General features: G+C 72.9%; 57 protein-coding genes and 1 pseudogene (1 of these 58 cut by a window edge). 26 read left to right on the top strand and 32 right to left on the bottom strand.

Annotated elements, in window-relative coordinates; all coding sequences use genetic code 11:
* The 3 genes in view from ACFTWP_RS13505 to nirD are tightly spaced (each overlapping or abutting the next) and all read left to right on the top strand, a layout consistent with a single transcriptional unit that may run on beyond the window.
* Positions 1 to 171, top strand: the 3' portion of a protein-coding gene (locus ACFTWP_RS13505; protein WP_380264651.1) for an NAD(P)/FAD-dependent oxidoreductase. 1143 nt of this gene lie to the left of the window's left edge; 171 of the gene's 1314 nt are visible here — the last part of the coding sequence; its start codon lies beyond the left edge, outside the window; it ends in the stop codon at positions 169 to 171.
* Positions 168 to 2777 (top strand): nitrite reductase large subunit NirB, encoded by a 2610-nt coding sequence (nirB, locus tag ACFTWP_RS13500; RefSeq protein WP_380264650.1) that lies wholly within the window; start codon positions 168 to 170, stop codon positions 2775 to 2777. Before ACFTWP_RS13505 ends, nirB begins: the two co-directional genes overlap by 4 nt.
* Positions 2774 to 3169 (top strand): nitrite reductase small subunit NirD, encoded by a 396-nt coding sequence (nirD, locus tag ACFTWP_RS13495; protein ID WP_380264649.1) that lies wholly within the window; start codon positions 2774 to 2776, stop codon positions 3167 to 3169. The genes nirB and nirD overlap by 4 nt, the downstream gene beginning before the upstream one ends.
* Positions 3170 to 3341: 172 nt before the next feature.
* Here the strand turns inward: nirD and ACFTWP_RS13490 are convergent, their stop codons facing one another.
* Together ACFTWP_RS13490 and ACFTWP_RS13485 are read right to left on the bottom strand one after the other, a co-directional pair.
* Positions 3342 to 4418 (bottom strand): SGNH/GDSL hydrolase family protein, encoded by a 1077-nt coding sequence (locus ACFTWP_RS13490; RefSeq protein ID WP_380264648.1) that lies wholly within the window; start codon positions 4416 to 4418, stop codon positions 3342 to 3344.
* A 192-nt stretch (positions 4419 to 4610) separates the two neighbouring features.
* Positions 4611 to 5555, bottom strand: coding sequence for a PAC2 family protein (locus ACFTWP_RS13485; protein WP_380264647.1), 945 nt, complete (start codon positions 5553 to 5555; stop codon positions 4611 to 4613).
* Positions 5556 to 6307: 752 nt separating this feature from the next.
* On the opposite strand from ACFTWP_RS13485, the gene ACFTWP_RS13480 reads away from it, so the two are divergent.
* Positions 6308 to 7033, top strand: coding sequence for a GNAT family N-acetyltransferase (locus ACFTWP_RS13480; protein ID WP_380264646.1), 726 nt, complete (start codon positions 6308 to 6310; stop codon positions 7031 to 7033).
* A gap of 496 nt (positions 7034 to 7529) precedes the next feature.
* Here ACFTWP_RS13480 and ACFTWP_RS13475 read toward each other — a convergent pair.
* The 7 genes and pseudogenes from ACFTWP_RS13475 to ACFTWP_RS13445 all read right to left on the bottom strand — a co-directional run.
* Positions 7530 to 8483: pseudogene (locus tag ACFTWP_RS13475) on the bottom strand (ADP-ribosylglycohydrolase family protein); the annotation flags it as partial.
* A 62-nt stretch (positions 8484 to 8545) separates the two neighbouring features.
* Positions 8546 to 9028, bottom strand: a complete 483-nt coding sequence (locus ACFTWP_RS13470; protein ID WP_380264645.1) for a ribonuclease domain-containing protein — start codon at positions 9026 to 9028, stop codon at positions 8546 to 8548.
* A gap of 267 nt (positions 9029 to 9295) precedes the next feature.
* Positions 9296 to 12004 (bottom strand): pyruvate, phosphate dikinase, encoded by a 2709-nt coding sequence (ppdK, locus tag ACFTWP_RS13465; RefSeq protein WP_380264644.1) that lies wholly within the window; start codon positions 12002 to 12004, stop codon positions 9296 to 9298.
* A gap of 563 nt (positions 12005 to 12567) precedes the next feature.
* Positions 12568 to 13752 carry a tRNA dihydrouridine synthase DusB gene (gene dusB, locus ACFTWP_RS13460; protein WP_380264643.1) on the bottom strand — a complete coding sequence of 395 codons (1185 nt, stop codon included), beginning with the start codon at positions 13750 to 13752 and terminating at the stop codon, positions 12568 to 12570.
* An 84-nt stretch (positions 13753 to 13836) separates the two neighbouring features.
* Entirely contained in the window at positions 13837 to 14715 is an 879-nt protein-coding gene (locus tag ACFTWP_RS13455) for a DUF4097 family beta strand repeat-containing protein (RefSeq protein WP_380264642.1), read from the bottom strand.
* A gap of 2 nt (positions 14716 to 14717) precedes the next feature.
* Positions 14718 to 15362, bottom strand: a complete 645-nt coding sequence (locus ACFTWP_RS13450) for a response regulator (protein WP_380264641.1) — start codon at positions 15360 to 15362, stop codon at positions 14718 to 14720.
* A complete protein-coding gene (locus tag ACFTWP_RS13445; RefSeq protein ID WP_380264640.1) occupies positions 15350 to 16582 on the bottom strand; it encodes a histidine kinase in 1233 nt (410 codons plus the stop codon). The genes ACFTWP_RS13450 and ACFTWP_RS13445 overlap by 13 nt, the downstream gene beginning before the upstream one ends.
* A 271-nt stretch (positions 16583 to 16853) precedes the next feature.
* Between ACFTWP_RS13445 and ACFTWP_RS13440 the strand changes: the two genes are divergently transcribed.
* From ACFTWP_RS13440 to ACFTWP_RS13430, 3 genes are all read left to right on the top strand, one after another.
* Positions 16854 to 17285, top strand: a complete 432-nt coding sequence (locus ACFTWP_RS13440) for a hypothetical protein (protein WP_380264639.1) — start codon at positions 16854 to 16856, stop codon at positions 17283 to 17285.
* On the top strand, positions 17282 to 17815 hold the full coding sequence (locus tag ACFTWP_RS13435; RefSeq protein ID WP_380264638.1) for a hypothetical protein: 534 nt from the start codon (positions 17282 to 17284) through the stop codon (positions 17813 to 17815). The genes ACFTWP_RS13440 and ACFTWP_RS13435 overlap by 4 nt, the downstream gene beginning before the upstream one ends.
* A 317-nt stretch (positions 17816 to 18132) precedes the next feature.
* Positions 18133 to 18864: a DUF1062 domain-containing protein gene (locus tag ACFTWP_RS13430; protein ID WP_380264637.1), complete on the top strand. Its 732-nt coding sequence runs from the start codon at positions 18133 to 18135 to the stop codon at positions 18862 to 18864.
* Between the two features lie 134 nt (positions 18865 to 18998).
* Here ACFTWP_RS13430 and ACFTWP_RS13425 read toward each other — a convergent pair whose 3' ends face one another.
* Genes ACFTWP_RS13425 through ACFTWP_RS13410 form a run of 4 tightly spaced genes read right to left on the bottom strand, consistent with a single transcriptional unit; the run spans position 18999 to position 19835 of the window.
* On the bottom strand, positions 18999 to 19253 hold the full coding sequence (locus tag ACFTWP_RS13425; RefSeq protein WP_380264636.1) for a hypothetical protein: 255 nt from the start codon (positions 19251 to 19253) through the stop codon (positions 18999 to 19001).
* On the bottom strand, positions 19250 to 19510 hold the full coding sequence (locus ACFTWP_RS13420; RefSeq protein WP_380264635.1) for a hypothetical protein: 261 nt from the start codon (positions 19508 to 19510) through the stop codon (positions 19250 to 19252). The genes ACFTWP_RS13425 and ACFTWP_RS13420 overlap by 4 nt, the downstream gene beginning before the upstream one ends.
* A complete protein-coding gene (locus tag ACFTWP_RS13415; RefSeq protein ID WP_380264634.1) occupies positions 19507 to 19713 on the bottom strand; it encodes a hypothetical protein in 207 nt (68 codons plus the stop codon). The genes ACFTWP_RS13420 and ACFTWP_RS13415 overlap by 4 nt, the downstream gene beginning before the upstream one ends.
* Positions 19710 to 19835: a hypothetical protein gene (locus tag ACFTWP_RS13410; protein WP_380264633.1), complete on the bottom strand. Its 126-nt coding sequence runs from the start codon at positions 19833 to 19835 to the stop codon at positions 19710 to 19712. The genes ACFTWP_RS13415 and ACFTWP_RS13410 overlap by 4 nt, the downstream gene beginning before the upstream one ends.
* A gap of 243 nt (positions 19836 to 20078) precedes the next feature.
* On the opposite strand from ACFTWP_RS13410, the gene ACFTWP_RS13405 reads away from it, so the two are divergent.
* Both ACFTWP_RS13405 and ACFTWP_RS13400 read left to right on the top strand, forming a co-directional pair.
* Positions 20079 to 20918 (top strand): Scr1 family TA system antitoxin-like transcriptional regulator, encoded by an 840-nt coding sequence (locus tag ACFTWP_RS13405; protein ID WP_380264632.1) that lies wholly within the window; start codon positions 20079 to 20081, stop codon positions 20916 to 20918.
* Positions 20908 to 21114: a DUF397 domain-containing protein gene (locus tag ACFTWP_RS13400; protein ID WP_380264631.1), complete on the top strand. Its 207-nt coding sequence runs from the start codon at positions 20908 to 20910 to the stop codon at positions 21112 to 21114. Before ACFTWP_RS13405 ends, ACFTWP_RS13400 begins: the two co-directional genes overlap by 11 nt.
* Before the next feature lie 83 nt (positions 21115 to 21197).
* Here ACFTWP_RS13400 and sigJ read toward each other — a convergent pair whose 3' ends face one another.
* Positions 21198 to 22148 carry an RNA polymerase sigma factor SigJ gene (sigJ, locus tag ACFTWP_RS13395; protein ID WP_380264630.1) on the bottom strand — a complete coding sequence of 317 codons (951 nt, stop codon included), beginning with the start codon at positions 22146 to 22148 and terminating at the stop codon, positions 21198 to 21200.
* A 184-nt stretch (positions 22149 to 22332) separates the two neighbouring features.
* On the opposite strand from sigJ, the gene ACFTWP_RS13390 reads away from it, so the two are divergent.
* From ACFTWP_RS13390 to ACFTWP_RS13370, 5 genes are all read left to right on the top strand, one after another.
* On the top strand, positions 22333 to 22743 hold the full coding sequence (locus tag ACFTWP_RS13390; RefSeq protein WP_380264628.1) for a hypothetical protein: 411 nt from the start codon (positions 22333 to 22335) through the stop codon (positions 22741 to 22743).
* A gap of 328 nt (positions 22744 to 23071) precedes the next feature.
* Positions 23072 to 24235 (top strand): glycosyltransferase, encoded by a 1164-nt coding sequence (locus ACFTWP_RS13385; protein WP_380264627.1) that lies wholly within the window; start codon positions 23072 to 23074, stop codon positions 24233 to 24235.
* Between the two features lie 61 nt (positions 24236 to 24296).
* The gene (locus tag ACFTWP_RS13380; RefSeq protein WP_380264626.1) at positions 24297 to 24455 is read left to right on the top strand and encodes a hypothetical protein; all 159 of its coding nucleotides are present in this window, start codon (positions 24297 to 24299) and stop codon (positions 24453 to 24455) included.
* Positions 24456 to 25050: 595 nt separating this feature from the next.
* Positions 25051 to 25647 carry a hypothetical protein gene (locus ACFTWP_RS13375; RefSeq protein WP_380264625.1) on the top strand — a complete coding sequence of 199 codons (597 nt, stop codon included), beginning with the start codon at positions 25051 to 25053 and terminating at the stop codon, positions 25645 to 25647.
* A 29-nt stretch (positions 25648 to 25676) separates the two neighbouring features.
* Positions 25677 to 26267, top strand: coding sequence for a hypothetical protein (locus tag ACFTWP_RS13370; RefSeq protein WP_380264624.1), 591 nt, complete (start codon positions 25677 to 25679; stop codon positions 26265 to 26267).
* Positions 26268 to 26293: 26 nt separating this feature from the next.
* On the opposite strand, the gene ACFTWP_RS13365 is transcribed toward ACFTWP_RS13370, so the two are convergent.
* Positions 26294 to 26827: a DUF2000 family protein gene (locus ACFTWP_RS13365; protein WP_380264623.1), complete on the bottom strand. Its 534-nt coding sequence runs from the start codon at positions 26825 to 26827 to the stop codon at positions 26294 to 26296.
* 49 nt (positions 26828 to 26876) lie between these two features.
* Between ACFTWP_RS13365 and ACFTWP_RS13360 the strand changes: the two genes are divergently transcribed.
* Positions 26877 to 27761 (top strand): AraC family transcriptional regulator, encoded by an 885-nt coding sequence (locus tag ACFTWP_RS13360; RefSeq protein ID WP_380264622.1) that lies wholly within the window; start codon positions 26877 to 26879, stop codon positions 27759 to 27761.
* A gap of 207 nt (positions 27762 to 27968) precedes the next feature.
* Entirely contained in the window at positions 27969 to 28760 is a 792-nt protein-coding gene (locus ACFTWP_RS13355) for an alpha/beta fold hydrolase (RefSeq protein WP_380264621.1), read from the top strand.
* Between the two features lie 28 nt (positions 28761 to 28788).
* Here ACFTWP_RS13355 and ACFTWP_RS13350 read toward each other — a convergent pair whose 3' ends face one another.
* Complete coding sequence (locus ACFTWP_RS13350; RefSeq protein ID WP_380264620.1) at positions 28789 to 29685, bottom strand: helix-turn-helix transcriptional regulator; 897 nt, start codon at positions 29683 to 29685, stop codon at positions 28789 to 28791.
* A 276-nt stretch (positions 29686 to 29961) separates the two neighbouring features.
* On the opposite strand from ACFTWP_RS13350, the gene ACFTWP_RS13345 reads away from it, so the two are divergent.
* From ACFTWP_RS13345 to ACFTWP_RS13330, 4 genes are all read left to right on the top strand, one after another.
* On the top strand, positions 29962 to 31287 hold the full coding sequence (locus tag ACFTWP_RS13345) for an MFS transporter (RefSeq protein ID WP_380264790.1): 1326 nt from the start codon (positions 29962 to 29964) through the stop codon (positions 31285 to 31287).
* 108 nt (positions 31288 to 31395) lie between these two features.
* Positions 31396 to 31989, top strand: coding sequence for an NADAR family protein (locus ACFTWP_RS13340; protein ID WP_380264619.1), 594 nt, complete (start codon positions 31396 to 31398; stop codon positions 31987 to 31989).
* Positions 31990 to 31999: 10 nt separating this feature from the next.
* Entirely contained in the window at positions 32000 to 33361 is a 1362-nt protein-coding gene (locus ACFTWP_RS13335; RefSeq protein ID WP_380264618.1) for a hypothetical protein, read from the top strand.
* 75 nt (positions 33362 to 33436) lie between these two features.
* Entirely contained in the window at positions 33437 to 34807 is a 1371-nt protein-coding gene (locus ACFTWP_RS13330) for a hypothetical protein (RefSeq protein WP_380264617.1), read from the top strand.
* Positions 34808 to 34905: 98 nt separating this feature from the next.
* Here ACFTWP_RS13330 and ACFTWP_RS13325 read toward each other — a convergent pair whose 3' ends face one another.
* Entirely contained in the window at positions 34906 to 36288 is a 1383-nt protein-coding gene (locus tag ACFTWP_RS13325) for a glycine--tRNA ligase (protein ID WP_380264616.1), read from the bottom strand.
* Positions 36289 to 36522: 234 nt separating this feature from the next.
* Here ACFTWP_RS13325 and ACFTWP_RS13320 point away from each other — a divergent pair, with 234 nt between their 5' ends.
* Genes ACFTWP_RS13320 through ACFTWP_RS13305 form a run of 4 tightly spaced genes read left to right on the top strand, consistent with a single transcriptional unit; the run spans position 36523 to position 39740 of the window.
* A complete protein-coding gene (locus tag ACFTWP_RS13320; protein ID WP_380264615.1) occupies positions 36523 to 37485 on the top strand; it encodes a metal ABC transporter substrate-binding protein in 963 nt (320 codons plus the stop codon).
* A gap of 16 nt (positions 37486 to 37501) precedes the next feature.
* Entirely contained in the window at positions 37502 to 38362 is an 861-nt protein-coding gene (locus ACFTWP_RS13315) for a metal ABC transporter ATP-binding protein (protein WP_380264614.1), read from the top strand.
* The gene (locus ACFTWP_RS13310) at positions 38359 to 39294 is read left to right on the top strand and encodes a metal ABC transporter permease (protein ID WP_380264613.1); all 936 of its coding nucleotides are present in this window, start codon (positions 38359 to 38361) and stop codon (positions 39292 to 39294) included. Before ACFTWP_RS13315 ends, ACFTWP_RS13310 begins: the two co-directional genes overlap by 4 nt.
* Positions 39295 to 39329: 35 nt before the next feature.
* A complete protein-coding gene (locus ACFTWP_RS13305) occupies positions 39330 to 39740 on the top strand; it encodes a Fur family transcriptional regulator (protein ID WP_380264612.1) in 411 nt (136 codons plus the stop codon).
* A 59-nt stretch (positions 39741 to 39799) separates the two neighbouring features.
* On the opposite strand, the gene ACFTWP_RS13300 is transcribed toward ACFTWP_RS13305, so the two are convergent.
* The 4 genes from ACFTWP_RS13300 to leuA all read right to left on the bottom strand — a co-directional run bounded on the left by ACFTWP_RS13300 (position 39800) and on the right by leuA (position 44621).
* Complete coding sequence (locus tag ACFTWP_RS13300; RefSeq protein ID WP_380264611.1) at positions 39800 to 40645, bottom strand: isoprenyl transferase; 846 nt, start codon at positions 40643 to 40645, stop codon at positions 39800 to 39802.
* Positions 40646 to 40647: 2 nt separating this feature from the next.
* Positions 40648 to 41394, bottom strand: a complete 747-nt coding sequence (recO, locus tag ACFTWP_RS13295; RefSeq protein ID WP_380264610.1) for a DNA repair protein RecO — start codon at positions 41392 to 41394, stop codon at positions 40648 to 40650.
* Positions 41395 to 41707: 313 nt separating this feature from the next.
* A complete protein-coding gene (locus ACFTWP_RS13290) occupies positions 41708 to 42235 on the bottom strand; it encodes a TerB family tellurite resistance protein (protein WP_380264609.1) in 528 nt (175 codons plus the stop codon).
* 589 nt (positions 42236 to 42824) lie between these two features.
* On the bottom strand, positions 42825 to 44621 hold the full coding sequence (gene leuA, locus ACFTWP_RS13285; protein ID WP_380264608.1) for a 2-isopropylmalate synthase: 1797 nt from the start codon (positions 44619 to 44621) through the stop codon (positions 42825 to 42827).
* A gap of 311 nt (positions 44622 to 44932) precedes the next feature.
* Here leuA and ACFTWP_RS13280 point away from each other — a divergent pair, with 311 nt between their 5' ends.
* Both ACFTWP_RS13280 and ACFTWP_RS13275 read left to right on the top strand, forming a co-directional pair.
* Positions 44933 to 45952: a M4 family metallopeptidase gene (locus ACFTWP_RS13280; protein WP_380264607.1), complete on the top strand. Its 1020-nt coding sequence runs from the start codon at positions 44933 to 44935 to the stop codon at positions 45950 to 45952.
* A 68-nt stretch (positions 45953 to 46020) separates the two neighbouring features.
* On the top strand, positions 46021 to 46287 hold the full coding sequence (locus ACFTWP_RS13275; RefSeq protein WP_073927915.1) for a protealysin inhibitor emfourin: 267 nt from the start codon (positions 46021 to 46023) through the stop codon (positions 46285 to 46287).
* Between the two features lie 97 nt (positions 46288 to 46384).
* Here ACFTWP_RS13275 and era read toward each other — a convergent pair whose 3' ends face one another.
* From era to ACFTWP_RS13220, 11 genes are all read right to left on the bottom strand, one after another.
* Positions 46385 to 47335, bottom strand: coding sequence for a GTPase Era (era, locus tag ACFTWP_RS13270; protein ID WP_380264606.1), 951 nt, complete (start codon positions 47333 to 47335; stop codon positions 46385 to 46387).
* A gap of 65 nt (positions 47336 to 47400) precedes the next feature.
* The gene (locus ACFTWP_RS13265; protein ID WP_380264605.1) at positions 47401 to 47562 is read right to left on the bottom strand and encodes a hypothetical protein; all 162 of its coding nucleotides are present in this window, start codon (positions 47560 to 47562) and stop codon (positions 47401 to 47403) included.
* 107 nt (positions 47563 to 47669) lie between these two features.
* The gene (locus ACFTWP_RS13260) at positions 47670 to 48023 is read right to left on the bottom strand and encodes a cytidine deaminase (RefSeq protein WP_380264604.1); all 354 of its coding nucleotides are present in this window, start codon (positions 48021 to 48023) and stop codon (positions 47670 to 47672) included.
* Positions 48024 to 48151: 128 nt separating this feature from the next.
* Positions 48152 to 48691 (bottom strand): DUF4383 domain-containing protein, encoded by a 540-nt coding sequence (locus tag ACFTWP_RS13255; protein ID WP_380264603.1) that lies wholly within the window; start codon positions 48689 to 48691, stop codon positions 48152 to 48154.
* A gap of 125 nt (positions 48692 to 48816) precedes the next feature.
* Positions 48817 to 49050 carry a hypothetical protein gene (locus ACFTWP_RS13250; protein WP_380264602.1) on the bottom strand — a complete coding sequence of 78 codons (234 nt, stop codon included), beginning with the start codon at positions 49048 to 49050 and terminating at the stop codon, positions 48817 to 48819.
* A gap of 60 nt (positions 49051 to 49110) precedes the next feature.
* The gene (locus ACFTWP_RS13245) at positions 49111 to 50451 is read right to left on the bottom strand and encodes a hemolysin family protein (protein WP_380264601.1); all 1341 of its coding nucleotides are present in this window, start codon (positions 50449 to 50451) and stop codon (positions 49111 to 49113) included.
* 19 nt (positions 50452 to 50470) lie between these two features.
* Positions 50471 to 50965 (bottom strand): rRNA maturation RNase YbeY, encoded by a 495-nt coding sequence (ybeY, locus tag ACFTWP_RS13240; protein WP_380264600.1) that lies wholly within the window; start codon positions 50963 to 50965, stop codon positions 50471 to 50473.
* 14 nt (positions 50966 to 50979) lie between these two features.
* Positions 50980 to 52119, bottom strand: coding sequence for a PhoH family protein (locus ACFTWP_RS13235; protein WP_380264599.1), 1140 nt, complete (start codon positions 52117 to 52119; stop codon positions 50980 to 50982).
* Between the two features lie 229 nt (positions 52120 to 52348).
* Positions 52349 to 53266 carry a ribonuclease Z gene (locus ACFTWP_RS13230; protein ID WP_380264598.1) on the bottom strand — a complete coding sequence of 306 codons (918 nt, stop codon included), beginning with the start codon at positions 53264 to 53266 and terminating at the stop codon, positions 52349 to 52351.
* Positions 53267 to 53270: 4 nt separating this feature from the next.
* Positions 53271 to 53630 carry a histidine triad nucleotide-binding protein gene (locus ACFTWP_RS13225; protein ID WP_380264597.1) on the bottom strand — a complete coding sequence of 120 codons (360 nt, stop codon included), beginning with the start codon at positions 53628 to 53630 and terminating at the stop codon, positions 53271 to 53273.
* 77 nt (positions 53631 to 53707) lie between these two features.
* Positions 53708 to 54415 (bottom strand): RDD family protein, encoded by a 708-nt coding sequence (locus tag ACFTWP_RS13220; RefSeq protein ID WP_380264596.1) that lies wholly within the window; start codon positions 54413 to 54415, stop codon positions 53708 to 53710.
* Between the last annotated feature and the right edge of the window lie 162 nt (positions 54416 to 54577).

The raw sequence follows: 54577 nt of genomic DNA, 5'->3' as shown, positions 1-54577 counted from the left end.
CGCGACGAACACGGCGGCGACCGCCTGGTCGGCGGCGTCCTGCTCGGCGACCTCGGCACCGTCGGCACCCTGGCCCACACCTGGGAGGGCGACGAGGCCCTGTCAGCCCACCCGCTCCACCTGCTCACCGCCACCACGCAGAGCAGCACGACCCCCGGAGGGACCCGATGACCACCACCACCAGGCCGACCGTACTGCTGGTCGGATACGGCATGGTCGGCCACCGCTTCCTGGAAGCCCTGGCCGACGCCGGAGCCGCCGACCGCTACCGGGTCGTCGTCCTCGCCGAGGAGCCCCGGCACGCCTACGACCGGGTCGCGCTGACCTCGTACTTCTCCGGCAAGACCCCCGAGGACCTGCTGCTCGCCGAGGACGGCTTCGCCGACCGGCACGGCTACGAGATCCACCTCTCCGACCCGGCGACCGCGATCGACCGCGACGCCCGGACGGTCACCACCGCGAGCGGCCGCAGCATCACCTACGACACCCTGGTGCTGGCCACCGGCTCGTACCCGTTCGTCCCGCCGGTGGACGGCAAGGACGCCGAGGGCTGCTTCGTCTACCGGACCATCGAGGACCTGCACGCCATCGAGGCGTACGCGGCCGGCTCCCGGGTCGGCGCCGTCGTCGGCGGCGGCCTGCTCGGCCTGGAGGCGGCGGGCGCGCTCAAGGGTCTCGGCCTGCAGACCCACGTGGTCGAGTTCGCCCCCCGGCTGATGCCCGTCCAGGTGGACGAGGGCGGCGGTGACGCACTGCGCCGCACCATCGAGGAGATGGGCGTCGTCGTCCACACCGGCATCGGCACCACCGCGGTCACGGTCTCCGCCGAGGGCGCCGCGAACGGCATGACCTTCACCGACGGCAGCAGCCTCGACACCGACCTGGTGGTGTTCTCCGCCGGTGTCCGCCCGCGCGACCAGCTGGCCCGGGACTGCGGCCTGACGGTCGGCGAGCGCGGCGGCATCGCCGTCGACGAGCACTGCCGCACCTCCGACGAGCACGTCTTCGCCATCGGCGAGTGCGCGCTCGCCGTGGACGGCCGGGTGTACGGGCTGGTCGCCCCCGGCTACGAGATGGCCACCTCGGTCGCCCAGCAGCTCGCCGGCGAGGTCAACAAGCCGTTCACCGGCGCCGACCTCTCCACCAAGCTCAAGCTGCTCGGCGTCGACGTGGCCAGCTTCGGCGACGCCTTCGCCACCACGCCCGGCGCGCTGGACGTCGTCTACTCCGACTCCCGCTCCGGCATCTACAAGAAGCTCGTGGTCACGCCCGAGGGCGCGCTGCTCGGCGGCATCCTGGTCGGCGACGCCGAGGCCTACTCCTCGCTGCGCCCGCTGACCGGCACCGGCGTCCCGCTGCCCGTCCCCGCCGAGTCGCTGGTGCTGCCCGCCGGCCTGGGCGCCCCGGTCTCGCTGGGCAGCTCCGCCCTGCCGGACGACGCCGTGGTCTGCAACTGCCACAACGTCACCAAGGGCCAGATCCGCTCCGCGGTCACCGAGCACAGCTGCACCACGGTGCCCGAGGTCAAGACCTGCACCAAGGCCGGCACGGGCTGCGGCTCCTGCATCAAGCTGCTCTCCACCATCGTCACCGACGAGCTGGAGGCCTCCGGCGTCGAGGTCGACCGGGGCCTGTGCCCCTGCTTCGGGCAGACCCGCGCGGAGCTGTACGAGATCGTCCGGGTGAAGCGGATCGCGACCCACCGGCAGCTGCTGGCCGAGCACGGCCGCCTGGGCGGCGAGGGCTGCGAGGTCTGCAAGCCGACCGTCGGCTCGATCATCGCCTCGCTGGCGCCCGAGCTGGAGGCCTCCGGGCACGTGCTGGACGGCGAGCAGGCGGCGCTGCAGGACACCAACGACCACTTCCTGGCGAACCTCCAGAAGAACGGCTCGTACTCGGTCGTGCCGCGGATCCCCGGCGGCGAGATCACCCCGGAGGGACTGATCGTGATCGGTGAGGTGGCCCGCGACTTCGGCCTCTACACCAAGATCACCGGTGGCCAGCGGATCGACCTCTTCGGCGCCACGGTGGACCAGCTGCCGCTGATCTGGACCAGGCTGGTGGAGGCCGGCTTCGAGTCCGGCCACGCGTACGGGAAGTCCCTGCGGACGGTGAAGTCCTGCGTCGGCTCCACCTGGTGCCGCTACGGCGTGCAGGACTCGGTGGCCATGGCGATCCACCTGGAGCTGCGCTACCGCGGTCTGCGCAGCCCGCACAAGCTGAAGTCGGCGGTCTCCGGCTGCGCCCGCGAGTGCGCGGAGGCCCGGGGCAAGGACTTCGGCGTCATCGCCACCTCGAACGGCTGGAACCTCTACGTCGGCGGCAACGGCGGCGCCACCCCCCGGCACGCCGACCTGCTCGCCCAGGACCTCGACGACGAGCAGCTGATCAAGCTGATCGACCGGTTCCTGATGTTCTACATCCGCACCGCCGACCGGCTGGAGCGCACCTCCGCCTGGCTGGAGCGGATCGAGGGCGGCCTCGACCACGTCCGCGACGTGGTCGTCCACGACAGCCTCGGGATCGCCGACGAACTGGAGGCCCTGATGGCCCACCACGTCTGCGACTACCAGGACGAGTGGGCCGCCACGCTGGCCGACCCGGACCGGATGCGCCGCTTCGTCTCCTTCGTGAACGCCCCCGGCGTCGAGGACCCGAGCATCCGCTTCACCCCCGAGCGCGGCCAGGTCAAGCCCGACCTCACCCTGCTCGCCACCGAGGCCGATCTGCTGGCCGCCCTCGACCCCGACAACTCGCTCCTGCTGGAGGCCCGATGACCACCGTCGCCGCTGAGACCGCCACCACCGTCGCCGCCGACACCGCGACCGGCGGCACCGTCCGGGTCGAGGTGCTCGCCGATCGGGCCTGGGCCCCGGTCTGCGACCTGGAGCAGCTGGTCCCGGGGCGCGGCGTGGCCGCCCTGCTCCCGGACGGCCGGCAGGCCGCGGTGTTCCGCGACCACCTCGGCCGGATCCACGCGATCGCCAACCGCGACCCGTTCACCGGTGCCTACGTCCTCTCCCGCGGGCTGCTCGGTTCCACCCCGGACGGCCGGGTGTACGTCGCCTCGCCGCTGTTGAAGCAGCGCTTCGACCTGGTGACCGGCGAGTGCCTGGACGACCCCTCCGTGCGGATCGGGGTCCACGGCACCCGGCTCAGCGCGGCCTGATCCCGGGCCTGATCCCCCGGCCCGATCCCCGGGCGGGTGCCCCCGCTGCATCGGCACCCGCCCGGACCCACGGCGGCCGTCCGTGGTCATCGCCCTGACCGCGCGGACGGCCGCCGGCCCGTTCTCCCGACCCGTTCTCCCCGCCGGTACCGGAGCGGTACCGCGGCCGGCACTACCCCCGGACGGCCTTCAGCACCGCGGCCGCCATCCCCTGCTGGCCCCGGGCGTTCGGGTGCACGGGGGCGAGGCCCGGCCCCGGGAAGGGCGGCTCGACCCAGCGGGCCGCGTCGGCGCACAGGTCGTGACCGGCGGACGGCCCGGCGGTGTCCACGAACCGGGCCCCGGCCGCCTCCGCCCGCCGGGCGAGCATGGTGTTGAGCTCCTGCTCCTTCTCGGCCAGGAATCCCAGGTCGGCCGGGGCCACCGACGCCCCCAGCACCGGGGCGCAGGCCGCCGGGTCGGCCGGCAGCAGCGCCGGGTAGCCGACCACGAAGACCCGGGCCTGCGGAGCCCGCCGCCCGATCTCGCGCAGCACCTCGGCGAGCTTCTCCCCCGCCGCGGCCACCCGGCTCCGGACCTGGTCGCCGCCCTGCGCCGAGGCGTAGTGGTCCCGGCAGGGCGCCCGGGAGGCCGCCGTACCGCCCAGGCCCTGGGCCAGCGACTGCGCCAGGCTCTGCCGGGCGCACTCGCCGACCACGTCCATGAATCCGGCGTCGTTGCCGCCGATCCCGACCGTCACCAGCCGGGTGGCCGCCGACAGGGCGTCCAGCTGGGCCGGGTTGGAGCCGTCCGAGGTGTGCTGCGGGCCCGTCAGGTCGGCCGTCCGGGCGCCGCTGCAGCTGACGTCCCGGAAGTCGGCGCCGGTGAGGCCGAGCGTCCGGGCCACCAGTGACGGGTAGTTGACCGCCGACCGGGCGCAGCCGGCCGGCTCGCCCACCTGCGGTTCGATCTTCAGGCCGGAGGTGTAGGAGTCGCCCAGTGCGACGTACGGGCCGGCCGGCGCGGTCGGCGTCGTGGCGGCGCTCGGGGCGGCCGACCCCGCACCGGACGTCGCCGTGCCCGTCCCGGCCGCCGTACCCGTGCCGGCCGTGCCCGTCCCGGCCGTGCAGCCCGTGGCGAGCAGCAGTCCGGCCAGGAGGGCGCCGGTCAGCGGGCGCCGGGTCGCCGACGGGCCGCCGGGCCGCCGCCTGTCGGCGGCTGGTCGGCTGCCGACAGCGGGTCGCGGGTCGACGGCAGGTCGGGTGTTCACCACAGGGCCCCCTGGGGAGTCGGATCGGCACGCCCTCGGTACGTGCTGGGACGGCGACCCGTCCCCCGGGCACCGCCGACCCCAACGAACGGCCCGGGCCCGATGACTCCCGCCCTGACCGGCGGGATCCGCCGGACGGACCCCGGGGCGTGCCCGACGACTCCCGCCGGAGGCCGGACCGCCGGGCCCGGCCTACTCGACGTCGCGCTCGTGCTCCGCCAGGAACTGTTCGAAGCGCCGGCCCAGCTCGTCGGCCGAGGGCAGGTCGACCGCCTCGGCGAGCAGGCTGTCCCGGCCCTCGGCGCCGGCCACCGCGTCGTACTGGCCCTCCATGCCCCGGATGGCCGAGCGCAGTTCACCGTCGCCCTGCGCCAGTTGCTCCTCGATGTCCGCGTACACCTCGCCGACCCGGTCGCGCAGCGAGTGCCCGGGCAGCACCAGGCCGGTGGCCGACTGGACGGCCTCCAGGATCAGCACGGCCGCGGCCGGGTAGGCCGAGCGGGCCACGTAGTGCGGCACGTGGACGGCGAATCCCAGCACGTCCTGGCCGGCCTCGGCCAGCCGGTACTCCAGCAGCGCCTGCGCGCTGCCCGGCACCTGGGCCTGCTCGAACCACTGCGGGTACCCGGCGGCGAGGTCGAGGCGGTTGCCGTGCGGGGTCAGCCCCACCGGGCGGGTGTGCGGCACGCCCATCGGGATGCCGTGGAAGTCCAGGGCGAGCCGGACCTCGAAGCGCTCGGCCAGATCGCGCACCGCGGCCGCGAAGCGCTCCCACTCGACGTCCGGCTCGGGGCCGGTGAGCACCAGGAACGGCGAGCCGGCCGCGTCGTTGACGAGCTGGAGCAGGATCTCCGGCGGGTCGTAGGAGGCCCAGTGCTCGCGGTCGAAGACCATCGCGGGGCGGCGGGCCCGGTAGTCCACCAGGCGGTCGTGGTCGAAGCGGGCGACGACCTGCGGGGAGCCCTCCTCCAGCAGGTGCGCCATCACCTGGCCGCCGGCCTCGCCGGCGTCCATGAAGCCCTCGAAGTGGTACAGCAGCACCAGGCCGGCGCCGGTGTCGCCCAAGGCCGCGTTCGCGGCGGCCACGGCGGCCACGCCCTGCGGTTCCAGCTCGTACAGCGCCTGGGGATCTTGCACCGCGTACCCAACCCCGTTCGTTCTCGTCGTAGGTCCGTGTCGGCCGGCCGGGTCCGGCCCGGTCCGGGAGGGCCCCGGCGCGGACAGTCCGCGGCCGTCGGGCCCTCGCTCACTCCAGCGTGTCGCGGGCCGCCGACATTCCCGTTGCGGGCGTGCTTCGTGCGTGGATGTGTCCGCGGCCCTCCCGCGATCACAGAATCATCGCATTCCGCCGGAAACCCGCTGGTCACACCCCCTCCGGCGGCCGGAGCGGGCGCCTGCGGGGCGGATTTCGGGGCCCCGGAAGGGCGGCCGCGGCGTACGGCCGGGACTCTCGCGCCCCCTTTCGCGTGCCGCGAAGTGACGCACCGCCCTTTCACGGGTATCGTCCTCTCGCTGCCTCGCATCGTCGCGTCGTCGTCTCGTCGTCGGTAACGCCGTTGACCACGTCCCGGACCGCTGTTGGGCCAGCCCACACGACGCACCTTGCCTTCATCTGGCCGCCTGTTTCCCTCGCGCACTCGTTTCCCCCTCGGCCATCTCGCGGACGCACACTGTCCCCTCGCTCATCCCGCCGGACCGGTCCGTGGACCCGTGTCCGTTCCGGCACCGCGCTGCCCGCCTCCGGGCCGCCTCCCCCGCCGTACGAACCGGGCACTCCGGCGTACGCCGGAACGGGCGGAGCCCTCGGAGCCGGGGCGAAAGTCCAGTCGTCCTCCGCGCCGTACCCCGGCGCGAGGTCCCCCTCCGACCGCCGAAGGACCGAAGGTTCCGTGCCCGTACCCGTCATCCTCCACGGCCGCACCGTCCGGCTGGAGCCCCTCGCCACGTACCACGCCGAGGCGCTGGCCCAGGCCGGCGCCGAGGACCGTACGACCTACGCCTTCACCCCCGTCCCGCACGGCCTGGAAGCGGCCCGCGACTACGTCGCCCGCGCCCTGGCCGACCAGGCGGCCGGGCGCTCGCTGCCGTTCGCGACGGTGAGCACCACCGACGGCAGGGTGGTCGGCTCGACCCGCTTCCTCGAACTGGACTACTGGCAGGGCCCGCTGGTCTGGCCCCCGGCGCCGGGCGTCCCGTTCGGCGACCCGGCCACCGCCGTGCCCGACGCCGCCGAGATCGGCAACACCTGGCTCTCCCCGCGCGCGCAGGGCACCGGCATCAACACCGAGGCGAAGCTGCTGATGCTCAGGTACGCCTTCGAGGTGTGGGGCGTGCAGCGGATCTCGATGCGCGCGGACGCCCGCAACCAGCGCTCCCGCACCGCCATCGAGCGCCTCGGTGCCACCTGCGAGGGCGTCCGCCGGGCCCACTCGCGCGGCCTGGACGGCGTGGTCCGCAGCACGGCCTTCTACTCGATCCTGGACGAGGAGTGGCCGGCCGTGCGGGACATCATCGAGCTGCGGATCGCCGCCGCCACCTCGCCGAGCGCCCCGGACCGGGCGATCAACCAGGAGTGCCTTAGACACGGCGGCAACGGCCGGCTGATCCCGGCGTAGCCGGGTCGGTCGGCGCCGGCGCGGTGCGCCGGGAGGGCCGCGGAGCGGTCTCCCCCGGCGCACCGTCGGCGGGTGTCGCAGCGGGTGTCGCGGCGGGTGTCCCAGCAGCTGCCGCGGCGGGTCAGTACCCCCGGGCGGCCAGCTGCAGGACCGCGGCGAGGAGCCCGTCCGCGTCCGGCCGGCCCGCGCCCACGTCCGCGAACCGCTCCTCGACCAGTGCCGAGACCGGCCGCCACCCGCCGCCCCGGACGGGCGCCACCCGGACCTCCCAGACGGCGTACCCCGTCCGGCTGCGGTGCAGGTGGAGGGTGCCCTCGGCGGTCCAGGAGACCCACGTGTCCTCCATCGCCCCCGGGCGCAGGCCCCGGCGGATCCGCTGCCACTGCTCCTCGCTCCACAGCACGTCCGGCACCGCCCCCGGGCGCGGGGAGAGCAGCGGACGGGCGGCGACCGGGTCGGTCGTGGCGGTCGCGACGCCGCCCTGCTCCGGCGTCGCCCAGTCGGGCAGCGCCTCACGGGCGGCGAGCCACCCCGCGGGGATGCCGGCCGTGCCGGTGCGCGCGGCGACGATGCCACCGGTGATCGCGGCCGTGGTGTCCACGTCCCCGCCGGCGCTGATCGCTTCCCAGACCGCCTCCGGGTAGTCGTCGAGCCGGCGGGCCGCGCACCAGAGCGCGTACGGCACGGTGTCGGCGGCGCTGACCCGGCTGCCGTTGCCGAGCACCCGGGCCACGGCCCGCAGGTCCGGCTCGGCGAGCAGGCCGAGCGCCTCGCCGATGCCGTCCCGGACGGCGCCGGGCGGGGTGAGCTCCCGTACCGCCGTCAGGAACGCCTCGGGGGTGGTGGGTTCGGTCCGGGCCCGGGCGGCGTGGGCGGCGGCCACGGCGACGGCGATCGCGCCGGCGACCGCCTGCGGGTGGGTGTGGGTGATCACCGCGGTGTCGCCGGCGGGCCCGACGACGGCCGCCGGGTCGTGGGCGAAGGCGGCGCCGAGCGGGGCGACCCGCATGGCGGCGCCGTTGCCGTACGAGCCCTGCCCGTCGAAGAGCTCGGCCGCCAGGCGCTTCGCGTCCCCGCCCTCGCGGACGAGGCGCAGCATCCGGTTGGCGGCCGGGCCGTAACCGCGGTCGAAGTCGTGCCGGCGGGCGAAGGCGTGGGTCAGGTCGAAGGTGTCGATGCTGCCGCGTTCGCGGTGCGCGGCGTGGACCGAACAGGCCATCTCGGTGTCGTCCGTCCACGGCCAGGGGCCGGGCGGGGCGGTCCGGGCGGCCAGGTGGGCGCGGGTGCCGGGGACGAAGAACTGGGCGCCGAGGGCGTCCCCGACGGCGAGGCCGTGCAGGGAGTCCAGGGCGGGGTCGGCGGCGGTCGGCGCGGCGACGGGGTCGCCGTTCGGTCCGGTGGTCGGTTCGTCGGTCGGTTCGTCGGTCGGTTCGGTGGTCATCGAGGGCATCTTCTCAGAGTGAGAACATCCCGCCCAGGGCTTTTCCGCGGCGGCCCCGCGGTTCGGCGCGCTCAGCAGCGCGGGTCGATCTCCTGGAAGCTGGCGTAGTGGTCGGCCGTCCAGTACTGCTCGCCGGCCGTGCCGGTGACGACGCGTCGGGTGCCGCGGTCCTGCGAGCCGGGGGTGACGACGGTGAACTCGTGGTAGTAGCCGCTGCGCTGCCGGGGCAGCCGGCTCTCGCGGTTCTCGAAGACGACGCCGTCGGAGCGGTACGGGTACGGGCCGCCGGTGGCGATCAGGGCGAGGGTGTCGCGCGCCTGGCCGGGGAGCGCGGTGCGGCAGACGTCCGCGAGGCGGGGGTCGTGCGGCACCCAGGCGACGGAGCCGGTGGCGGGCGCGGTCGCATTCGCCGTGGCGGTCGCGGTGGCGCGCGGGGAGGGACCGGTGCTGGTGGCCGTCGGGTCCTGGTGCGCGCTGAGGGCGTACGCGCCGGCCGCGGCGATCGCGCAGACCAGGAGCACGGCGACGACGATCACGCGGTTTCGACTGGTCATGGGGCTGGTCATGACATCCAGCTTGCCGGGAGCGGCGGGCCGGTCCTCGCTACGGGGTGGGTCATCACCCGATCGGCGCAGAGCATGCGGTCGGGGCGGGAGCGGACGCCGTTGTCCGCTCCCGCCCCAACTGCTGTACGTACGCCGGTTCTCCTGCGCCGAGCTCCGGTGTACGCCCCTCCGGGTGGAGGGGATGCGGTCGGCGACCGCGCGTCGGAGGTGGGGCCCCGGGCGGCCGATGCCTGGCCGCCCGGGTGCCCTCCGCCGTCAGCGCGAGTCGCTGCCCGCCGTTTCGAGGGCGGCGCGGCCCGCTTCCAGGCGCGCCACCGGGATCCGGAAGGGGGAGCAGGACACGTAGTCCAGGCCCACCTCGTGGAAGAAGTGCACCGAGTCCGGGTCGCCGCCGTGCTCGCCGCAGACGCCGAGCTTGAGGTCCGGGCGGGTGGCCCGGCCGGCTACCACGGCCTGCTTCACCAGCGCGCCGACGCCGTCCCGGTCGATGGTCTCGAACGGGGAGACCCCGAAGATGCCCTTCTCCAGGTACGCGGTGAAGAACGAGGCCTCCACGTCGTCGCGGGAGAAGCCCCAGACGGTCTGGGTGAGGTCGTTCGTCCCGAAGGAGAAGAACTCGGCGGCCTCGGCGATCTGACCGGCCGTGATGGCGGCGCGCGGCAGCTCGATCATGGTGCCGAGCTTGATGTCCAGCTGGACGCCGGTGGAGGAGGCGACCTCGGCGAGCACCCGCTCGCACTCGTCGCGGACGATCTCCAGCTCCTGGACGGTGCCGACGAGCGGGATCATCACCTCCGGACGCGGGTCGCCGCCGGCCAGCTTGCGCTCGGCCGCCGCCTCCGCGATCGCCCGGACCTGCATGCCGAACAGACCGGGGATGACCAGGCCGAGGCGGACGCCGCGCAGGCCCAGCATCGGGTTCTGCTCGTGCAGCTTGTGCACGGCCTGGAGCAGCCGCAGGTCGTTCTCGTTCGGGTCCTTGCGGGCCTCGGCGAGGGCGACGCGCACCGACAGCTCGGTGATGTCGGGCAGGAACTCGTGCAGCGGCGGGTCGAGCAGCCGGACGGTGACGGGCAGTCCGTCCATCGCCTGGAACAGCTCCAGGAAGTCGCCCTTCTGCAGCGGCAGCAGGGTGCCGAGCGCGGACTCCCGGTCCTTGTCGTTGTCCGCCAGGATGAGGTGCTCGACCTCCTTGCGGCGCTCCTCGCCGAGGAACATGTGCTCGGTGCGGCACAGGCCGATGCCCTGGGCGCCGTAGCGGCGGGCGCGCCCGCCGTCCTCGGCGTTGTCGGCGTTGGCGCGCACCGCGAGGCGGCGGCGCACGTCGGCGTGCGACATCAGCCGGTGCACGGCCTGGACGAGGCCGCCCTGGACGTCGGCGCCGGCGTGCAGCGTGCCCTCGAAGTACTCGACCACCGGGGAGGGCAGCACGGGTACCTCGCCGAGGTAGACCTTGCCGGTCGCGCCGTCGATGGAGACGATGTCGCCCTCCTCCACGACCTGCCCGTCGGCGGTGGTGAAGCGGCGGCGCTTGGTGTCGACCTCCAGCTCCTCGGCGCCGCAGACACAGGTCTTGCCCATGCCGCGGGCGACGACGGCCGCGTGCGAGGTCTTGCCGCCGCGCGAGGTGAGGATGCCCTCGGCGGCGATCATGCCGTCCAGGTCGTCCGGGTTGGTCTCCCGGCGGACCAGGATGACCTTCTCGCCGGAGCGGGACCACTTGACGGCGGTGTAGGAGTCGAAGACCACCTTGCCGACGGCCGCGCCGGGCGAGGCGGCGAGGCCCCAGGCGACGCGCTTGGAGGTGGCGTCGGGGGCGAACCGCGGGAACATCAGCTGGGCGAGCTGGCCGCCGGTGACCCGGTGCAGCGCCTCGTCCAGGTCGATCAGGCCCTGGTCGACCAGCTGGACGGCGATCCGGAAGGCGGCGGCGGCGGTGCGCTTGCCGATCCGGGTCTGGAGCATCCAGAGCTTGCCGCGCTCGATGGTGAACTCGATGTCGCACAGGTCGCGGTAGTGCAGTTCGAGCTTGTGCATGATCGCCATGAGCTCGTCGTACGACTTCTTGTCCAGCTTCTCCAGCTCGCTGAGCTGCAGGGTGTTGCGGATGCCGGCGACGACGTCCTCGCCCTGGGCGTTGGAGAGGTAGTCGCCGTAGACGCCGACCGCGCCCGTGGAGGGGTCACGGGTGAAGGCGACGCCGGTGCCGGAGTCCTCGCCGAGGTTGCCGAACACCATGCTGCAGACGTTGACCGCGGTGCCCAGGTCGTTGGGGATGCGCTCCTGGCGGCGGTACAGCCGGGCCCGGTCGCCGTTCCAGGAGTGGAAGACGGCGTGGATGGCGAGGTCCATCTGGTCGCGCGGGTCCTGGGGGAACTCCCGGCCGGTCTCGCGCAGGACGATCGCCTTGAAGGTGTCGACCAGTACCTGGAGGTCGGAAGCGTCCAGGTCCAGGTCGTCGGCGGTGCCCTTGGCGGCCTTGGCCTCGTCGAGGGCCTCCTCGAAGAGCTCGCCCTCGACGCCCAGCACGGTCTTGCCGAACATCTGGACCAGGCGGCGGTAGGAGTCCCAGGCGAAGCGCTCGTTGCCGGACTGCGCGGCGAGGCCGAGCACCGAGACGTCGGAGAGCCCGATGTTGAGCACGGTGTCCATCATGCCGGGCATGGAGAACTTGGCCCCGGAGCGGACGGACACCAGCAGGGGGTCGTCCGCCTGGCCGAGCTTCTTGCCCATCTCCCGCTCCAGGGCGTCGAGGTGCGCACTCACCTCTTCGTGGAGCGAGGCCGGCTCACTGCCGGTCTCCAGGAACACCTTGCAGGCCTCGGTGGTGAGGGTGAACCCCGGAGGGACGGGGAGGCCCAGGTTGGTCATCTCGGCGAGGTTGGCGCCCTTGCCGCCAAGAAGATCCTTGAGGTCCTTGTTTCCTTCGGTGAAGGAGTAAACAAACTTCTGCTGGGACGGCACGGGTCGGTCTCCTCGCACACGGTTGCCCTGACGCCGGAGAACATACCCATTTCGAAGGCGTTGTCGCGCTGGCAATAGGCCGTACGAGGCCAGTACCAAGCGGTAACCCAGCAGATCGAATGCCCGTCAGGTCATTCACCTCTGGTGGTGAAATCGTCCGGCTGACGCTAGCGCCCCTTCAACTCTTGAAGACACGGAAACACGAAGATCACATGAAGCGGACAGAGCGTGATGATCGACCGCCACCCGTGTTGCCCCGGTTTGATTTCCTGCACTCCGACTCTCCGATACTCCGCCGACCCCTTCGGAAGGCGATTTACGCCTTCCGGGCCAAGACCGACACCTGACCGTATGTCAGTCGCCACGGTATGTGGCAAGCGTCACGGACGCATCTCACCTGTCGTACGTAGCGACACTGCGCCAATCGTCGCACTGCGTCCAGGAACGTGTTCGTTCCGTGATCGGATCAGGCCGCAAAGGAGCCCTCTTGGCCAGGTTGTCCAAGAGGGCTGGGACGCTCCGGCGGTCGCCCCCCAGGAGACGACTTCGCCGGAACGTCTACATCATCCGCCGGAGATATCCGATTCGGCGTCAATGCCCGGCAGGGAGCAGTCGTACGGATCGTCCAACCAGCCCTCGGGGAGAACCACCCGGCCGTTGCCACTGGTCCGGCCGCGCGGGCCGTCCGCACCGGCCGGCCACAGCTGCGACTGCTCCACCTCGTCCAGCGTCCCGCCCAGCTCCGCCAGCGAGCTGGAGTTGGCCAGCCGCACCCGCAGCTCCGAGCCGACCGAGAAGCCCTTGGTGTACCAGGCCACGTGCTTGCGGAAGTCCACCACGCCGCGCTGCTCGTCCCCCATCCACTCCCCGAGCAGCTGCGCGTGGCGCAGCATCGCCCGGGACACGTCGGCGAAGGACGGGCGGACGGGGTCCACCGCCCCCTCGAAGACCGCCACCAGGTCCTTGAACAGCCACGGCCGGCCCAGGCAGCCGCGCCCGACCACCACTCCGTCGCACCCCGTCTCGCGCATCATCCGCAGCGCGTCGCCGGCCGACCAGATGTCCCCGTTGCCCAGCACCGGGACGTGCGCCGGGACGGACTCCCGCAGCCGGGCGATCGCCGACCAGTCAGCCGTGCCGCCGTAGTGCTGGGCGGCGGTGCGCCCGTGCAGCGCGATCGCCGAGACGCCCTCCTCGGCGCCGATCCGGCCGGCGTCCAGGTAGGTGAGGTGGTCGTCGTCGATGCCCTTGCGCATCTTCATGGTCACCGGCAGGCCGCCCGCGCCGGCGACGGCCTCGCGCAGCAGCTCCCGCAGCAGGTTCCGCTTGTACGGCAGCGCCGAGCCGCCGCCCTTGCGGGTGACCTTGGGGACGGGGCAGCCGAAGTTGAGGTCGATGTGGTCGGCGAGGCCCTCGTCCGCGATCATGCGGGCGGCCTTGCCGACGGTCACCGGGTCCACCCCGTACAGCTGGATGGAGCGCGGCTTCTCGCTCGGGTCGAAGCGGATCAGCTGCATGGTCTTGGCGTTGCGCTCGACCAGTGCCCGGGTGGTGATCATCTCGCTGACGAACAGGCCCTTGCCGTCGCTCTGCTCCCGGCACAGGGTGCGGAACGGGGCGTTGGTGATGCCCGCCATCGGGGCCAGCACGACGGGCGGCCACACCCGCATCGGGCCGATGTCCAGCGGCGCGAACTCGGAGTCGGCCGGAGCGGGCACGGGCGTGGCGGTGGCGGGCGTGGCGGTCATGCGCGGCGCATCCTCAGCAGCTAGGCGGTCCCGCCGGGCGCGGTCCGGGACTCTTCATTGTCCCCCACCCGGCCGGGTGACCGGTCAGCCGTCCGACGAGCTGATCGACACCGACCCCGAGGTGGTGGAGACGTCGATGCTGCGCGGCGCCCCCGGCTCCTCCAGTACCGGGTCGATGCTGCGTCCGCCCGAGTTCGAGCGGCCGGTGATCCGGTAGCGCGAGGCCGACGGGACGGTGAGCGACAGCTCCCCGGACGTCGTCGAGGCGGTGACCGCGTCCGGCGGACGGGCGAAGGACAGCCGGGCCTCGCCGGACCTGGTCACCACCTCGACCCGGGCGGAGGTCAGCGCCGTGCCCCAGACGGCCCCCGAGGTCGACATCGCGGACACCCGGCCACCGAGGCCCGACAGCACCACCGCCCCCGAGGCGCTCAGCAGGCGGACGTCGCCGGTCAGGCCGCGCACCTCGGTGGACCCCGACGTGCTCCGCCCGGTCACCGCGGTGGCCGCCGGCACCCGGATGTCGAGGCGGACCCCGCAGCCGAGCCCGCCGAGGTCGAGCATCCGGTCGCAGCGCACCGTCACCTTCAGGGTGTCGCCCTCCCAGAGCATCGCCACCAGCGGTTTGCGCAGCGTCCAGTCCAGGCTGGTGCGGACCAGCACCTGCCCGGGCAGCCCCGGCTCGATCCGGACGTCCGCCCCGGCACCGTCGAGCAGCAGCTCGCGGGCCGCCAGGGCGTACGTCTTGTCCCGCACGGAGTGCTGCTCCACCAGGACGCCCAGGGCCTGCGACCCGGAGAGGACCAGCACCACCGCCATCACCAGCCCGCCGACCAGCCGCCAGGCCCGCAGTCCGGGCGCCGCCGCGCCCGGCCGCGGCGTCCCCCCGGTACCGTCCGTCCGCTCCCGGGCCCCGTCCGCCGGCCCCGCCCCCGCCTTCTCCCTTCCGGCGACGCGCACCATCGTCAGCCGACCTCCAGGAAGCGCAGCACGGCGAGCACCCGGCGGTGGGTCGCGTCGGCCGGCGGCAGGTCGAGCTTGGTGAAGATCGAGTTGATGTGCTTGGCGACGGCGCTGTCGCCGACCACCAGGGCCGCCGCGATGGCGGCGTTGGAGTGGCCCTCCGCCATCAGGCCGAGCACGTCCCGCTCGCGCGGGGTGAGCTTCTCCAGCGGGTCGCTGTGCCGGCGCACCAGGAGCTGGGCGACCACCTCCGGGTCCAGCGCGGTCCCGCCCTCGGCCACCCGCTGCAGGGCGTCCACGAAGTCGTCGACGTTCGCCACCCGCTGCTTGAGCAGGTAGCCGACGCCGCTGGTGTTGGTGGCGAGCAGGTCGGCGGCGTAGCGCTCCTCCACGTACTGGGAGAGCAGCAGCACCGCGACCTCCGGCCACTGGCGGCGGATCATCAGCGCCGCCCGGACGCCCTCGTCGGTGAAGCCCGGCGGCATCCGGACGTCCGTCACGACCACCTGCGGCGCGTGCTCCTCGACGGCGGCGAGCAGCTCCTCGGCGTCGCCGACGGCGGCCGCCACCTCGAAGCCGACCGCCTCCAGGACCTTGACCAGGCCGGCCCTCAGCAGGACCGAGTCCTCGGCGATCACAGCACGCACGGCAGCTCCACGGTGATGGTGGTCGGGCCCCCGAGGGGGCTGTGGACGGCGAGGGTGCCGTCCACGGAGGCGGCGCGTTTGCGCAGCCCGGTGAGTCCGGTGCCGCCCGCCGGGTCGGCGCCGCCCACGCCGTCGTCGGTGACGACGATCCGCAGCCGGTCGCCCCGCCCGCGCACCGACAGGTCGACCCGGGAGGCGCGGGCGTGCTTGGCGACGTTGGTCAGCGCCTCCGAGACGGTGAAGTACGCGACCGCCTCGATCGTCGGCGGGATCCCGGGCGGGACCTGGACGTCGAGGCGCACCGGCAGCGGGGCGCGGGCGGCGATGCCGGACAGCGCGGCGTCCAGGCCGCGGTCCTCCAGCACCACGGGGTGCAGGCCGCGGATCAGGTCGCGCAGCTCGGCGATGGCGGCCTGGGCCTCCTCGTGCGCGTCGACGATCACCTGCATCGCCTCCGGGGGGACGTCCTTGAGGGTGCGCCGGGCGAGCCCCAGGTTCATCGCGAGCGAGGTCAGCCGCTGCTGGGCGCCGTCGTGCAGGTCGCGTTCGATCCGGCGGCGCTCGGCGTCGGCCGCGTCCACCACCCCGGCCCTGCTCTCGGCGAGGTCCTCCACCCGGCGCTCCAGCTGCTCCGCCCGGTTGGGGCCGAGCATCGCCCTGGTCACCCGCTCGTCCAGCGCCGCCAGCCGGACGGCCGCCTGCGCGGCGGCGGCCAGCAGCACGGCCCCGCCGAGCGTGATCAGGACGCCCTGCGGGACGAGCCAGTCGTCCGCGTGCACCCGGCCGCCGACCGGTATCAGCCACGCCCAGCCGTACACCGTGACCAGCACCAGGCCGATGCCCCAGCCGTACAGGACGAGGGTCGCGCCGACGGCCAGCAGCGGACCGGCCACCAGGTGGTACCCCGCCTGCCGCCGGGCCGCCGGTGACCGCAGCCAGCGCAGCGGGTTGCGGCCGCTCCGGGCCCGGCGCGGGATCTCCACCCCGCGCAGGACCCGCAGCCGGCTGCGTTGCGCGGCGCTCAGCAGGCCGAGCGAGAGCAGCACCAGGCCCAGCATCGGGAAGAGCAGCTTCGGGACGAGCAGCGCCGTCCAGAACGGGACGTTCAGCGCGGCGCCGGCCGCGACGAAGAGCGTGTCGCGCCAGGGCCCGGCCGACCAGGGGGCCCACGCGGCACTCGCGGCGAGCGCGCGGCGCAGTGGGGTCGTGGTCGGGGGCATGCCGGACAGCCTAGGACGTGGTATCACGGGCCGCCATGAAGGGGACTACCGGTCGGGGGTGTAGCTGGCTACACCCCCGGCTCGGACGATCACGCTACCGACATCTCCCGCCCCGGCCGCGAGGCTTGACGGCATGACGAGGACCACGGGGACAGCGGGATCGGCAGCATCGGCGGGATCGGCGGGATCGGCGGGATCGGCGGGATCGGCTGGTCAGGGGACGGCGGCGGGGACACCTCCGGACCCCGACCACGACGGGTGTGCCCCGGCCGTGCCCGGCGGCCCCTGGGCGGTGCGCCGCAGCGGTGGGGGCGGCGGGCACCGGCGCGGGCGGGCCGCCCTGGAGGTCTACGAGCACGGCGAGTTGCTGGACGTGCTGGTCGCCTCCCGGCTCGCGCCCCGGCTGCTGCGGGGCGCCCGGCGCAGCACGGGCGGCGGGCGCCCGCTCGCGCTCGCCTGGGGCCGGCTGCCGGCCCGCGGCCCGCTCCCGGTGGTGGAGTTCACCGGCGGACGGCTGCCGCTGCGGCGCCGGGCCAGGGCGGTCGCGCCCGCCGTGCCGGTGTCCGGCGCGTTCTGGCTGGCCTGGGTCGAGGGCCCGTTCACCACGGTACGGCTGCGGGACTCGACGGGTGACGCCCCGGACGAGCGACTGCGCCTGGCTCGGGCCCGGCGCGCGGGGGCCGCCTCCGGCGGTGCGGCGTGAATCCGACGATCGACGCGCGGGCGGTGCGCCCCGGACCTCACGTGCCGTACGGGCGACTGGCGATGCGGCTGCCCGGTCCGGCCGCGCTCGCGCTGCTGCCCTGGCTGGCGGTGCTGGTCGCCTGCGGCCAGACCTGGTGGGCGGTGCTGGACACCCTGGAGTTCGCGGCGCTCGCCACCACCCATGTCCTGCTCGGGCGCCGACACCCGGCAGCCCGTTGGGCGGCGGCCGGCGCCGCCGTACTGCTCTGCGCCGACGCGGCGGCCGACCTGGCGACGGCGGCGCCGGGCATCGCCCTCGCCTCGGCCCTGGCCATGGCCCTGTGCGTCGAACTGCCGCTGGCCGCCGTCTGTACGGCCCTGGCCCGGACCGGCGGCCCGGCCGCTCGGCCGTCGACCTCCCCGCGGATCCCGGTACGGCCGGCGTACCCTCGGCGGCCGGCGTACCCTCGGCGGGCGGTGGCCCCGGGCGGCGCGAGCCGGGCGCCCCGGATCGGCGCGGCGGCCGGTGCCGCGATCTCGGTGTTCTGACCCGGGAGGGCGGCGGCGCGGCCGGCGGGTGGGCCGGCGGACGGACGGACGGGCGGGCGGCCGGGCGAGTGACCGGGCGGGCGAGTGGTCGGGCGAAAAGGAGTTGCCCGCGGACCGCTCCCTCGATCACCATCGCCCGCATGGACCTGTGACGGCTGCCACGTAGCACCAGCGAACCTGTCGCGCGATCGACCTCGGAGCCTGACGACTCAGCCCCGAGGCGATGACTCGCGCACGCGTGTGCATCCGTCACGTCCCAGGAGCCGCGGCCTCGCCCGCGAGAGCTCCTGCCGAGTCCTGAAAGCAACCACATCCTCATGAATACCGACCGCAAGGCCCGGTGGGCCGTGCGTCAGTCCGCGCTGCCCGCCGTCGTCCGCTCCTGTCCGGACTGCTCCGGCTCGCGCCACCGCCCCTCCGGCAGGATCCGCGTCAACGCGAACGGCAAGCTCCTCGACGTCTGGCTGCTGCTGAGCTGTGCGGCGTGCGACCGCACCTCGAAGGTGCCCGTCCACGAACGCGTCCACGTCTCGTCGTTGGAGCCCGCCCGCCGGGTGGCGTACGAGACCAACGACCCCGCCGTGGTCCGGGAGCTGGCCATGAGTCCGTCGCTCGCCGCGAAGAACGGATACCGCCTCGACTGGACCGGCACCTGGGAGTTGGAGACCCGTACGCCGCTCTACGCACTCGACGACCCGACACCGCTCACGGTCCTGGTCGGGTTCGAACTGCCCGCGCCGGTCCGGGTCGAGCGACTGCTCATGCTCGGGCTCGGTCTCAGCCGAACCGCGGTACGCCGCATGGTCGGAGCCGGGCGGATCAGCCTGCCGATGGCCCTGGACGCCAGGACGCGTCAGGACTTCGAGCTCACCATCCACGGGCCCGGTTCCGTCGACGCGGCGAAGCAATCACGGCAGCTCGGCGCTCCGACCGAACCCAGCACCGACCTCGGCGCCGAACTCGTCACCGAACTCAGCACCGACCTGCGCCACTTCGGGTCGCCCGACTCCTCGCAGCGCCGGTGGCGATCGGCGACGGCGCGAGCCTAGAAGAGCGGTGGCAGGGTCTCCTGGACAGCCTGTTGGCATGCATGACGGCCTTCAGGCTGCCGGGAGGCCCTGCGCCGTGCGGCACCCGCCGCAGTCAGACGGCGACCGCGGTCCGGCGACGGTGATCCGGCCGCTCAGGCGTCCACCTCGCACCACAGCCCGGCACGGCTGGCGTACCCCCACCGGGCGGTCGCGCCGAGCACCGGTAGCAGGGCGCCCTGGATCAACGGATCGGCCGGCGCCGCGAGCGTGAGGCGGTACCCGTCGGCGGTGCCCGTCAGCCGGACCTCGTGGCCGGTGACGGCGGCGAGCAGTCCGGCGATCCGACAGGCCCAGGCCAGCCCGGGGACCGCCCTCTCCTGCGGACGACGCGGCGGACGACCGGTCATCCGGAAAGCTCCGCGCAGGGCCGCCGCACTCCCCCTGCCCGCACGGCCCGGACGGCCCCGACCGCGCCGACCTGCGCCGCGTGCCAGGCCTCCAGGTGCTCCAGACAGGCCGAGCAGACGTACAGCGGCACGTCCACCTCGCCCCTGGTGAGCACCCCCGCCTCGGTGACCTCCGCCAACCGGACGCAGCCGAAGCAGCGCCCCGGGCGCGGGTGCGGGTGGGCCTCCTCCGGCGGCGCGGGCTCCGAACTCCTCACCCCTCCGCCTCCTCCCCGTCGCCGCAACCGTCGGCCAGCGGCGCGACGTGCTCCGGCCGTACCGTCCACTCCACCCCGCCGCCCTCCGGGCGCAGATAGACCTGGCCGCCCTGGGTGTCCATGTAGACCCCGTTCAACCGCCGCCTGCTGTCCCGTACCGTCTCGCCCTCGCGGGGCACGTACGCCTTCGCCCGATCGCTCATCGCGCACCCTCCTCCTGCTCCTCACCCGTCCACGGAGCCACCTGGTGCAGTCGCCGCAGCCGCAGGTGACCGAGTACGCGGACGGTCACCAGATCGCCCACCACGTCGATGACTTCACCCATGCAGCGAGGGGCTGACGGATCGGTGATCTCCCAGTCCGGGGGGACGACGGCGATCGCCTCCCCCGGTCTCGGCCGACCCGGTTCCGACTCACTGGCGGCTTGCATGGTGAGACCGTCCCTCCGACGGATCGGCCGATGCCCACTGCACCCGGCACTCACTGTGTGTTCAATAGTGGTGGACAGAGAGTGCCCCCGGAAGCCACAATCGACTTGTCTTTCCGGGATGCACAAGTTGGAGCAACCATGGTGAACCGCAAGACTCTTGATCCGACGTCATCCCCCTGGGCCCCCTTCGGAGTCCAACTCCGCAGGTCACGTGAGGCACTTGGACTGACCCAGGCGCAGCTCGCCAAGCAGCTCGGCTACGACCACACATCCGTCTGCTACATCGAACTTGCCAAGCGGGCACCGACCGCGAAGTTTGCCCGCCTGGCGGACGAAGCGCTCCAGACCGGCGGGACCCTGGCCCTGATGTGGTGGCAGCACAAGCACACGGCCCTGATCGAGGGGTTCCCGGAGTTCGCGGAGTACGAGTCACGTGCCGTGCAGATCAGATTGTTCGAGGTGGGCGTCATCCCGGGCCTGCTCCAGACTCAGGCGTATGCCACTGCCAGGGAGGCCGGCAACGTGCGACGCGGGAGTGCTGTCCAGACACAGGCTGACGAACGAGTGGCATTCCTCCTGAACCGGCAACGCTGCCTCGATCGCACTCCACCACCGGCACTGCACGCAGTACTGGACGAGAGCTGCCTCCTAAGGCCCATCGGAGGCAGAGAGGTAATGACTGCCCAGTTGAAGCACTTGGAGGAGCTGGCAACGCAGCCGCACGTGATCATTCAGATCGCACCCTTCGCCCTGGGCGAAGACAGGCCGTTCACCCACCCGGTGACGCTGTTGGCACTCCCCGATCGCAAGCTTCTCGCTTACACAGAGACCGAACAGCGCGGATACCTGGAGAGGGATACCGACTCAGTGTCAAGGCTTACCAGGCACTACGATCGCCTTCAGGTTGAAGCGCTGAACAGGGCCACATCAGTGGCAGCCATCCGCCGCATACGGGAGGACTTTGAGAATGCACATTGACCTGACCGATGCCCCCTGGCGGAAGAGCACGCACAGCGGTGGGCAGAACGGCTGCGTCGAGGTCGCCGACGGCTTCACCGACACCGTCCCCGTCCGCGACTCCAAGAACCCCACCGGCCCGGCCCTCGTCTTCACCGCCGACGCCTGGCAGGCCTTCGTCACCGCCACCGCCGCCGGCGAGTTCGGCACGGCCTGACCGTTCCGGCCGGAGCCGCCGACGGTTCCCAGTCGCATGGGCCGGGGACCGTCGACCGTGCCGGGCGGCGCCGACTCCTCGCTCTACTCGCTCCAGGGCCGGAGCTTCTCCGGGTTCCGTACCGCCCAGATGTGCGTGATCCGGTCGTCCGCGAGGCTGAACGCGGCCACCGTCACGGTGACGCCGTCGCGTTGGGCCACCAGGCCGGGGCGGCCGTTGACCGAGCGCTCCAGGAGCGTCAGACCGGGCGCCCAGCGGCTGAGCCCGACGATGTACTCGGCGATCCGCTCACTGCCCGCGACCGGGTGGAGGACCGCGCCGACCAGGCCGCCGCCGTCGGCGGTCATCGTGGCGTCGGGGTCGAGCAGGCCGACGAGGGCGGCGATGTCCTTGGCCTCCCAGGCCTGCTTGAAGTCCCTGATGACGCCGGCCTGTCGGGTGGTCGCGGCCACGGGGGGCTGAGCCGCGCGGATGCGGCGGCGGGCGGAGGACGCCAGCTGGCGGCAGGCCGCCGGGGTGCGGCCGACGATCGCGGCCACTTCGGCGAAGGGGTACCGGAAGACGTCGTGCAGGATGAAGGCGACCCGTTCGGCCGGGGTCATCGATTCGAGCACGACGAGGAAGGCCATGTCGACCGACTCGTCCAGGGTGACCCGGTCGGCCGGGTCACCCCTGCCGTCGCCCGGCCGCCCGGTCATCCACTCCGCACGGTCGGGCAGCGGCTCCGGGATCCACTCCCCCACGTAGCTCTCCCGCCGTGCCCGCGCCGAGCCGAGCAGGTCGAGGCAGATCCGGCCGGCCACCTTCGTCAGCCACGCTCCCGGGGAGTCGATGGCCTCCTGCTGCTGGCGGGACATGGCGTACCAGCGGGCGTAGGTCTCCTGCACGGCGTCCTCGGCCTCGGCCAGGGAGCCCAGCAGCCGGTAGGCGAGATTGATCAGCTGCCGGCGCTCGCTCATGACCGCGCTCAGGCTCGGATCGGCTCGCTCACCCGCGAGTTCGGGCTCGGGCGCGGGCTCGAATCGAGTGCTCATGTCTGGACGACTCCCTTGTCCGGGTCTGCCTCACCCTGTTCGACGAGACACTCCGGCGGAATGTGAGGCCGGGGCACCGTCTCACATTCCAGGTGCCTGCGTCGTCGGACTGACAGGGACTTCGCGGCGCAGGCCACGAAGGCCCGTCGAGCAGCAGAGTTGAGACGGAAGGAAGGGGCCCACCATGCCCATACGGAAGACGGCGGAGCAGCGCGGCCACGGTTTCTCGGTGTTCCTGCGAGCCGCGATCGCCTTGCAGACGGCGGCCATCCTCTTCCAGGCGGTCACCGCCGGGCTGTTGTTGTCCACGCGGTACGGCGAGGCGCTGCACGGCGGCGGCGCGCGCGGGATGTACGCCGCGTCGATGCTGTACGTGCTCGCCGCGGTCCTGGCGTGGCGTCCGGGCGGCGGCTCGCCCCGGCCGATCCTGTACGCGACCGGGTTCCTGGTCCTCGCGTCGGTGCAGGTGGTCCTGGGGATCGCGCACGTGCCGAGCGTGCACGTGCCCCTGGGCGTGCTGATGTTCGGCCTGAGCGTCCTCGACCTGGGCCGGGTGCTGGCGGGCCGCCGCGCTCGGCTGACCGTCGCGGCCTGACGGCCGTCGGGGGCGGACCGCCGGCCGGCCCGGCGCCCCACCCGACGACGTGATACGGCCCCGGGTGCTTCCATCCCGCGGTTCCGGCGCCATGCGCCGGCCCGCGGGGTCACCGCGGAGCCGCCGGATACCGGAGGAATCATCAGTCTGCTCAAAGCAGACATTCAGGAGCAAGTACCTGCATTCACCCCCCCTCACAGCGGCTGATTCATCGAGTACACGTCATCCATTTCCGGGTGAGCCGATGGAAATTTTATGAAATCTTCACGGGTTGATAAGGTCCCCTCCCGAGGCAATCACGTGCCCAATCAGCCCGAAGGCGCCACCGTTGCCACCAGTCAATGCGGATCAGCACCCCGCTGAGTCCTGGCAGCCCCCCCGTGGTCGCCATGCCTCCCGGCGGGCGCATGCCGCCCCGGAGAACCATCACTCCGCCGAGCAGCCCCGGATCGCGGTTCTCATTCCGGCGCACAACGAGGAGGAGCGGATCGCCGACGCGATCCAGGGCATGTGGGGGCAGTCCCGTCCGCCCGAGATCGTCGTGGTCGTCGCCGACAACTGCACCGACGCCACCGCCGAGGTCGCCGCCCGCAACGGCGCGCAGGTCTTCCACACCCACGAGAACCGCCACAAGAAGGCCGGCGGCCTGAACCAGGCGCTGAACTGGCTGCTGCCCCACCTCACCGACTACGACCTGGTCCTGGTGCAGGACGCGGACACCGTCCTGAACCCCGCGTTCGTCGCGACGGCCATGTCGACCTTCAACCGGAAGGTCGGCGCGGTGGGCGGGGTCTTCTACGGCGAACCCGGTGGCGGGCTGCTGGGCCAACTCCAGCGGATGGAGTTCATGCGGTACGCCTGGGAGATCGAGCGCACCGGCGGCCGCGCCATGGTGCTGACCGGCACCGGCACGATGTTCCGGGCCAGGGTGCTGCGCGAGGTCCGCCAGGCCCGGCGCAGCGGGCGGCTCGGGGGCGGCGACGAGTGCTACAGCCTGGCGTCCCTGACCGAGGACGACGAGATCACCAAGGCGGTCAAGACCCTCGGCTACCGCACCATGTCCCCCGCGGGCTGCGCGGTGACGACCGAGGTGATGCCGACCCTGCCGAAGCTCTGGCACCAGCGGATGAGGTGGCAGCGCGGAGCCCTGGAGAACCTGCGCGACTACGGCTGGACGAAGGTCACCGCCCGGTATTTCCTGCAGCAGTTCATGATGGGCTTCGGCGCCCTCAGCTTCCTGCTGTACCTCACATACATGACCATGACGATAAGCATGTTCGGGTGGCCGGGCCTCTCGCCCTTCTGGACGACGATCGGCATGATATTCGTGATCGAGAAAGTCGTCTCCGTGCGCAAGGGCGGTTTGCGGGCGGTTCTGCTCGCCCTGCTCATGGTCCCCGAACTCCTCTACGACATGTTCCACCACGCCGTGTATTTCGCTTCACTCTGGGGGCTGGTGCGACGCACCGAGGAGAAGTGGATACCGACCTGATTCCCCGTCCGGTGCATTCGCGTCAGGACGGTTACCGCACAGGCATCAAGGAGGACAGCACATGTACGGAGGAAGAGGCCTCGGCATAGGTGGCACGGGCGGCGGGGCGGCCCTGGCCGCGACCGGCGTCGCGATGAACAGCATGGCCATGATGGTGGCCGCGACCACGCTGATCGCGGCCGGACTCGCGCTCGTGAAGCTCATGCCGCGCCGCCGCTGACCCACACCCGGGCGGCGTGTCACATCCCGTCGAGGGGTGCGGCCGTGTGGCCCAGGTCGGAGATCACCTCTCGCGGCCTGGGCCTTTGCCATGGGCACGCACGCCGGGCGCATCCGACCCCCCGCGCGCCTCCCGGACGATCGCCCCGCCTGCCCCCACCTCAGGAGTGCATCCGCGCACCCTTGAGCTTGGCATGAGCAGCCGAGCCGGAGGTCTGAAGCCAACGCCCTCTTCGGGCTGGTGGCCCATGGTGAACCCGCCCGTCCCCCACACCGCCGGCCGATCAAACCGCGTCGGCGCCACACCTGGAGGGGCCGCGGCACCGGCAAGCTGAGTACTTGTACGGATACTCGGGTGCCGTCGGGCGACGCTAGCCTCATGCGCGTACGAAAGCTGTCCAGGGGGGGACAACGTTGACTGACATCAAGGTCGATCCGGCCGCACTGCGCGCTTCAGCCGGTCTGGCCCGTGCCATCGCCGAAGAGCTGGCCACGCCATTCGAGTCGGTGGTCAGGACCAGCTCCGCAGCGGCGGCTGTACTCGCAGGCTGGTCCGTGGCAGACGAGCTGGGTGAACTTCCAAAGGCTGGGCACCCATGGACCCGGCAAGATCAGCCGAGTGGTGGAAGTCACTGACGCCAGATCAACAGAAGAGCTACCTGACGCTTCATCCTGAACAGGTCGGTCGCCTCGACGGCCTGCCGTCCGCCGTCCGGGACGAGGCGAACCGGCTTTTCCTGGAACAGCAGAACGACGCACTCCATGTGGGCAAGGCACAGGATTTCGGGATCACCCAGAACGAGTTCAACGCGCGCGCCAACGCCGTAAGGGAGTTGAAGGAGAAGCTGGACGCTTCTGACGGAGACACCAACGGCCGTGAACTCCTGCTACTGGGAATCGATCCGAAGGGCGATGGCAGAACGATCGTCGCCATGGGAAACCCGGAAACAGCCGACCACACCGCCGTTCTGGTCCCGGGACAGCGACCACTCTTGCCAGTGTGCCCGGTCAGATCGAAGGCATCGGCGCACGGAAACAACATCAAGATCGATACTCACGGACACAGCGGCTACTGGGATCAGGCCAGCGCCAGCCTGTTGAATCAAGGGAAGATCATCGCGGGAAGGCCTCCGGCCACGGTCGACAAGGAATCCCAGGTCGATCCCGAAACCGTCTATCCCGGCGGTCTGTGACGGAGCCGGCCGAACAGGAGAGTACTCGGATGACCAATCCCGCCGGTTCGGCTCGACGAACCCGCCGTCCCGTGCCAGTAGGACTCATGAACAAGCTCGGACCGAAAACAGCGATGGTGGCCGTGACCGTCTGCGTCACGGCTCTTCTAGGAGGATGCGTGTCCCAGGACGGCAAGGACGCCAAACCGCCCACCATGGACAAGAAGGACTCCCAGGCCTGGGCACGGCAGATGACCGAGTACATGGCTCAGGCCGCCGGCATCCAACTCAACCTGGCGTCGATCAACCCGTACTTCAGCCGATGCGTCGGAAAGAACGACGAGCTGGCCGATGACGACAGATACACGCTCACCTACTACGTCGACAGCACCGTCCCGGTCGCCCAGCACCCCGACGCGGTGCGGAAGATCCGGGAGATGTTGGAAGGACGCGGTCTCGACGTGGAGAGCTATCGCGAATACGTGGACGGAAAGCCGGAGGCCCTTCTCTACGCGAGGCAGCCAGCCAGCCGGTACCTGGTGTCAGCATCGACGTCAGGGGGGCAGGACCGAATGTTGTTCACCGTCGGAACCCCGTGTCTCCTGCCGGGCACGCCGAGCGCGTCGGCAGCACCTTCGTAGACGGGAGCGTCGGCCGCCCGCGCTCCTCAGGGGTGCATCCGCGCACCCTTGAGGACCTTGTCCACCGCGTTGCGGGGACCGTGGACGGCCATTCCCACCAGGTCGAGACGGTCCCTGCCCACGGCCCGGACGGCCGCCCGGTTGTCCCGGTCGTTTCCGGTGCCGAACAGGTCCGAGGTGAACACGGCGGTCGGGAGCGAGCGGGACGACGCACGGCCGTGCGCGCCGGCCAGCACCTCCTTCGTGCCCTGGAAGACCAGCACGGGCTGGCGGAACATCGGCAGGTACGCGGTGTCGTCGGCGTCCGCGTAGGGCTCGCCGATCACCTCGGGTGACACCGTGCCGAGGCCGCTGACCAGGAAGGCGGTGACGTTCAGCCGCTGCCAGGGCTCCAGGTCGTCGCGCAGCAGTACGGCGATCTTCGTGTCGAAGCGGACGGGCGCGCCCTCGGCGAGGGGCGTGCTCCCGGCAACGGGCGTGAGCTCGGCGGCGGCTGTGCTCCCGGCCGCCGCATCGGTCGCGGCGCCGGTCCGGGTCTCGGTCTGATCGGTCGTGTCCATGCCCCGAGACTGCCGGGTGCACCCCCGCGCCGTCTTGTACGTTTCTTGCATGGCATCCCGGCAGGACATCGCTGCTTGGCGCCCTTCGGTCCCGGGCGTCGAGGAGGTCTTCCACGCCCACTTCGTCGAGCACGCGTACCCGATGCACGTCCACGACGCCTGGACGCTGCTGATCGTCGACGACGGCGCCGTCCGCTACGACCTGGACCGCCACGAGCGCGGCACCCCGAGCGACACCGTCAGCCTGCTCCCGCCGCAGGTCCCGCACAACGGCTCGCCCGCCACCGCTGACGGCTTCCGCAAGCGGGTCCTGTACCTCGACATGACACAGCTGGACGAGCGCTTCATCGGCCCGGCGGTCGACAGTCCCGACCTGGGCGACCCCCTCCTGCGCCTGCGCATCGGGCAGTTGCACACCGTCCTCGCCGGACGGGGTGACGAACTGGAGGCGGAGAGCCGGCTGGCCCTCATCAGCCAGCGCCTGCGCGAGCACCTGCGCCCCGGGCTGACCGTCGCCCCCGCGGCGCCCGGCGGCGCCGTGGCCCGGAACCTGCGCGACCTCCTGGACGGGCGACTGCTCGAAGGCGTCACCCTCGACGAGGCCGCCCGCCTGCTGCACGCCCACCCCGCGCATCTGGTGCGCGCCTTCAGCGCGGCGTTCGGCATCGCGCCGCACCAGTACGTCACGTCCCGCCGGGTCGACCTCGCCCGCCGCCTGCTCCTCGCCGGACAACCCCCGGGCGAGGTGGCGACCGCCGCCGGCTTCTACGACCAGTCGCACCTCACCCGGCACTTCAAGCGGATCCTGGGCACGACCCCGGGCCGGTACGTCCGTTGCGGAGCCGTACGGGCTCCCGCCCCGGCCGACGTGCCGGCAGGCCGACCGGCCGGGGCGAGCTCCGTGGCGCCGACGGGCCTGGCCACCGTCCGGTGACCGGGGTGACCGGTTCGCGCCGGCGCACGGAACCACCAGTTGACCACACCGACGGGCGGATCCCACCGGAAACCGGAACCCGACCGGGAACACGCCGGCGCACCGACGGGCACGGCCGGTGCCGCCGCACGGCGGGAGGGCCGGAACCCGGCCGAGCAGGATCGGATTTCACTGGCATGTACGCCGCCGACCTGCCACCATGCGCGGATGATCACCCTCGCCGACGAACTCGGCCACCTCTCCTACACCGTCACCGGTGACGGCTCACCCGTCGTCCTCGTGCACGCCGGCGTCGCCGACCACCACATGTGGGACGCGGTCGTGCCGGCCCTCGCGCAGCGGTACACCGTGATCCGGTACGACCTGCGGGGCTTCGGCGAATCCGCCGTCCCGACCGGCGAGTTCAGCGAGACCGACGACCTGCGGCGGCTGCTGGACCACCTCGGCCACGAGCGGGTCCACCTCGTCGGTGCCTCCTGGGGCGGCCGGGTGTCGGTGGGCTTCACCCTCGCCCATCCCGGGCGGGTGCGGTCGCTGGCCCTGCTGGCCGCGCCGTGGCCCGGGTACGACTGGTCGGCGGACATGATCGCGTACGACGAGGCCGAGACCGCGGCGCTGGAGGCGGGCGACCTGGACACCGCCGTCGACGTCAACCTCGACATGTGGCTGCGCGGCGCGGGCCGCGGCTGGGCGGAGGTCGACCCCGCGCTGCCCGCGCGGCTGCGGGGCCCGATGCGGACGGCGCTGGCGAACCAGGAGGCCGTGGGCGAGCTCTCCCGGGGCGTCTCGGGCAACGAGCTCGCCGCCGTCACCGCCCCCACCCTGGTCGGCGTGGGACTGCACGACAACGCCGACTTCCGGGCCATCGCCCACCGCTACGCCCGCGAGATCCCCGGCGCGGCGCTGGTCGAGTTCCCGGACGCGGCCCACCTGATCGCCGTCGAGTCGCCCGCCGAACTCACCGCCGCCCTCGGGTCGTTCCTGGCCGCGCAGGGCTGACGCGGCAGGCAGTCGGGCGACGGGCGCGCTACCCGGCCGCCGGGGAGCCCAACTGCTCCAGTCGCTCCAGCCGCTCCCGCGTCTCCGTGCAGCGCGGGGTGTAGACGACCAGCCGGGAGCCGACCCGGGGGCCGAGCCACAGGCCCGTGTAGTCGAAGCTGAGCAGGCCGGTGCCGGGGACGAGGAAGCGCTTGACGCCGTTGCCGGGCCGCTCCACCTCGTGACGCTCCCAGGCCGCCTCGAAGTCCGGGGAGGCCTTCCGCAACCGGGCGAGCAGGGCCTTCCAGGCGGGCTCGGCGCTGTGGTCGGCCATCGCGGAGCGGAACCGGGCCACCATGCCCTCGCGCTCGACCTCGACGTCCACCAGGACGTCGCGGAAGCGCGAGGGCGTGAAGGCCATCCAGAGCAGGTTGCGGTCCTCGAAGGGCTGCGCGTCCAAGTCCCCGGCCAGGTGGGTGTAGGCGCGGTTGTGGGCCAGCACGTCGTACCGGCTGTTGACCACCGCGGCGGGCATCGACCCGAACTGGTCCAGCATCAGCCGCACCGCCGGCGTCACCGTGGCGCACTCCAGCACCGGTGACGGGTCGTCGGCGCCGGCGAGCGCGAACAGGTGCGCCCGCTCGTTGCGGTCCAGCAGCAGCGCCCGGGCGACCGCGTCCAGGACCTGTACGGAGACCTGGATCGCGCGGCCCTGCTCCAGCCAGGTGTACCAGGTGACCCCGACGGCGGCGAGCTGCGCGACCTCCTCCCGGCGCAGGCCGGGCGTGCGGCGGCGGCCGGTCGTGGGCAGGCCGACCTGGTCGGGGGCGATCCGCTCGCGGCGGCTGCGCAGGAAGGCCGCCAGCTCGTGCCGGCGCGCCTCGGCGGGGGCGGCGTTCGCAGCGGCTTCGGAACGGGTGCCGGCGGGTACGGTGCTGAGGCTCATGGAGACCAGCATGCTCCTCCTCGGAGCCGGTTGCCAGGTACTTCTTATACCTGGATAAAGACACTCTGGTACCAGGGTGCGCCGAGGCCGATCGTGGTACTCGTGACCCAGCCACCCGTAGCCGTCCAGACCGCCGCCCCGCACCCCGGGCGAACCGCCACCGCACCCGCCACCGCCGGCGATCCCGGCAGCCGCACCCAAACTGCCGGAACCCCCGCCGCCGGCACCCTGGGCACCGCCGGACTCGTCACCGTCCTGCTCGGTGCCTTCCTGCCGATGCTCGACTTCTTCATCGTCAACGTCGCCCTCCCCTCCATCGACCAGGACCTCGCCGCCGGCCCGGCCGTCCTGGAGCTGGTCGCCGCCGGGTACGGCATCGCGTTCGCCGTCCTGCTCGTCCTCGGCGGACGGCTCGGCGACGCCTTCGGCCGCCGTCGGCTGTTCGTCGCCGGCGCCGCCGCCTTCGCCCTCACCTCGCTCGCCTGCGGCCTCGCCCCCGGCGCCTGGACCCTGGTCGCCGCCCGCGCCGCCCAGGGCGCCTCCGCCGCACTACTGCTCCCCCAGGTGCTCGGCACCATCACCGCCGCCACCGGCGGCGCCCGCCGGGCCAGGGCGCTGAGCGTCTACGGCGCGGTCGGCGGCCTCTCGGTGGTGATCGGCCAGGTGCTCGGCGGCATGCTGGTCGCCGCCGACCTGTTCGGCACCGGATGGCGCTCGGTCTTCCTGCTCAACGTCCCGTTCGCCCTGCTCACCCTGGTGCTCGCGGTGCGGTACGTGCCGGAGAGCCGCGCCGCCCGGGCCGCCCGCCTGGACCTGCCCGGCACCGCCCTGCTGACGGCCTCGCTGCTGGCGCTGCTGGTGCCGCTGATGGAGGGCCGCGCCGTGGGCTGGCCGCTGTGGACGTGGCTGCTGCTCGCCCTGTTCCCCGTCCTGGCCACCGCCTTCGTCCGGTTCGAGCGGCGCTCGGAGCGGGCCGGGGGCACGCCGCTCGTCCCGCCGTCCCTGCTGCGGATCCCCGAGATGCGGCGGGGCCTCGGCATCGCCCTGCCGTACTTCGCCGGCTTCGGCGGCTTCATGTTCGTGGTCGCGGTCGCCCTCCAGCAGGGCCTGCGGCTGGGCCCGGTCGCGGCCGGCTGGGCCCTGGTGCCGATGGCCGTCGGGTACTTCGGCGCCTCACTGTCCGGCCCGCGCCTGGTCGGGCGCTTCGGCAGCCGGGTACTGGCCGCGGGCGCGGTCGTCCAGGCGCTCGGCCTGGCCACCCTCGCCGCCACGGTGCTCGCCGACTGGGCGCACTTCTCCCCGCTGCGGATGGCGCCGGGGGTCGCCCTGGCGGGCATCGGCCAGGGTCTGATCGGCACGCCGCTTTTCCGGGTCGTCCTCTCCAAGGTCTCGCCGGAGCGGGCGGGCGTCGGCAGCGGCGTCCTGGCGACCGCCCAGCAGTCCAGCCTCGCCCTGGGGGTGGCCACCCTCGGCACCCTCTACCTCACGCTCTCGCCCTCGCTCGGCATGAGCCACGCGCTCGCCCTCGTCCTCGGCATCCAGCTGCTGGGATCCTTCACCATCCTCGGCCTCAGCCTGCGACTGCCGCGCACGGTCGGGTGAGCGGGAGTCGGCGGACAGGCCTCCGGCCGGTCACGGCCGGGGCCGCGGGAGCCCGGGGCGGGGCAAATCCACGCGCCCGGCACCGGCCCCCGGTGCGAGGATGACCGCATGACCAGCGCACAGCCCCCCGCGACCCGACCCGCCACACCCTCCGAGACCCGTACCCGCGAGGAGCTCACCGCTCTGGTGGCGGCCGGCGCCCGCCCGAAGTACCTGCTGTTCTGGGGCCACCGGCCGCAGCCGAACGGTCGGATCGGCCCGGGGGCGCTGAGCCAGTGGTGGCCGTCGCCGTTCGTCGTCGACGGCGAGCGGTACGCGACGGCCGAGCACTGGATGATGGCCGGCAAGGCGCGGATGTTCGGCGACGAGCAGATGGTGCCGCGGATCCTCGCCGCCCGAACGCCCGCCGAGGCCAAGGCACTCGGCCGGCAGGTGCGCGGCTTCGACGACAGGCGCTGGACGGCCGAGCGGTTCGAGCTGGTGGTCGCGGGCAGCGTCGCCAAGTTCCAGCAGGACGGGGCGCTGCTGTCCTACCTGCTGGGCACCGCGCAGCGCGTTCTGGTGGAGGCCAGTCCGGTGGACCGGATCTGGGGCGTGGGACTGGCGGCCGACCACGACGACGTGCTGAAGCCCGCGCAGTGGCGGGGGCTCAACCTGCTGGGGTTCGCCCTGATGGCCGCCCGCGAGCGGCTGTCCGCCTGAGGGCCCGGCAGTGCCCGGTGTTCCGCTGCTGATCGACGCCACCGTGGCGGTCTCCGTGCTGACCGCCCTGGTGCTCGCGCCCGGGGTCGTCGGACCCGCACCCGGCGAGGCCGCGCCGCAGTCCGCGCCGCAGTCCCCCGCGAGGCCGCGCCCGGCCGGACGGTGGACCGTTCACCGGCCGGATCGGTGGGCCGGACGGTGGACCGGTCACCGGCCGGCCCGGACGGTCGGCCCCGGGGCGGCGCTGGCCGTGGTGATCGCCCTGCTCTACCTGAACCAGCTGGCGGTCACCGTGTACGTGCTGCGCGAGCACGGCGGCGACCCCTCCTTCATCGCCCGCCACCTGCCCGCCGGCTGGTTCTCGCTCGCCGACGGCAACGCGCCGGTGCGGTGGCTCGCGGCGCACTGGCCGGCGCCGCGGCTGCTCGCGCCGTCCGTCCTGCGCGTCCCGGCGCTCCTGGAACTGCCCTTCGTCCTCCTGGCGTTCGCCACCGTGCTGCGGACGCTCGACACCGGCCTGTACCGGCGGGTGGCCCGCTCCCCGCTGATCCGGCTCGCCGCCGCCTCGTACACGGTGGCGTTCTGCGCGGTCGAGTGGCAGCTGCACAACCCGTACACGGTCGACGACATCCTCCTCCGGGTGCTGTCGGCCCTCGTGACCCCCGCCCTGATCGCCGCCCTGGCGGCCCGCGACGCCGGCCCGCCCCGGCCGGCCGGCGCCGCCGGGCTGCTGCTGTTCGGCGTCTCGCTGTGGGCCCTCGGCCGCCTGGTGCTGGCCCTCTACGACACCGCCCTGCTCTACGACATGAGCCGGATCGGCGCCGAACTCCCCGCCGCCGCCCTGGCGCTGGCCGTACTCGCCGCCGCCCACCGGGCCCGGGCCGCACTGCCCGCCGACGGCCCGGAGCCGGGGCCGGCCGTGCGGGCCCTGGCAACCGGACTGCGCCGGGGGCTGGTGCTGTTCCTGGTGCCCGCCCTGGCCGTGCGGTACGGGGTGGACTTCGCCACCCCGGAGATCGCCGTAGCCGGGGGCGCGGTCGTCCTGCTCGCCGCCGCCGCGCCCGCCCTGCGGGCCGGCACCGCGGGCCGCCGACCACCGATCGGGCGGCTCGCCCTCGCCGCCGGCGCCGGACTCGCCGCCGCGTACCCGGCGGCCAGCCGGGTGAGCGACGCGTACTACGAGGCCGGCCTGCTGCGCGCCGCCGGCGCCTTCCTGCTGACCGCCGTCGCCGTGGCCGCGCTCGCCGACCGGGCCGCGGGCCCCGCCCGCGAGCGCGGGCGAACCGCGCGCACCGGCGCGGGCCCCCGGCGCGTTGGGGCGCCGGACGCCCGTTCCTCCCCGGACCGAAAAGAAGCGGACTCACTGCCGTAACACGCCCGCCGTATCGCCCCGCGAGGATGACCGGCAGTCAGGGTCGGGGCGCGGTGGAGAGGTCGGATCGGCGCGATGACGGTGCACCAGAAGAGCAACCTCCGCCCGTCGGTGGAGCAGGACGCCCAGGCACTGCGGGCCGAACTCGACGAGCTGCTGCGCGCCAGGCAGTACGCCACGCAGCGCGAACGCCGGCTCAGCGAGGCCGTGCGGGCGGTCAGCCTGCCGGGCCGGGACCACGGCTACGCCCAGCCGCAGCAGCAGCCCGATCCCGAGCTGCTGCGCCAGCTCGACCACGCCAGGCAACTGCGCGAGGGGCTCGGCTCGCGCTGCCTGGAACTCAGCGAGCGCCTGCTCACCGTCGAGGACCGCCTCCGGCGCCAGGACGCGACCCCGGCCCCGGCGCCGACACCGGCCGCGACCCCCGCACCGGCACCCGAGCCCCGGCGCAGGCGGCCCACCGGCGCCCGGTTCGGCGGCGCGTACGAGCAGGAGCCGGCCGCACCTCCCGGGCCGGCGCTCCCGGCCGCCCCGCCGGCGGCAGCCGCCCCGCGCGCCACCGGTGCCCGGTTCGGCGGCGTACGGGCCACCGAGGCGGCCCCCGCACCCGCTGACACCCCCGCGGCGGCCCCCGCGGCCGCCGGCCGGCCCGCGGAGGGCGGCCACCCCGCCGCCCCCCGACCGGCCGCGCCCCAGCCGCGCACCTCCGCCGAACTCGCCGGCCTCGCCGAGCGGATCGCCGGCCTGCACCGGCGCGGCTCCGCCCAGGAGTCGGCCGCCCTGGTCGCCCAGGCCGCCGTGACCCTCGCCCCCGCCGACGTCGCCGGACTGACCTCGCTGCTGCGCGCCGGCGGCCCGGCCGGCGCCGCCGCCTACCTGGCCCGCGCGGTCGCGCACGGCGACCCCGGCCACGCCGCCGACACCCTCGCCGAGCTCCGCCGGGCCTCCCTGATCACCGAGGCGGCGGAGCTGTTCCACGCCCTGTGGGGCTACCCCGCCGCCACCCTGCCGGAGTTGCTGGCCGCGCTGGAGCGCTCCGGGCAGGGCGCCGACGGGCAGACCCTGCTCTGGGAGTGGGGCTCCGCGCCACCCGCCGAACTCGCCGCGCTGGCCGGGCTGCTGCACGCCGCCGAACGCCACGGCGACACCCGGACCCTGCTGCGCCAGGCCGCCGCCCGGCCCGTCCCGGAGGTGTCCGCCCTGATCGCCGTCCTGGCGGAGCCGCTGACCGGCGCCCTGCTGCGGGAGCTGGCCGCGCTGCGGCAGCCGACCGAGCTGGCCCTGGTCGGCGCGACCCTCACCACCGACCCCGGCCGGTACGGCGCGCTGCTGGCGGCCCTCGCCGAGGGCGATCCGAGCCGTCAGCGGGCCACCGCGGCCGCCCTGCGCGCGGCCGGGCTGCCGACGGCGGCCGAGGCGCCCCGCTCCCGGCGCTCCCGGCGCTGATCCCCCGTCCCGCTGCCCGGCCGGCCGGGCAGCGGGACGGGCCCGAACGCGAAGGCCCCCCGTCGCCGCGATGGCGTACGGGGGCCTTGGGCGTGCTGTCAGCAGCCGATCAGACGGCTCGCCAGGTAGGTCTTGACCTGGTCGAGCGAGACCCGCTCCTGCGCCATGGTGTCGCGGTCACGAATGGTGACGGCGTTGTCCTCCAGGGTGTCGAAGTCGACCGTGACGCAGAACGGCGTACCGATCTCGTCCTGGCGGCGGTAGCGCTTGCCGATCGCGCCGGCGTCGTCGAACTCGACGTTCCACGCGGTCCGCAGGTCGGCGGCGAGGCCGCGCGCCTTCGGCGAGAGGTCGGCGTTGCGCGACAGCGGCAGCACGGCGACCTTGACCGGCGCCAGGCGCGGGTCCAGGCGCATGCCGACGCGCTTCTCCATGACGCCCTTGGCGTTGGGCGCCTCGTCCTCGAAGTACGCGTCGAGCAGGAAGGCCAGCATCGCGCGGTTGAGGCCCGCCGCCGGCTCGATGACGTACGGGAAGTACCGCTCGCCGGACTCCTGGTCGAAGTACTTGAGGTCCTGGCCGGAGTGCTCGCTGTGCACCGTGAGGTCGTAGTCGGTGCGGTTGGCCACGCCCTCCAGCTCGGAGAACTCGGTGCCGCCGAAGTTGAAGCGGTACTCGATGTCCACCGTGCGCTTGGCGTAGTGGGACAGCTTCTCCTTCGGGTGCTCGAAGAAGCGCATGTTCTCGGTCTTCATGCCGAGGCCCACGTACCAGTCCCAGCGCTGCTGGAGCCAGTACTCGTGCCACTGCTCGTCCTCGCCCGGCTTGACGAAGAACTCCATCTCCATCTGCTCGAACTCGCGGGTGCGGAAGATGAAGTTGCCGGGCGTGATCTCGTTGCGGAAGCTCTTGCCGGTCTGGGCGATGCCGAACGGCGGCTTCTTGCGCGAGGTCTGCTGGACGGCCTTGAAGTTGGTGAAGATGCCCTGCGCGGTCTCGGGGCGCAGGTAGGCCAGGCCGGAGGCCTCCTCGGTGACACCGAGGTGGGTCTTCAGCATGCCCGAGAACTCCTTGGGCTCGGTGAAGGAGCCCTTGTTCCCGCAGTTGGGGCAGTTGAGGTCGGCGAGGCCGTTGGCCGGCAGCTTGCCGTGCTTGGCCTCGTACGCCTCCTCCAGGTGGTCCGCGCGGAACCGCTTGTGGCAGGAGAGGCACTCGGTCAGCGGGTCGTTGAACGTGGCGACGTGACCGGAGGCCTCCCAGACCTCGCGGGCGAGGATCACCGACGAGTCGAGCCCGACGACGTCCTCCCGCGCGGTGACCATCGAACGCCACCACTGGCGCTTGATGTTCTCCTTGAGCTCGACACCCAGCGGTCCGTAGTCCCAGGCGGCGCGCTGGCCACCGTAGATCTCGCTGCAGGGGTAGACGAAGCCACGGCGCTTGCTCAGGCTGACGATCGTGTCGATCTTGTCGGCGGCCACAGTGCTCTCTTCAGTACGACGGCACGGTCAGGGCACGGCTGGTTGCTCGTACCCGAATACCTCAGGTTACCGGCCATACGGGTACCGGGTTCAAATCGGTATCGGCGACGAGGCACCGGCCCGGTGACGCCCCGGCGCCGGAGCGGCCCGGAGGGGGCTCGCCCGGGCGGGCGGATTCACTGCTCCGAACGAGTGAGTTGACAATCATTTCCACATAAGATGAGAATGGTTGTCATGACGATGATCCGACGCACCCCCCGCTCCATAGCCCTGGCCGCCGCGGCCTTGATCGGTGCCCTCGCCCTGTCCGCCTGCGGCGGCAGCAGCAGCGCCAAGGGCTCGGACGGCAAGCTGGACGTCGTCGCCTCCTTCTACCCGATGGAGTTCCTCGCCGCGCAGATCGGCGGCGAGCACGTGAGGATCACCGACCTGACCGCGGCCGGCGTCGAGCCGCACGAGCTCGAACTCACCGCCAAGCAGGTCGCCGCCGTCCAGAAGGCCGACGCGGTGCTCTACCTCAAGGGCCTGCAGCCCACCGTCGACCAGGCCGTCGGCCAGACCCACGCCAAGCACCTGGTGGACGCCACCGCCGCCAGCCCGCTGGTCGACCACCACCTCGACGAGGGCACCGAGGAGGCCGCCGGCCACCCGCACGAGGGCCCCGCCGGCGACCCGCACATCTGGCTCGACCCCACCCGCTACGCGGCGGTCGCCAGGAGCGTCGGCGCCGAGTTCGCCAAGGCCGACCCCGGCCACGCCGCCGAGTACGCCGCGAACACCGACGCCCTGGTCGACAAGCTCACCGCGCTGGACCGGCAGTTCCAGGACGGCCTGCGGAACGTCACGTCGCGGACCTTCGTCACCAGCCACGCCGCCTTCGGCTACCTCGCCGAGCACTACGGCCTCACCCAGGTGGCCATCAACGGCGTCGACCCCGAGGCCGAGCCCACCCCGGCCCGGCTCGCCGAGGTCCAGAAGGCCGCCCGGGACAACGGCGCCACCACGATCTTCTTCGAGACCCTGGTCAGCCCCAAGCTCGCCGACACCGTCGCCAAGGACCTCGGCCTGAAGACCGCCGTCCTCGACCCGATCGAGGGGATCAAGCCCCCCGCCGACGGCGCGCCGGCCGGCGACTACCTGACGATCATGAAGCAGAACCTCACCAACCTGCAGGCCGCGCTCGGCGCCACCAGCTGACGGGACACCACACCCCATGCTCCAGAACACCTCGAAGGACGTCACACCCCCGACGGACTCCGACCCGACGCGGCCCCCCGGCACCCCCGGGGCGGCCGCGCCCGCGGTCGTCCGCCTCGGCGGCGCCGTCGCCTCCCTCGGCGGACGACCCGTGCTGCGCGGCGTGGACCTCACCGTGCGACCGGGCGAGGTCGTCGCCCTGCTCGGCGCCAACGGCTCGGGCAAGTCCACCACCGTCAAGAGCGTGATCGGCGCCGTGCCGCTGGAACGCGGCACCCTGGAGCTGTTCGGCACCCCGTTCGCCAGGTTCCGGCAGTGGCACCGGATCGGCTACGTCCCGCAGCGCACCACGGCCGCCGGCGGCGTGCCCGCGACCGTCCGCGAGGTGGTCTCCACCGGCCGCCTCCCCCAGCACCGGCTGCTGCCCTTCCGCCGCCGGGACCGCGAGGCGGTGGACCGGGCCCTCGCCGCCGTCGGCATGCTCGACCGGGCCGGGGACGGCGTCGCCGACCTCTCCGGCGGCCAGCAGCAGCGGGTGCTGATAGCCCGCGCGCTGGTCGGCTCCCCCGACCTGCTGATCATGGACGAGCCGATGGCCGGCGTCGACGCCGCCAGCCAGCAGGTGCTCGCCGACACCCTGCGCAGCGAGGTCGCCCGCGGCGCCGCCGTCCTGCTCGTCCTGCACGAACTCGGGCCGCTGGAGCCGCTGATCGACCGCGTCGTGCTGCTGCGCGACGGCTGCGTCGCCCACGACGGCCCGCCCGTGCCGAACACCGGCCTGCACGCGCTGCCCGGCCACGACCACGTCCACCCGCACGCGGACGAGACCCACCTGACCACCACCGGACTGACGATCACCCCGGGGCTGCCGGCATGACCGAGATGCTCTCCTACGACTTCATGCAGCGGGCCCTGCTCGCCGCCGTCCTGGTCGGGATCACCGCACCCGCCGTCGGCATCTACCTCGTGCAGCGCCGCCAGGCCCTGCTCGGCGACGGCATGGGACACGTCGCGATGACCGGCGTCGGCCTCGGCTTCATCTTCCAGACCAGCCCGGTCTGGATGGCCGTGCTGGTCTGCGTGCTCGGCGCCGTCGTCATGGAGCTGGTCCGCTCCCGCGGCAACCAGCGCGGCGACATCGCCCTCGCCATGCTCTTCTACGGCGGCATGGCCTGCGGCAAACTGCTGGTCTCGCTCTCCGCCCAGGCCGGCTCCGGCAGCCTGGAGAGCTACCTCTGGGGCTCCATCCTCACCGTCGCCCCCGCCGACCTGCTCACCATCGCGGTGCTCGGCGCCGTGGTCATCGCCGTCACCGTCGGACTGCGCCGCCAGCTCTTCGCCATCTGCCAGGACGAGGAGTTCGCCCGGGTCACCGGCCTGCCGGTCCGCCTGCTCAACCTGCTGCTCGCGGTGATGGCAGCCGTCACCGTCACGGTCGCCATGCGGGTGGTCGGCCTGCTGCTGGTCAGCGCCCTGATGGTGGTGCCGGTGGTCGCCGCCCAGCAGCTGACCCGCTCCTTCGCCGCCACCCAGGCCGCCGCCATCGCCCTCGGCGTGGTCGTCTCGCTGGCCGGCGTGGCCGGCTCGTACCAGGCCGACGTGCCCTCCGGGCCCGCCATCGTGCTGCTCGCCATCCTGGTGTTCGCCGTGTTCAGCGCCGTCTCCGCGCCGCTCGCCCGGCGCCGCCACCGCACCCCGGCCGACCGCGGCCCCGAGGTCTGCGACGTACGGCTGCCGGGCCAGGGCGCCGCCGCCGAGAACAGCCCCGCGCCGAGCGGGCCGACGAGCGGAGCAGGGCTGGCACAATGAGGTGCGAGATGACCCCACCCCCAGGAGGACCCACGGTGACCACCGCAGGCCCGACGCCGCGCGCCCGATCGACCCGGCAGCGAGCCGCCGTCTCGGCGGCCCTGGACGAGATCGAGGACTTCCGCAGCGCGCAGGAACTGCACGACATGCTCAAGCACCGCGGTGACTCGGTCGGCCTGACCACCGTCTACCGCACCCTGCAGTCCCTCGCCGACGCCGGCGAGGTCGACGTGCTGCGCACCGCCGACGGCGAGGCCGTCTACCGGCGGTGCAGCAGCGGGCACCACCACCACCTGGTCTGCCGTCACTGCGGCGCCACCGTGGAGGTGGAGGGGCCGGCCGTCGAGCGCTGGGCCAACGCCGTCGCCGCCGAGCACGGCTTCAGCGACATCGCGCACACCCTGGAGATCTTCGGCACCTGCGCCGAGTGCGCCGCCAAGGCCTGAGCCGGACGCACGAAGGCCCACGGGACGTCTCCCGTGGGCCTTCGTGCGTCCGCGGACGCTCAGCGCTGGGTCGGCACCTCGGCGGTGGCATCCGCCGGGACCTCGTTCGGCAGGGCGCCGCCGAAGCGCCGGTCGCGCATCGCGTACTGCTCGCAGGCCCGCCACAGGTCGCGGCGGTCGAAGTCCGGCCAGAGCACGTCCTGGAACACGAACTCGGCGTACGCGGACTGCCAGAGCAGGAAGTTGGAGGTGCGCTGCTCGCCGCTGGGACGCAGGAAGAGGTCCACGTCCGGCATGTCCGGGTGGTACATGTACTTGGCGACGGTCTTCTCGTTGACCTTCTTCGGGTCGAGCTTGCCGGCCGCGACATCGGCCGCGATGGCCGCCGCCGCGTCCGCGACCTCGGCCCGGCCGCCGTAGTTGACGCACATGTAGAGCGTCACGGCGTCGTTGTCCCTGGTCTGCTCCTCGGCGACCTGCAGCTCCTGCACCACGCTCTTCCAGAGCTTGGGCATCCGGCCGGCCCAGCGGACCCGCACGCCCATCGCGTCCATCTCGTCGCGGCGGCGGTGGATGACGTCCCGGTTGAAGTTCATCAGGAACTTCACCTCCTCCGGGGACCGCTTCCAGTTCTCGGTGGAGAAGGCGTAGAGCGAGATGTTCTTCACGCCCAGCTCGATGGCGCCCTTGAGCACGTCGAGCACCACGCTCTCGCCGACCTTGTGCCCCTCGGTGCGGGGCAGCCCGCGCTCCTTGGCCCAGCGGCCGTTCCCGTCCATCACGATGGCGACGTGGCCGGGCACCAGCTCGCCGGGGATCTTCGGCGGCTGGGCGCCGCTCGGATGCGGGGTCGGGGGGAGGTACTGCCGCTGCTTGCTGCCGCCGAAGAGCCGTCGCGCTGCCATGCTTACTTCTCCACGTATCTCATCGAGCGGATTCCCCGCTCCAGGTGCCACTGCAGATAGGCCGCGACCAGGCCGCTGCCCTCCCGCCAGTACCGCGGCTCGCAGGCATCGGCCGTCTGCCAGTCCCCTGACAGCAGCGAGCCGAGCAGTACCAGTGTCTCAGGGGAGGGTACGGCACAGCCGGGCACCCGGCAGTCCCCGCAGAGCACTCCGCCGGCCTGGAGCGAGAAGAACCGGTTGGGTCCTTCGAGCCCGCACTTCGCGCAGTCGGTGAAGCTCGCGCCGTATCCGTTGACCGCCAGCGAGCGCAGCAGGAACGCGTCCAGGACGAGATGCGACTCGTGCTGCCCGGCCGCGAGCGTCCGCAGGCCGCCCACCAGCAGCAGGTACTGCTGGACGGCCGGCTCGCCCTCGTTCTCGGCGAAACGTTCCGCCGTCTCCAGCATCGCCGTGCCGGCCGTGTAGCGGCCGTAGTCGGCGACGATCGGGCCGCCGTACGGCGCGATCGTCTCCACCTGGGTGCAGAGCGGCAGACCGCGGCCGATCAGGTCGCTGCCGCGGCTGAAGAACTGCACGTCCACGTGCGAGAACGGCTCCAGCCGGGCGCCGAACTTGGACTTGGTCTTGCGCACGCCGCGCGCCACGGCCCGGACCCTGCCGTGCCGGCGGGTGAGCAGCGTGATGATCCGGTCGGCCTCGCCGAGCTTCTGCGCGCGCAGCACCACGCCGTCGTCCCGGAACAGGCTCATGCCGCGCCCCCGCCGGTCGGGCACGGGCCGCCGGCCGGGCACGGCCCGTCGGGGAGCACGACGCCGTCGAGGAGCGCGGGGCCGTCGAACAGTGTGGGCATCCCCCCATTCTCGCGTACCCGCGGCGCGCCCCGGGCAGCCAGGGCGAGACCGGCACCGGGCCGGGGGCAGCCGTGAGCCCGCACCGGGGCGTGGGGGGACGTCCACCGGTACGGGTCGCGGCGGGGCCCGAGGATGGGGCGCCGCCCGGCCGCGGGCCGGGGGCGGTACGGGCCCTGCTCTCGGAGGGACGGGAGGACTCCCGGACGGACGGTCAGTGCGCGGCGCGGGTGGCCGCCTCCAGCAGCGAGCCGACCTGCTCCTCGCCGAGGCCAAGGCACCGGCCGACGGCGGCCAGCGCCTCGCGCTCCTGCGGCAGGTACCGGCCGTCGGCCAGCGCGATCCAGGCGCCCTGCAGCAGCAGTCGCTCGCGGCCCTGCTGGGCGAGGTGCGGAGTGAGAGGTTCGAGGGCCGCGCGCAGCTCGATGGTGAGGCCGTCGGCCAGGCCGTGCGCCTGGTGGAGCTCGCCTCCGAGCCCGGACAGGGCCGCCAGCGCGGCCAGCACCTGCGCCTCGCCGGAGTCCTCGAAACCGGCCTCCCGGACCACCGAGCAGGCCGCCTCGCGGGCACTGCGACCACCGGTGCCGCCCGCCGCCAGCATGGCCAGGGCCACCGTGTACTGGGCGTCGCGGAGCATCCCCGAGAGGCGGACGCTGGTCAGCTGCTCCAGGCTCTGCATGCCGTACCGGCCGTGACAGCTGGTGCACTGGACGCTGCCGATGACCGGCCCGATCGGGAGCACCGGTGTACCGAGGAGACGCAGCCACCGCCGGCCGTGCTGCCGGCGGTAGTTGCGGTCCCCGCCGCACCCTGGGCAGAAGAAGTCACCGAGAACGTCCGTCCGCCAGCGAGGGCGAACACCCCACAACCCTGTCACGGCGCCACTCCCCAGACATGGCAGGCGGCCTGCACAACGATGGGCAGGTCACGCGACCGGACCCCGTGGCCGTCCCACCGACCCCGGATTTCCGGTGGGTCGATGTTGCCACGGTTACCGGCATGTGTCAGTACCCCGAACGGCTTGGGACGCAGAAAAATGTGGCGCAGAACACAGCCTCAATTGGGCTCGGCTCGCCTCCGGGGCGCTTTGATCCGGTGCCGACGGTCGTCGCTTCGTCGATCGCTTCGCTCCTTCCCGCGCTCCTCGCTTTCGGCACCGGCGCGCCCCTTCGGCTCGCTCGCGGGTGGTGGGGGCTGGGGTCGGTGGGGGTGGAGCGGGTTCGTGCAGGTGGGAGGGGGCGGGACCAGGGGTGGTGGGAGTGGTCTCGGGAACGGGAGCGGGCCGCCCCGGAGGGCGGCCCGCTCGGCCGTGCAGGGTTCAGCCGGACGGATTACCCGCGCTGCGCGCGGTTGACGGCGCTGATCATCGCCTTCAGGGAGGCCAGCACGGTGTTGCCGTCGATCCCGACGCCCCACAGCACCTTGCCGTCGACGGCGCACTCGACGTACGCGGCGGCCTGGGCGTCGCCGCCCTCGCTCAGCGCGTGCTCGGCGTAGTCCAGGACGCGGACGTCCACGCCGATGCCGGCCAGCGCGTCGCCGAAGGCGGACACCGGGCCGTTGCCGGTACCGGTCAGCGTGGTCTCCACGCCGTCCACCACGGCCTGGGTGGTCAGCGCGTCGCGGCCGTCCTCGGTGGTCAGGCTGCGCGAGCCGCTCAGCGAGATCCGGCCCCAGGCGTTCTCCGGGGTGGGCAGGTACTCGTCCTGGAAGACCGCCCAGATCGCGGCGGGGGTGACCTCGCCGCCCTCGGTGTCGGTCTTGGCCTGGATGATCCTGGAGAACTCGATCTGCATCCGGCGCGGCAGGTCCAGCTTGTGGTCGTTCTTCAGGACGTACGCGATGCCGCCCTTGCCGGACTGGCTGTTGACCCGGATGACCGCCTCGTAGCTGCGGCCGACGTCCTTCGGGTCGATCGGCAGGTACGGGACGCCCCAGGTGTACTCGCCGACCGGCACGCCGGCCGCCTTGGCGTCGGCCTCCAGGGCGTCGAAGCCCTTCTTGATGGCGTCCTGGTGCGAGCCCGAGAACGAGGTGTAGACCAGGTCGCCCGCGTAGGGGTGGCGCTCCGGCACGCCCATCTGGTTGCAGTACTCGGCGGTGCGGCGGATCTCGTCGATGTCGGAGAAGTCGATCATCGGGTCGACGCCCTGCGAGAACAGGTTCATCCCGACGTTGACCAGGTCCAGGTTGCCGGTCCGCTCGCCCTGGCCGAACAGGCAGCCCTCGACGCGGTCGGCGCCGGCCATGATGGCCAGCTCGGCCGAGGCCACGCCGGTGCCGCGGTCGTTGTGCGGGTGGGTGGACAGCGCGACGAACTCGCGGCGCGACAGGTTGCGCGACATCCACTCGATCTTGTCGGCGTAGACGTTCGGCGTGGAGCGCTCGACCGTGGTCGGCAGGTTCAGGATGATCTCGCGGCCCTCGCCGGGCTGCCAGACGTCCATCACCGCCTCGCAGACCTCCAGGGCGAAGTCCAGCTCGGTGTCGATGAAGATCTCCGGCGAGTACTCGTAGCCGAAGACCGTCTCGTCGCGCAGGATCTTCTCGGCGTACTCCATCACCAGGCGGGTGCCGTCCACGGCGATGCCCTTGATGTCGTCCTTGCTGCCCTTGAAGACCACCCGGCGGAACAGCGGGGAGGTGGCGTTGTACAGGTGGACGGTGGCGCGCGGGGCGCCGACCAGCGACTCCACGGTGCGCTCGATCAGGTCCTCGCGGGCCTGGGTCAGCACCGAGATGGTGACGTCCTCGGGGATCGCGTCCTCGTTGATCAGCGAGCGGACGAACTCGAAGTCGGTGGCGCCGGAGGACGGGAAGCCGACCTCGATCTCCTTGTAGCCCAGCTTCACCAGCAGGTCGAACATCTTGCGCTTGCGGGCCGGCGACATCGGGTCGATCAGCGCCTGGTTGCCGTCGCGCAGGTCGGTGGAGAGCCAGCGCGGTGCCTTGGTGATCACCTTGCTCGGCCAGGTGCGGTCCGGCAGGTCGATGGTCCCGAAGGGTACGTAGCGCCCGTACGGCATGCCCGAGGGCTTCTGCTGGACGGTGGCCGCGGTGATCGGGGTCGGGCGGTCGACGAACGGGCGCCCGGCGGGAATCGACGTGGCGGAGCTCTGCTCGGTCATGGAGTGACTCTCGGCTTCCGTGTGTGGTGCGGGCTGGTCGGGGGTGGTGGACACCCGACTGGCCGGCTGCTGCCGCGACGGCGTTCATACGCGCACAGCACAGTCCCCCGCGGCAAGGGAGCCGGCCTCAGTGGACTACAGGCCCTCGCCGCGGCGGCTAAGAAGAAGCTGCCGGATACGCATGATGTGGACCAGCCTAACCCAGGCCCTCCCCGGGCCGAAGCGCGTCCACGGACTTTTTCACCCCTTGAGACGAACGGTTGCGTGACGGCCTGATGACAAAGCGTCACGTCTGAGTCACCCTTGGCGCCATGACTCCCCTCCCTCCGCGCTGCTCGATCGTCCCGCCGTACGTCCTGGACCGGCTCGCCGAACAGGGCCACGCGGCCGCCGTCCGGTCCCTCGCGCTCGACGCCACGCACCGCGAGGCGCGGCTGCTGGCACCGGTTCCCGTCCCCGGCCCCGGCCGGCCCCGGCGGGTGATCAGCGACGCCCGGCACACCGAGCGACTGCCCGGGCGCACCGTCCGCACCGAGGGCGCGCCGCCCGTCGCCGACCACAGCGTCAACCAGGCCTTCGACGGCCTGGGCGCCACCTACGCGCTCTTCTCCGACGTGTACGGCCGCCCCTCGATCGACGGCGCCGGGATGCGGCTGGACGCCACCGTCCACTACGGCGATCACTACGACAACGCCTTCTGGGACGGCCGGCGGATGGTGTTCGGCGACGGGGACGGCGTGGTGTTCAACGAGTTCACCGCCTGCGTGGACGTCATCGGGCACGAACTCTCCCACGGCGTCACGCAGTTCACCGCCGGGCTGGCCTACCACGACGAGTCCGGCGCGCTCAACGAGTCGCTCTCCGACGTCTTCGGCTCCCTGGTCAAGCAGTACGCCCTGGGGCAGGACGCCGACGAGGCCGACTGGCTGATCGGGGCCGGCCTGCTCGCCCCCGGCGTCCAGGGCGTGGCCCTGCGCTCGATGAAGGCGCCCGGCACCGCGTACGACGACCCGCGGCTCGGCAAGGACCCGCAGCCCGCGCACCTGCGCGACTACGTGCGGACCGCGCAGGACGAGGGCGGCGTGCACATCAACTCCGGCATCCCCAACCACGCCTTCTACCTGCTCGCCACCGCCCTCGGCGGCCAGGCCTGGGAGCGGGCCGGCCGGATCTGGTACGACACCCTGACCACCCACCGGCTCTCCCCCGAGACCGGATTCACGGCCTTCGCCCGGGCCACCGTCGACGCCGCGGCCGCCCGGTACGCGGACGACGTGGTCACCAACACCGTGACCGCGGCCTGGGCCAAGGTGGGCATCAGCGTCGGATGAGGACCTCTTAATGTGAAGCTCTGGGAAATTGACGACGGATCCCAGCCCTGGGTAGCACCATGGACACCATGCGTATCCATGTGACCCGGACCGGCGGCCTCGCGGGCCGCACACGCCAGGCGGAGCTGGACACCGCCGAACGTACGGACGCCCCGCACGTCCACGCCCTGGCCCGCGAGGCCGTGGTAGGCGGGCTGCGCGCGCCCTCGTACGGAGTGCCGGACGGCTTCCACTACGCCATCACCGTCGACGGCCGCACCGTCCACTGCGCCGACCCCAAGCTGACCGACTCCCAGCGCGAACTGGTCTCGCTGGTCCTGCGCGAGGGCGCCTGAGCGACCGCCGGGAGGCGGCTGCGCGCGGGCGCCCCGGGCGCTCCCGGGCACGACGCGGGGCCCGTCCGTCCGGACGGGCCCCGCGGTCGAGATGTCGTCAGAAACCGAGCTTGCGCAGCTGCTTGGGGTCGCGCTGCCAGTCCTTGGCGACCTTGACGTGCAGGTCCAGGTAGACCGGCGTGCCGAGCAGCGCCTCGATGTGCTTGCGGGCGGTGGTGCCGACGTGCTTGAGACGGGCGCCCTTGGCACCGATCACGATGGCCTTCTGGCTCTGCCGCTCGATGTAGACGTTGGCGTGGATGTCCAGCAGCGGGCGGTCCGCGGGGCGGCCCTCGCGCGGGATCATCTCCTCCACGACCACGGCGAGCGAGTGCGGCAGCTCGTCGCGCACGCCCTCCAGGGCGGCCTCGCGGATCAGCTCGGCGACCATGACCTGCTCGGGCTCGTCGGTGAGGTCGCCGTCCGGGTAGAGCGGCGGGCCGGCCGGGAGCAGCGGGGTGAGCAGGTCGGCGAGCAGGCCGACCTGGGTGTCGGCGACCGCGGAGACGGGGACGATCTCGGCCCACTCGATCCCGAGTTCCAGGCCGAGCTGGTGGATGGCGATCAGCTGGGCGGCCAGCGCCTTGGAGTCGACCAGGTCGGTCTTGGTGACGATGGCGACCTTGGGCGTCTTCTTGACCTCGGCGAGCTCCTTGGCGATGAACTTGTCGCCGGGGCCGAGCTTCTGGTCCGCGGGGAAGCAGAAGCCGATCACGTCGACCTCGGCCCAGGTGCTGCGGACCAGGTCGTTGAGGCGCTCGCCGAGCAGCGTGCGGGGCTTGTGCAGGCCGGGGGTGTCGACCAGCACGAGCTGGGCGTCCGGGCGGTGCACGATGCCGCGGACGGTGTGCCGAGTGGTCTGGGGGCGGTCGGAGGTGATCGCGACCTTCGTCCCCACCAGGGCGTTGGTCAGGGTCGACTTGCCCGCGTTGGGGCGGCCGACGAAGCACGCGAAGCCGGATCGGTAGGTGCCGGCCTGGGAGGGGGAAGTAACGCTCATGCGCCCCATTGTCCCTGATCACCAAGGCCGGGACGGACAGGCGGCCGGCGGCCGGCGGGAACGGCCGGCCGGATCTACGCCTTGGGGCCGCCGCCGAGCGACGCCAGGCCGCTGACCAGGACGATGACGAACAGGGCGATGGAGCCGCCCAGCCACCAGGGCGAGCCGGTCTCGTGCCACTTGCCCATGCCCATCACGCTGGCCAGCAGCCCAGCGAAGAACGCCCACGGCCCCATGTTCCCGGCTCCCCCGGTCAGGAGCTCGGCCCACCCCTGAAGCGGAGCTCTCCCGATGAGATTATCCGCCAGGCCGAGGGGGTGGGCGTCCCGTCCGCCCGTCGGTCTCAGCGGGCCTCCGCGGCCACCCGCAGGGCGCCGTCCGGGCCGGCCAGGAGCACCGGGGTGCCGGCGCCGCCGAGGTCGCGTACGGCGGCCAGGTCGGCCTCGGCGGGCTGGGCGGCCTCGGAGACCACGGCCGCCGCCTCCAGGCTGCGGGCGCCACTGGCCACCGCCATCGCCACCGCCGTCTGGAGCGCGCTGAGCTTCAGCGACTCCAGGGCGACCGTCCCGGCGACGTAGGTGCGGCCGTTCTCGTCGCGCACCGCGGCCCCCTCCGCCACGCCGTTGCGGGCGCGGGCGGAGCGGGCCAGGGTGATGATCTTCTTGTCCTCAGGGTCCAGCTCGGTGACATCGCTCATGCCGCAGAGCATAGGCCGCCGTGATCAGCGGGCCGCGGAGCCCTCCGGGATCCGGGACGGGTCCCTGCGGTGCCCGGGCGGGCCCACCGGGATCCGGCCTCCGGCGGCCCCGCCCCGGACCGCCCGGCTCAGTGCCCGATCGGGTTGGGCGGCCCGGGCTTGATGACCTTGACGAGGGCCGGGGGGCCGGACGGCATCGGCCGCTCCTCCCGGTGCCGTTTCTGCCAGTACGGGTTGTCCAGCGGCAGATGGCTGCTGACCCTGCCGTACATCCCGAAGGTGAGCACGACGAAACCGAAGATGAAGGCGAACAGGACGTTCGACATGCGGAAGTTGAGGATGTTCGCGTCCGGGCGGCCGAGCACCGTCAGCCCGTAGAAGCCGGACAGCACGAACAGCGTTCCGACGATCATGTTGAGGGTCGAGGCGAAGTTGCCGCCGACCACGGCGCCGCCCATCAGCACCAGGCCCATCACCACGGACAGCACGCTCAGCGCGCCGTTGGTGGACATCCCCACGACCTCGTCACCCTCGGTCGACAGGAAGCCCGGATGACCGGTCAGCCCGAGTATCCCGAACACCAGCAGGAAGACACCGCCCAGCCCCGCGCTGATCCGGTACACCTGGGCAAGCCGGTGGTCGACGGGCAGTTCGTCTTGCAGTTTCATGGAGACCTCCACCACGGACGTGACGGCGGAAACGCGGCCCTCCCCACGCGGACGGGCGTGCCCGCACCGGATTCCACGCTACTCCTCGCCCACCGGACCGCACGGCGGCCGGTCCTGCACCGCGGTCAGCTCCGCTCGCCCGGGGTCAACGGGGCCTCGTGGAGGTAGAGCGAGCCGCACTGCTGGCAGCAGGGCCGCTCGGTGCTCCCCCAGTCGGTCTCCGGCCGCACCTCGGCGTCGGCGTCGATGGTGCGGCCGCACATGGCCTCGGTCGCGCCGACGGTGCGCGTCACGTGCCAGGTCTTCACGCCGCCGGACCGGCCCCGCGGGCCGTACTCAGCGCGCAACTCATGCGTCATGACCACATGGTGGTGACGCGCCCGTGGAGGGGGCAACTCGGGCTGCGCCTTACGGGGCCGTCAGCGGCCCTCGACCCGCTCGCTCTCCTCGTCGGCGTCCTCGTCCGCCCGGCGGACCGGGGCGGCGACCACGGTGCCGATCCGGTTGCGCCGGCCCGCGGAGCTCTCGGCGGTCAGCAGGATGGCGGAGAGGTCGGTGCCGGCGTCCTCGGGGAGCGGTATCTCGCAGGCCGAACCGGGGATCGGGACCCGGCCGAGGTGCTTGGCCAGCAGGCCGCCGACGGTCTCCACGTCCTCGTCCTCCAGCTCGATGCCGAAGAGGTCGCCGAGGTCCTCGACCAGCAGTCGCGCGGTGATCCGGTACGAGCCGTCGCCGAGATCCTCGACGGGGGCGATCTCCCGGTCGTACTCGTCGGTGATCTCGCCGACGATCTCCTCCAGGATGTCCTCGATGGTGACCAGGCCGGCCGTGCCGCCGTACTCGTCGATCACGATCGCCACGTGCGAGCGCATCTGCTGCATCTCGCGCAGCAGGTCGCCGGCCGGCTTGCTGTCCGGGACGAAGACCGCCGGGCGCATCACACCGCCGACGGGCTCCGACTCGGCGTCACGGTTGATGTGGGTGAGGCGGACGAGGTCCTTGAGGTAGACGATGCCCACCACGTCGTCCTCGTTGTCGCCGACCACCGGGATCCGGGAGAAACCGGAGCGGAGCGCCAGGGTGAGGGCCTGCCGGACGGTCTTGTGGCGCTCGATCATCACCAGGTCGGTGCGCGGCACCATCACCTCGCGCACGATGGTGTCGCCCAGTTCGAAGACCGAGTGCACCATCCGGCGCTCGTCGTCCTCGATCAGGTCGTCCTTCTCGGCCAGGTCGACCAGGGCCCGCAGCTCCGCCTCCGAGGCGAACGGGCCCTCGCGGTAGCCCTTGCCCGGGGTGAGGGCGTTGCCGGTCAGGATCAGCAGCCGCGGGATCGGACCGAGGATCCGGGCCAGCGGCAGCAGCACGAAGGCCGCCGCCGTCACGGTGCTGAGCGGGTGCTGGCGGCCGATCGTGCGGGGCGAGACGCCCACCGCGACGAAGGAGACCAGCACCATCACGCCGAACGCCAGCAGCACCGCCTGCCAGGTCGGCTCCACGTTGCGGACGCAGACCACGGTGACCATGACCGCCGCGGCCATCTCGCTGGCCACCCGGATCAGGGTGGCCAGGTTGAGGTAGCGGATCGGGTCGGAGGCCAGGGTCAGCAGCCGGTCGGCGCCGCGCCGCCCGGCCCGGACGGCCTCCTCCGCGCGGAAGCGCGAGACCCGGGAGATGCCCGCCTCGGCGCAGGCGGCCAGCCACCCGACGCCGGTCAGCAGGACGGCACCGACGATGAAGCTCGTACTCTCGCCACTCACAGTGGATCGGACCCCGCGCTCAGTGGGTGGTGGGGGCGGGCGAGATGCCGCCGAGGCCCCGACCGGCGCGCCAGTCGTCCAGGATCCGCTTCTGGAGCCCGAACATCTCGCGCTCCTCGTCCGGCTCCTCGTGGTCGTAGCCGAGCACGTGCAGCACTCCGTGGACGGTGAGCAGCTGGAGCTCCTCGTCCATGGAGTGCTTCGACGGCGCCGCCTCGCCCTGCTGCTTGGCGACCTCCGGGCAGAGCACGATGTCGCCGAGCAGGCCCTGCGGCAGCTCGTCGCCCTCCTTGCCGGGACGCAGCTCGTCCATCGGGAAGGACATCACGTCGGTGGGGCCCGGGAGGTCCATCCACTGGATGTGGAGTTCCTCCATCGCCGCGCTGTCCACCAGGATCACGGACAGTTCGGACTGCGGATGGATCCGCATCTTGTCCAGGGCGTAGCGGGCGACGTCGAGGATGGAGTCCTCGTCGGCGTCCCAACCGGACTCGTTGGCGATGTCGATCGACATGGAGGGGCTGTTACTCAGCTTTCGGTGCGATGGGACTGGCGGGGCGCCCGGGCCGACGGCTGCTTCACCGTGCGGCGCTGGGCGGGCTTGCGGGCGGGCGGGGTGTTCTCCCCGGCCTCCTGGAGGGCGTCCCAGCGCTCGTACGCGTCCACGATCCGGCCGACCAGCTTGTGGCGGACCACGTCGGTGCTGGTGAGCACGGAGAAGTGGATGTCGGGCACGTCCACCAGGATCTCCTGGACGACCTTGAGACCGCTGCGGGTGCTGCCCGGGAGGTCGATCTGGCTGGTGTCGCCGGTGACCACCACCCGGGAGTTGAAACCGAGGCGGGTGAGGAACATCTTCATCTGCTCGGGCGAGGTGTTCTGGGCCTCGTCCAGGATGATGAAGGCGTCGTTGAGGGTGCGCCCGCGCATGTACGCGAGCGGGGCGACCTCGATGGTGCCGGCGGCCATCAGGCGCGGGATGGAGTCCGGGTCCATCATGTCGTGCAGCGCGTCGTACAGCGGGCGCAGGTACGGGTCGATCTTCTCGTAGAGGGTGCCGGGCAGGAAGCCCAGCCGCTCCCCCGCCTCGACCGCCGGGCGGGTCAGGATGATCCGGTTGACCTCCTTGGCCTGCAGGGCCTGGACGGCCTTGGCCATCGCGAGGTAGGTCTTGCCGGTGCCGGCCGGGCCGAGGCCGAAGACGATCGTGTGCTTGTCGATCGCGTCGACGTAGCGCTGCTGGTTCAGGGTCTTGGGGCGGATCGTCCGGCCGCGGTTGGAGAGGATGTTCGCGGTGAACACCTGGGAGGGCGACGGGTCGTCCGGGTTGTCCCCGGCGTTGCGCAGCATCGCGATCGAACGCTCCACGGCGTCCTCCGTCAGGGGCTGGCCGGTGCGCAGCACCAGCATCATCTCGTTGAAGAGCTCCTGCACGAGGGCGACCTCGGCGCGCTCCCCGGTCGCGGTGACCTCGTTGCCCCGGACGTGGATGTCGGCGGCCGGGAACGACCGCTCGATCACCCGCAGGAGCGAGTCGGTGGCACCCAGCAGGGTGACCATGGGGTGCTTCTCGGGAATGACGATCCTGGCGCTGGCGACCCGCTCGGTGCCGGAGGCCTCCGAAGGCCGCGACTGTCCGTTCGTACGGGTATGTGATGTGTCGCTCATAGGTCGGCGCTGAGGCCTGCCTCATCCCATCCGTGGTCTCGTGGTGCCGCTCGGTCGGTCCGGGGTCACCAGGGTACGCCGCGCGCGTGATCGCTGTGGCGGTGCGGCGCCACCTCCCGGTGGAGGAGTCGCGCACGCTCCCGATGCTCCGGCAGTCGCGGGGCCGATGCGACTGGTTTTCCGGCCGGGTACCGGTCACCGTCCGTCCGGTGGCCGGATCCGACGGTGGTCAACGGCGCGGCGGCACGGGCACCCGGGCGAGGTCCTCGGCGACCACGATCTCGCCGTCGAAGTACGTGCGGGCCTCCGCCAGGTGCCCGGCGAGATCGGGGTAGCGCTGGGAGAAGTGGGTGAGGACGAGGGTCCGCGCGCCCGCCTCGGCGGCGACCTTGGCGGCCTGGCCGGCGGTGAGGTGGCCGTGCTCGCGGGCCAGGTGGGCGTCGGCGTCCAGGAAGGTCGCCTCGATCACCAGCAGGTCGGCGCCCTCGGCGAGCTCCCCGACGCCGTCGCAGAGCCGGGTGTCCATCACGAACGCGAAGCGCTGGCCGGGGCGCGGCTCGCTGACCTCGTCCAGGGTGACGGTCCGGTCGTCCAGCTCGATCGAGCCCTGGTGCTGGAGCCGGCCGACCGCCGGACCGAAGATCCCGAACTCGGCGAGCCGCTCGGGCACCAGCCGGCGGCCGTCGGGCTCGGCGAGCCGGTAGCCGAAGGACTCCACCGGGTGCGAGAGGCGCACCGCGTCCAGCGTGAACCGGGCGCCCGGGACGGGCAGCGGCCCGGCCTCCTCCACCGGGTGCGGGCGCAGCACCGCCGTCTCGTGGAAGGCCGTGGCGTGCCGCAGCCGGTGGAAGAAGACCTCGCCGGAGGCGGGGAAGTAGACGTCCACCGGGTGCGGCACCCGGTCGAGGTTGATCCGCTGGATCACCCCGGCCAGGCCGAGGCAGTGGTCGCCGTGGAAGTGCGTGACGCCGATCCGGGTGATCTGGGTGGCGGACACGCCCGCGTGCAGCATCTGGCGCTGGGTGCCCTCCCCCGGGTCGAACAGCAGGCCCTCGCCGTCCCAGCGGAGCAGGTAGCCGTTGTGGTTGCGGTGCCGGGTGGGCACCTGGCTGGCGGTGCCCAGGACGACGAGCTCGCGTTGCGACACGGGATCAGACCAGGCCCTCGCGCAGCGGCGTGCCGCCGAGCACGTGCACGTGGGCGTGGAAGACGGTCTGGCCGGCCCCGGCGCCGGTGTTGAAGATCAGCCGGTAGCCGGACTCGGCGATCTTCTCGTCGGCGGCCACCTCGCCCGCCTCGACCAGCAGTTCGGCGGCCAGCTCCGGCTCGGCGGCGGCGAGCGCGGCGGCGTTCGGGTAGTGGGCCCTGGGAATGACCAGGATGTGCGTCGGGGCCTGCGGGTTGATGTCCCGGAAGGCGATCGTGCGCTCGTTCTGCCGGACCACCGTCGCCGGGATGTCGCCCGCCACGATCTTGCAGAACAGGCAGTCGGACTGGGGCTCGCCGGCCATCGGTGTCTCCTCGCGAACGTCGGATCGGGAAGCGGCCTCGTCCGGCGGGAGTCGTCGGACGCGGCCCAGGCCGCATGCTAGCCGAGCCGCCCGGCCCCCCGCCGCCACTCGTCGAGGCGCCGGCGGCGGACCACCCGCACCCCGCAGGCCTCCTCCGGCTCCAGCTCGTCGAGCATCAGGCCGATCGGGACGAGCACGTAACCCAGCAGCCAGCGCCTGGTGAGCCGCCAGGTGCCGGGCCGGCTGACGTCCTTGTACCGGATCACCCGCAGGGCCAGCAGGCCCTTGCCCAGGCTGAACCCGGTGAGCCGGGCCAGCACCACCTGGTTGGCGAAGCCGAAGCCGATCACCACCGCGAACAGCAGCCCGAAGTAGCCGCCCGCCGCACCACCGTGCTGCATCGAGGCCTTGGCGGCGGCGAAGCCGGCCACGGCGGCGAAGGAGCCGTCGAGGACGGCGGCCAGGATCCGCAGGCCGTCCCCCGCCTCCACGGGCGCGGGCGGGAGGGGTGCGCCGGGCGCCTGCGGTCCGCCGTACGGCCGGCTCCCCAACGGCTGCGGCGGGTAGGGCCGGTGCGGCGCCGGCGGGTGCGGCTGCTGCGGGTACGGCTGGGGGTTCTGCGGGTGACGGGGGTACAGCTGCCGGGGGTGGGGGTGCTGCGCGGGCTGCTGCGCGTACGGGTTCTCCTGCCCGCCGTACGGGCCCGGCTGCTGCCCGTACGGGCCGGCCGGCGGCTGCGGGTACGGGCCCTGACCGTACGAGCCCTGCGGGTACCCCTGTGCCATCTCGCTGCCCCCGTCACGTGGTGATCATGGATCAGCCACGCATCCTAGTGTCCTGACCGGCGTCCGCCCGGCGGGTGAACCTGATCCCGCCCGCCGGACCGCCGGGCGGCACCGTGGCGCGAATACAGCCCCGGCAGCGCCCGCGGGGTCGTCGCCGCGGTC

The organism is Kitasatospora sp. NPDC057015, from assembly GCF_042673745.1.
Lineage (GTDB): Bacteria > Actinomycetota > Actinomycetes > Streptomycetales > Streptomycetaceae > Kitasatospora.
This window is presented reverse-complemented; position numbering and strand designations above follow the sequence as displayed.

What these genes read in the sequence shown, in the direction of transcription:
- ACFTWP_RS13355 (WP_380264621.1), top strand. Translation starts at nt 27,969, where the DNA reads ATGATCACCCTCGCCGACGAACTCGGCCACCTCTCCTACACCGTCACC.
- ACFTWP_RS13225 (WP_380264597.1), bottom strand. Translation starts at nt 53,630, where the DNA reads ATGGCCGGCGAGCCCCAGTCCGACTGCCTGTTCTGCAAGATCGTGGCG.
- sigJ (WP_380264630.1), bottom strand. Translation starts at nt 22,148, where the DNA reads ATGAGCACTCGATTCGAGCCCGCGCCCGAGCCCGAACTCGCGGGTGAG.
- ACFTWP_RS13300 (WP_380264611.1), bottom strand. Translation starts at nt 40,645, where the DNA reads ATGGCAGCGCGACGGCTCTTCGGCGGCAGCAAGCAGCGGCAGTACCTC.
- ACFTWP_RS13340 (WP_380264619.1), top strand. Translation starts at nt 31,396, where the DNA reads ATGACCAGCGCACAGCCCCCCGCGACCCGACCCGCCACACCCTCCGAG.
- ACFTWP_RS13400 (WP_380264631.1), top strand. Translation starts at nt 20,908, where the DNA reads ATGCACATTGACCTGACCGATGCCCCCTGGCGGAAGAGCACGCACAGC.
- ybeY (WP_380264600.1), bottom strand. Translation starts at nt 50,965, where the DNA reads ATGTCGATCGACATCGCCAACGAGTCCGGTTGGGACGCCGACGAGGAC.
- ACFTWP_RS13330 (WP_380264617.1), top strand. Translation starts at nt 33,437, where the DNA reads ATGACGGTGCACCAGAAGAGCAACCTCCGCCCGTCGGTGGAGCAGGAC.
- recO (WP_380264610.1), bottom strand. Translation starts at nt 41,394, where the DNA reads ATGAGCCTGTTCCGGGACGACGGCGTGGTGCTGCGCGCGCAGAAGCTC.
- ACFTWP_RS13280 (WP_380264607.1), top strand. Translation starts at nt 44,933, where the DNA reads ATGACTCCCCTCCCTCCGCGCTGCTCGATCGTCCCGCCGTACGTCCTG.
- ACFTWP_RS13250 (WP_380264602.1), bottom strand. Translation starts at nt 49,050, where the DNA reads ATGACGCATGAGTTGCGCGCTGAGTACGGCCCGCGGGGCCGGTCCGGC.
- ACFTWP_RS13380 (WP_380264626.1), top strand. Translation starts at nt 24,297, where the DNA reads ATGTACGGAGGAAGAGGCCTCGGCATAGGTGGCACGGGCGGCGGGGCG.
- ACFTWP_RS13320 (WP_380264615.1), top strand. Translation starts at nt 36,523, where the DNA reads ATGACGATGATCCGACGCACCCCCCGCTCCATAGCCCTGGCCGCCGCG.
- ACFTWP_RS13315 (WP_380264614.1), top strand. Translation starts at nt 37,502, where the DNA reads ATGCTCCAGAACACCTCGAAGGACGTCACACCCCCGACGGACTCCGAC.
- leuA (WP_380264608.1), bottom strand. Translation starts at nt 44,621, where the DNA reads ATGACCGAGCAGAGCTCCGCCACGTCGATTCCCGCCGGGCGCCCGTTC.
- ACFTWP_RS13445 (WP_380264640.1), bottom strand. Translation starts at nt 16,582, where the DNA reads ATGCCCCCGACCACGACCCCACTGCGCCGCGCGCTCGCCGCGAGTGCC.
- ACFTWP_RS13410 (WP_380264633.1), bottom strand. Translation starts at nt 19,835, where the DNA reads ATGGGTGAAGTCATCGACGTGGTGGGCGATCTGGTGACCGTCCGCGTA.
- ACFTWP_RS13365 (WP_380264623.1), bottom strand. Translation starts at nt 26,827, where the DNA reads ATGGACACGACCGATCAGACCGAGACCCGGACCGGCGCCGCGACCGAT.
- ACFTWP_RS13470 (WP_380264645.1), bottom strand. Translation starts at nt 9,028, where the DNA reads ATGACCAGTCGAAACCGCGTGATCGTCGTCGCCGTGCTCCTGGTCTGC.
- dusB (WP_380264643.1), bottom strand. Translation starts at nt 13,752, where the DNA reads ATGACCGCCACGCCCGCCACCGCCACGCCCGTGCCCGCTCCGGCCGAC.
- ACFTWP_RS13425 (WP_380264636.1), bottom strand. Translation starts at nt 19,253, where the DNA reads ATGACCGGTCGTCCGCCGCGTCGTCCGCAGGAGAGGGCGGTCCCCGGG.
- ACFTWP_RS13390 (WP_380264628.1), top strand. Translation starts at nt 22,333, where the DNA reads ATGCCCATACGGAAGACGGCGGAGCAGCGCGGCCACGGTTTCTCGGTG.
- ACFTWP_RS13415 (WP_380264634.1), bottom strand. Translation starts at nt 19,713, where the DNA reads ATGAGCGATCGGGCGAAGGCGTACGTGCCCCGCGAGGGCGAGACGGTA.
- ACFTWP_RS13345 (WP_380264790.1), top strand. Translation starts at nt 29,962, where the DNA reads ATGCTCGACTTCTTCATCGTCAACGTCGCCCTCCCCTCCATCGACCAG.
- nirD (WP_380264649.1), top strand. Translation starts at nt 2,774, where the DNA reads ATGACCACCGTCGCCGCTGAGACCGCCACCACCGTCGCCGCCGACACC.
- ACFTWP_RS13275 (WP_073927915.1), top strand. Translation starts at nt 46,021, where the DNA reads ATGCGTATCCATGTGACCCGGACCGGCGGCCTCGCGGGCCGCACACGC.
- ACFTWP_RS13260 (WP_380264604.1), bottom strand. Translation starts at nt 48,023, where the DNA reads ATGAGCGATGTCACCGAGCTGGACCCTGAGGACAAGAAGATCATCACC.
- ACFTWP_RS13360 (WP_380264622.1), top strand. Translation starts at nt 26,877, where the DNA reads ATGGCATCCCGGCAGGACATCGCTGCTTGGCGCCCTTCGGTCCCGGGC.
- ACFTWP_RS13405 (WP_380264632.1), top strand. Translation starts at nt 20,079, where the DNA reads ATGGTGAACCGCAAGACTCTTGATCCGACGTCATCCCCCTGGGCCCCC.
- ACFTWP_RS13220 (WP_380264596.1), bottom strand. Translation starts at nt 54,415, where the DNA reads ATGGCACAGGGGTACCCGCAGGGCTCGTACGGTCAGGGCCCGTACCCG.
- era (WP_380264606.1), bottom strand. Translation starts at nt 47,335, where the DNA reads ATGGGGCGCATGAGCGTTACTTCCCCCTCCCAGGCCGGCACCTACCGA.
- ACFTWP_RS13370 (WP_380264624.1), top strand. Translation starts at nt 25,677, where the DNA reads ATGACCAATCCCGCCGGTTCGGCTCGACGAACCCGCCGTCCCGTGCCA.
- ACFTWP_RS13235 (WP_380264599.1), bottom strand. Translation starts at nt 52,119, where the DNA reads ATGAGCGACACATCACATACCCGTACGAACGGACAGTCGCGGCCTTCG.
- ACFTWP_RS13255 (WP_380264603.1), bottom strand. Translation starts at nt 48,691, where the DNA reads ATGAAACTGCAAGACGAACTGCCCGTCGACCACCGGCTTGCCCAGGTG.
- ACFTWP_RS13265 (WP_380264605.1), bottom strand. Translation starts at nt 47,562, where the DNA reads ATGGGGCCGTGGGCGTTCTTCGCTGGGCTGCTGGCCAGCGTGATGGGC.
- ACFTWP_RS13430 (WP_380264637.1), top strand. Translation starts at nt 18,133, where the DNA reads ATGAATACCGACCGCAAGGCCCGGTGGGCCGTGCGTCAGTCCGCGCTG.
- ACFTWP_RS13350 (WP_380264620.1), bottom strand. Translation starts at nt 29,685, where the DNA reads ATGAGCCTCAGCACCGTACCCGCCGGCACCCGTTCCGAAGCCGCTGCG.
- nirB (WP_380264650.1), top strand. Translation starts at nt 168, where the DNA reads ATGACCACCACCACCAGGCCGACCGTACTGCTGGTCGGATACGGCATG.
- ACFTWP_RS13375 (WP_380264625.1), top strand. Translation starts at nt 25,051, where the DNA reads ATGGACCCGGCAAGATCAGCCGAGTGGTGGAAGTCACTGACGCCAGAT.
- ACFTWP_RS13455 (WP_380264642.1), bottom strand. Translation starts at nt 14,715, where the DNA reads ATGGTGCGCGTCGCCGGAAGGGAGAAGGCGGGGGCGGGGCCGGCGGAC.
- ACFTWP_RS13310 (WP_380264613.1), top strand. Translation starts at nt 38,359, where the DNA reads ATGACCGAGATGCTCTCCTACGACTTCATGCAGCGGGCCCTGCTCGCC.